The following is a 56,405-nucleotide window of genomic DNA, read 5'->3' on the forward strand; positions in this document are numbered from 1 at the left end:
CGACGTGGACACGGCGGTGGCCGTGTCCAACCGGATCAGACCCTGGCTGCCCACGCTGATCGCGCTGGCCGCCAACTCGCCGTTCTGGGGCGGCCGTGACACCGGTCATGCCAGTTGGCGGGCGATGGCCTGGTCCGGCTGGCCCTCGGCGGGCCTGCCGCCGCACTTCACGTCCACGGCGCACTTCCGGCGCTCGGTGCAGACCCTGCTCGGCTCCGGGGCGGCCCTGGACACCAAGATGGTCTATTGGGACCTCCGCCCCTCCGGGCACTGGCCGACGCTCGAGATCCGGGCGCCGGACATGTCCCCGGACATCGACTCGGCCATCCTGCAGGCCGAACTGGCCCGCGCCCTCGTCTCCACGGCGCTGCGCGAGATCGCGGAGCGTCGCCCCGAACCGGCCGTACGGGACGACGTGCTGCGCCTCGCGCGCTGGCGGGCGGCCCACGACGGCTTGGAGGGCTTCGGCCTCGACCCGTACACGGGGACGGAACTCCCGGCGGCGGACCTCGCGGAGGCCCTGCTGGACCTGATCGCCCCGGAACTGGCCGCCGCCGGCGACCTCGACCACGCCGCCAAGACCATGGCGGGCCTCCTACGCGACGGCTCGGGCGCCCACCGCCAGCGGGTGGCGTTCGCCCGCCGCCAGGACCTGACGGACGTCCTGCGCCATCTCACGGACGAAACGGAGGACTTCTGACCGGGCGGAACCCTGGGTCCGTCGACGCCGCAGGTGCGATCCTTCCGCACCTGCGGCCATCACCGCGACACCGAGGGCGGGCCGGGCGGACCCCGCACGCCGCGGCGGCGAACCGAATCCCGGTGCGGTCGTTCTGCCGGGTTCCCACCGTGAGCGGATGGATGCCATACCGCCTGAGCCCCGCCTGTTCGCGAACCGATGGCCCGAAGGGACCGGGCCGGAGGGCCGGCCGATCCAGCGGGACCGTTGCACCTGCTTCGACCAGTACCGGACGCCCCCGGAAACGCCGAAGCCGCAGGTGCGATCGTTTCTGCACCTGCGGCTTGCAGTGGGGCGGGTGGGACTCGAACCCACGGCCGACGGATTATGAGTCCGCTGCTCTAACCGGCTGAGCTACCGCCCCTTCACGGCGTGGCGCGTACACGTGTGCGCGCCGTCTGCCGCAGCATAGCCGCTCATACGATCTCCTGCCTCGGATGCCTCGCATGATCGGCTTCGCCTGTTCAGAGAGACCGCGCTGAGGGCTGTCCGGTTCCCGGACGGGGCCACAAAGAAAAGAAGAGGACCCCTCGGGGTCCTCTTCTTCTTCCTTGCTCCCCCGGCTGGACTCGAACCAGCAACCCTCCGGTTAACAGCCGAATGCTCTGCCAATTGAGCTACAGGGGACCGCGCTCCCCCGACTGGACTCGAACCAGTAACCTGCCGGTTAACAGCCGGCTGCTCTGCCAATTGAGCTACAGGGGATTGCTGCGGTGCATCGAACAGCCCACCTCCGGCGTTGCCGGGGGGCGAGTGCCCGTTGCGAGTCATAGATTAGCGCAAGCAGGGGGGTGCTCCGCCAATCGGTATCGACAGCGGGCCGGGCACCACACGACGAAGGGTGACAGCCATGCGGTACAAGGTCACGTTCGTGGTCGGACTGGCCCTCGGGTACGTGCTCGGAACCCGGGCCGGACGCGAGCGCTACGAGCAGCTACGGAAGTCCGCCCGCCAGATCGCGCAGAACCCGGCGCTGCGCAACGCCGCCGAGACCGCGGGCCAGACCGGGCGCGAGTTCGCCGGGAAGGCCTTCACCGCGGTGGGCCAGAAGGTCGGCGACGCCGTTCCGGACTCGCTCGCCGGGCGGGTACGGGGCCTGCGCGACCGGGTCGGCGGCGGCGCCGGCGAGGACGACTGGGGCACGAGCAACACCTGATCGACATCACACCCCTGGGGCCCGCGGGATCCATGAGGTTCCGGGGGCTCCGGACCGGTCGCGTCCGGCCCCGCGTGCGGCAGAATTCACCGCATGGGGATAGTCGCCGGGCTGGACAGCTCTTCCGCGTTCACACGCATCGTCGTCTGTGACACCGAGACCGGCGCCGTGCTGCGCCAGGGGTACGCACCCCATCCGCAGCCCACGGGTGAACCGGACGGTGCGAATCCGCACGAGACCGACCCGCAGGCCTGGCTGCTCTCGCTCGGCGAGGCCGCCGGCGGCGGGCTCCTCGAAGGTGTCCAGGCCATAGGAGTCTCCGCGCAGCAGCACGGGCTGCTGCCGCTGGACCCGCAGGGCGCCCTGGTGCGTCCCGCCCTCGTCGGCAACGACAAGCGCGGCCAGGTCGTGGCCGCCGACCTCATCGACGCCTTCGGCGGCCGGCACCGCTGGGTCGAGGCGGTGGGCTCGGTCCCGCACTCCGCGCAGCCGATCGCGAAGCTGGCCTGGCTGGCCCGCAACGAGCCCGAGGCCGCCCGCCGGATCGCCGTGCTGATGTCCCCGCACGACTGGCTCGTCTGGCAGCTGCTGGGCCGCCCCGCCCGGCGGACCACCGACCGCGGCGGCGCCTCCGGCACCGGCTACTGGTCGGCGGCCACCGGAACCTGGCGCCCCGACCTGGTCGAGCTGGCGCTGGGCCACCGGGCGCTGCTGCCCGAGGTGCTCGGCCCGTCCGACGCCGCCGGGACGACCCCCGAGGGGCTGTTGATCTCGGCCGGTACCGGCGAGACGATGGCCGCCGCGCTCGGGCTGGGGCTGGGCCCCGGCGACGCGGTGGTCTCGCTGGGTGCCTCCGGGTCGGTGATGGCGGTGCACCACGAGGCGGTGTCGGAGCCGGGCGGGCTGGTCACCTCGCTGGCCGACGCCGGCGGCATGCACCTGCCCGTGGTGAACACCTCCAACGCCGTACGGGCCCTGCGCGGCACCGCCGAGCTGCTCGGCACCGATCTGGAGGGGCTGTCCGAGCTCGCGCTGAAGTCGACGCCGGGCGCGCACGGCCTCGTACTCCTGCCGTACCTGGAGGGTGAGCGGACCCCGAACCTGCCGCACGCCGCCGGCACCCTGTCCGGGCTGCGTCGGGACTCGATGAAGCCGGAGCACCTGGCCCGGGCCGCCTTCGAGGGCATGCTGTGCGGGCTGGTGGACGCGCTGGACGTGCTGCGCTCCCGCGGGGTCGAGATCCGGCGGGTGTTCCTGCTGGGCGCGGCGGCCGAGCTGCCCGCCGTGCAGGCCGCGGCTCCCGGGCTGTTCGGCACGCAGGTCGTCGTACCGGCGCCGGCCGACTACGCGGCGCTGGGCGCGGCGCGCCAGGCCGCCTGGGCGCTCGGTGTGGCGCAGGGCACGTCGGCCCCGCACACCCCGCCGGTCTGGCCGGCTCCGTCGGCCCAGATCTTCGAGCCGGGCGAGGAGTTCCCGGCATGGCAGGGGGTCCGCCAGCAGTACATCGCCACGCGCGAGCAGATCCACCCCGGGGCGTTCTAGGGGTGTCTTGCCGGACACCGCCTACGTCGCGAGTCGGGGCGGGCTGGTCCTTTTGACCGGCCTTTGCGAAATCCGGTGGGGATCACAGGGCCGGTTGGCCCAAGATGGATCGACCCCCTCGATCGTGCCGACCGGAGCCTGCGCGTGCTCATACGACTTCTGCGGACCCATCTGGGTACGTACCGGAAACCCATCGCGGTGCTGGTCCTGCTGCAACTGCTGCAGACCAGCGCCAGCCTCTACCTGCCCACACTCAACGCCGACATCATCGACAACGGTGTCGTCAACGGCGACACCGGCTACATCCTGCGCTTCGGCGCGCTGATGCTCGGCGTCTCCCTCGTCCAGCTCGTCTGCAACGTCGGAGCCGTCTACTACGGCGCCCGTACGGCCGCGGCCTTCGGCCGGGACCTGCGCGCCGCGATCTTCGACCGCGTGCAGAGCTTCTCGGCGCGGGAGCTGGGCCAGTTCGGCGCCCCGTCGCTGATCACCCGTACGACGAACGACGTCCAGCAGGTCCAGATGCTGGTGCTGATGACCTTCACCCTGATGGTCTCGGCCCCGATCATGTGCGTCGGCGGTATCGCCATGGCGCTGTCGCTCGACGTGAAGCTGTCGGGCGTGCTGCTCGCCGTGGTCCCGGTGCTCGGGATCGCCGTCGGCGCGATCGTCTTCCGGACGCGGCCGCTGTTCCGCCGGATGCAGGTGCGCCTGGACACCGTGAACCGGGTCCTGCGCGAGCAGATCACCGGCAACCGGGTGATCCGCGCCTTCGTCCGCGACGACTACGAGAAGGACCGCTTCCGGGAGGCCAACGCCGACCTGACCGGCGTCTCGCTGGCCGCCGGCAAGCTCCTGGCGTACATGTTCCCCACGGTCATCGTGGTCGTGAACATCTCCAGCGTCGCCGTGATCTGGTTCGGCGCCATGCGCGTCGACAGCGGCGGCATGGAGATCGGCCAGTTGACGGCCTTCCTCGCCTACCTGATGCAGATCGTCATGGCCGTGATGATGGCCACCTTCATGTTCATGATGGTGCCGCGCGCCGAGGTCTGCGGCGAGCGCATCCAGGAGGTCCTGGACACCGAGTCCAGCGTGGTCCCGCCCAAGGACCCGGTGCGCGAACTCGCCCGCCGCGGGCTCCTGGAGCTGCGCGGCGCCGACTTCGGCTACCCGGGCGCCGAGGCCCCGGTGCTGCGCGGGGTGGACCTGGTGGCCCGCCCCGGTGAGACCACGGCGGTGATCGGCTCCACCGGAAGCGGCAAGTCCACGCTGCTGGGCCTGGTCCCGCGGCTCTTCGACGCGACCGGCGGCGAGGTCCTCGTCGACGGGGAGAACGTCCGCGCACTCGACCCGGACCTGCTGGCCAGGACGGTCGGCATGGTGCCGCAGAAGCCGTACCTGTTCTCCGGGACCATCGCCTCCAACCTGCGCTACGGGCGCCCGGAGGCGAGCGACGAAGAACTCTGGCGGGCGCTGGAGGTGGCCCAGGCCACCGAGTTCGTCTCCGCGTTGGAGGGCGGCCTGGACGCCCCCATCAGCCAGGGCGGAACCAATGTCTCCGGCGGCCAGCGCCAGCGTCTGGCCATCGCCCGCGCGCTCGTGCAGCGCCCGGAGATCTACCTCTTCGACGACTCGTTCTCGGCCCTGGACTACGCGACGGACGCGGCGCTGCGCGCGGCGCTCGCCCGCGAGACCGAGGACGCGACCGTGGTCATCGTCGCCCAGCGGGTCTCCACGATCCGGGACGCCGACCGGATCATCGTCCTGGACGAGGGCCAGGTCGTGGGTGAGGGACGCCATCACGAACTGATGGCCGACAACGAGACCTACCGGGAGATCGTGCTCTCCCAGCTGACGGAGGCGGAGGCCGCATGAGCGGGCCCGGAGGACGGATGATGATGGGGCCGGCGCAGCGGTCCATGGACTTCAAGGGTTCGGGCAAGCGGCTGCTGCGACAGCTCGCGTACGACCGGGCCAAGATCTGGGGCATGGTCGCGGCCGTCGTCGGCAGTGTCGGCTGCGCGGTGGTCGGCCCGAAGATCCTCGGTGAGGCCACCGACCTGGTGTTCGCGGGGATCGTCGGCCGTGAGATGCCGGCCGGGATCACCAAGGAGCAGGCGCTGGACGGCCTGCGCGCCCGGGGCCAGGACGGCATGGCCGACATGCTCGCCGGCACCGACTTCACCCCCGGGCAGGGCATCGACTTCGGCGCCGTCGGGGTCGTCGCGATCTGGGCGCTGGTGGTCTTCACCCTGGCCGGCCTGCTGATGCTGGTCGCGACGAGGCTGTCGAACCACGTCATGAACGGCACGGTCTACCGGATGCGCGAGGAGCTCCAGGCGAAGCTGTCGCGGCTGCCGCTGTCGTACTTCGACCAGCAGAAGCGCGGCGAGGTGCTCAGCCGGGCCACGAACGACATCGACAACATCGGCCAGACGATCCAGCAGACGATGGGCCAGCTGCTGAACTCGCTGCTGACCATCGTCGGCGTGCTCGTGATGATGTTCTGGATCTCGCCGCTGTTGGCGCTGGTCGCGCTGGTGACCGTTCCGCTGTCGGTCTTCGTCGCCGCGAAGATCGGCAAGAAGTCGCAGCCGCAGTTCGTGGCGCAGTGGAAGGCGACCGGCGCGCTCAACGCCCACATCGAGGAGATGTACTCGGGCCACAGCGTGGTCAAGGTCTTCGGCCGGCAGCGGGAGTCCGCGGCCGTCTTCGCCGAGCAGAACGAGGCGCTGTACCGGGCCTCCTTCAAGGCGCAGCTGGTCAGCGGCATCATGCAGCCGGTGATGTTCTTCATCTCGAACATCAACTACGTGCTGATAGCCGTCGTCGGCGGGCTCCGGGTCGCCTCCGGCACCCTGTCGATCGGTGATGTGCAGGCCTTCATCCAGTACTCGCGGCAGTTCTCGATGCCGCTGACGCAGGTCGCCTCGATGGCGAACCTCGTGCAGTCCGGTGTCGCCTCGGCGGAGCGGGTGTACGAGCTGCTGGACGCGCCGGAGCAGGAGCCGGACGCGGAGGTTCCGGAGCGGCCGGAGGAGCTGCGCGGTCAGGTCACCTTCGACAAGGTGGCCTTCCGCTACGAGCCCGACAAGCCGCTGATCGAGAACCTCTCGCTCACGGTGGAGCCGGGCCACACGGTCGCGATCGTCGGCCCGACGGGCGCCGGCAAGACCACGCTGGTCAATCTGCTGATGCGGTTCTACGAGGTCACGGGCGGGGAGATCGCCCTCGACGGGGTGGACATCGCGAAGATGACCCGCGAGGAACTACGCGACGGCATCGGCATGGTGCTCCAGGACACCTGGCTGTTCGGCGGCACCATCGCTGAGAACATCGCCTACGGTGCTTCGCGCGCGGTCACGCGCGCCGAGGTCGAGGAGGCGGCGCGGGCCGCCCACGCGGACCGTTTCATCCGCACCCTGCCGGACGGCTACGACACCGTGCTGGACGACGAGGGCGCGGGCGTCAGCGCGGGCGAGAAGCAGCTGATCACCATCGCCCGGGCGTTCCTGTCGGAGCCGGTGATCCTGGTGCTCGACGAGGCGACGAGCTCGGTGGACACCCGTACCGAGGTGCTGATCCAGAAGGCGATGGCACGCCTCGCGCGGGGCCGTACGTCCTTCGTGATCGCGCACCGGCTCTCCACGATCCGCGACGCGGACGTGATCCTGGTGATGGAGAGCGGATCGATCGTGGAACAGGGCACGCACGAGGAGCTGCTGGCCTCGGGCGGCGCGTACGCCCGGCTGTACGAGGCGCAGTTCGCGCAGGCGGTGGCCGAGGTCGACTAGGACAACGGTCCCGTGCGTCGCGCGGCGGAGGGGCACTCGGGTACGGGACACGTACGCGGGTGCCCCTTCGCCGTCGTTAGCATGACGGCATGGCATCGGACGTGGTGATACGCCCCGCGCGGGCGGCGGATGAGCGCGCGATACTGGAGCTGTTCCGTGCGACGTGGTCACGTGTGAGTGAACCGGGCCCCGAGCGCCCGGCGGACGCGGCCGTCTTCGACGAGCGGCACCCAGTGGAGAGCTACCTCGTCGCGGAACGCGGGGAGCGGGTCGTCGGGTACATCGCCCAGGCTCCGGCCAGTCCCCTCGACACCAACCGGCATGTCCGTCACATCCAGGGCTTGGCGGTCCTCGCATCCGCCCGGGGCGCCGGGGTCGGGCAGGCCCTCGTCGAGGCGGCCTGCGCCGCCGCGCGGGCCGGTGGTGCCCGCAGGATGAACCTGCGCGTGCTCGGCCACAACGAGCCGGCGCGGCAGCTGTACCGGCGGTGCGGCTTCGCGGTGGTGGGCGTGCTGCCCGAGGAGTTCCTGCTGGACGGGCTCTACGTCGACGACGTCTGGATGAGCCGGAGCCTGTCGGACCCGCACGAGCCCGAGCAGCCGTAGCCGTGGCCGCGGGCGTAGCGGTGTCCGTCGGCGCGGGCAGCGGAGCGGGGGCGCCTGGCGGGGCGCCCCCTTTTCCGGTGGTCCGGTGCCGGTGCCGTCAGTCCAGGTAGCCGCGGAGCTGGTCCGCGAAGGCGTGGTCGCGCAGTTTGTTGAGGGTCTTGGACTCGATCTGGCGGATCCGCTCGCGCGTCACGCCGAAGATCCGTCCGATCTCCTCCAGGGTGCGGGGCCGCCCGTCGGCGAGGCCGTACCGCAGCTGCACCACCTTGCGTTCGCGCTCACCGAGGGTGGACAGCACCGCTTCCAGGTGCTCGCGCAGCAGGAAGAAGGCGGCCGACTCCACGGGCGAGGCCGCGTCCCCGTCCTCGATGAGGTCGCCGAGCGCGACGTCGTCCTCCTCGCCCACCGGGGCGTGCAGGGAGACCGGTTCCTGGGCGAGGCGGAGCACTTCCAGGACCCGCTCCGGGGTCAACTCCAGGTGGACGGCCACCTCTTCGGCCGTCGGCTCGTACCCGCGCTCCTGGAGCATCCGGCGCTGCACGCGGACGACCCGGTTGATCAGTTCGACGACGTGGACGGGTACGCGGATGGTCCGGGCCTGGTCGGCGAGGGCCCGGGACATCGCCTGCCGGATCCACCAGGTGGCATAGGTGGAGAACTTGTACCCGCGGGCGTAGTCGAATTTCTCCACGGCCCGGATCAGCCCGAGGTTCCCCTCCTGCACGAGGTCGAGCATGGTGAGCCCGCGGCCCACGTACCGCTTGGCGACCGAGACGACGAGCCGCAGGTTCGACTCGATCAGTCGGCGTTTGGCCATCCGCCCCATGACGACGAGCTTGTCGAGATCGAGGGCGAGCTGGGAGTCGAGGTCGGGGGTGTTCCCGAGCTTCTCCTCGGCGAACAGGCCGGCTTCGACGCGGCGCGCGAGGTCCACCTCCTCGGCGGCGGTGAGCAGCGGGATCCTGCCTATCTCGCGGAGGTACTGCCGGAACAGGTCGGCGGACGGGCCCGCTCCGCCGTCGCCGCTGCCGCGCCTGCGCGGCACGGGCACCGGCTCGATCAGCTCCAGTACCTCGGGCTCTTCGTCCACGGCCTTGGCCTCCGAGGACTCGCTCACGTTCACGGTCAGGGTCCGGGTCTGCACGGGGGCGACCTCCAGGGCTCCGAGGACGGGGGCACCGCACCTCAGTGTGGGGTACGACACATCGCGGCCACGAGGGGCGTGCGAGCACTTTCTGAGTCCGCTGCGTGACCGATGGTTACCCCCCGCCGGGAACCCCGATGCGGATCGGACGCATGTCCGAGATGATCGGCTCCATGTCTGAGTACGAAACCCACGTGACGGTGCGCTGCGCGGACGCGGCGGAGCTGGCGCGGCTCGACGCCTGGGCCGGCGCGCGGGAGTTGAAGGTGACCCACATCGTGCTGGCGCGGGGGCGAATGGTGTCGCAGCCGATGCTGACCCTGCGGGACCGCACGGGTCACGAGCGGCTGGTGCCGCGGCTGCGGGCGGCCGGCTTCGACCCGGTCCGGGTCAAGGTGGAGACGGTCCCGTGGACCACGGACCGACCGGGCCCGGGCGGCGGCTACTTCGAGCACCACCTGAAACTGCTGCTGCCGGCGGACTTCGACCGCGGGGCCCTGGAGGCCCTGGTCGTCCCGCACGGCGCCCACCTGTCGTGGAACGCTCGCCGGATCCTGTCCGGGGGCACGCACGACCGGTTCGTGACCCAGCGGTGGCGCGGCACGGCGGCGGAGGCGGGGGCGGCCTGTGACGCGCTGGTCGCCGCGCTCGGCTCGGCCGGGTACGAGATCCGCTCGCAGGAGCGGGAGTTCGTGCTGTACGACAGCGACCTGTCGGTGGACGACGGGTGGATCACCGAGGAGGGGACGGCCGCGTGAGCGGGAAGGACGTCGAGGCGAGGGGCAATGCCGAGTGGCGGCGCCGGCAGTTCGAGTTGCCGGGCACGTCGACGGCCGGGCTGAGCACGCCGGGCCGACAGGAGGACCGGGTCTTCGACCCCGCGCTCAAGCACTTCGCCTCCGGCTACCGGGTGCTCGACACGATCGTCGACCCCGCGCTGCGGCCGGCCTGGCGGGCCGCCCGACGCGGCGCGCTCGACGTGGTCGCGCGCGGGGTCGCCCGGTCCGGGTGGGCGGATTCTCTGGTGCTGCGCGGCAGCATGCTCATGGCCGGGTGGTTCGGGGCGGCGGCACGGGAGCCGCACGACCTGGACTTCGTGGTCGTCCCACAGGACTGGAACATCGACGATCCGCGTACGGAACGGCTGCTGACGGCCGTCGCGGATGCCGTGGAGCGGGTCGCCGCCGAGGAGGGCGAGCTGGTCGTACCGGCCGGCGGGGCGGTGTCCGAGGACATCTGGACGTACGAACGCGTGCCGGGCCGGCGGCTGGTCCTGCCCTGGTCGGCGCCGGGGCTACCGGGCGGCCAGGTACAACTGGACTTCGTCTTCAACGAGCCGCTGCCGATGGCGTCGGAGCCGGCCGAGGTGGCCGGGGTGGTGCTGCCCGCGGCCACCCGGGAGCTCTCCCTGGCGTGGAAGCTGATGTGGCTGGCCGGTGACCTGTACCCGCAGGGCAAGGACCTGTACGACGCGGTCCTGCTCGCGGAGGACTGCGTCCTGCCGTATCCGCTGCTGGAGGAGGTGTTCCGGCTGTCCGGGGAGTGGGAGGTCGGGGGCGGGGTTCATGTGCCGCCGACCCCGGACACGTTCGAGCGGTTCGAGGGCACCGACTGGGCGGCCTTCGTCCAGGAGTACCCGGGCCTCGACTGCTCCGGGCGCCGCTACGAGGACCGGATGCTGGCCCTGCTGGAGAAGACCTTCGAGGAGGGCGCGCGATGAGCTCGTGGCGGAAGTTCGGCATCGACAGCACGCACCTGCCGAGCGAGCCCTTGGACGAGGAGACGCGCGCGGCCCGGCACCTGCCGCGGACGCTGCGTCCGGTGGTCGGGGACGACGTGCGGCAGCGGGCGGTCTTCGACCCGTCGTTGCGGCACAACTTCCGGGGCTACCGGGCCGGTGACCCGGTCTTCGACGACCCGGAGCGGACGGTCGCCTGGGTACGGGCGCGGCGGGCGGCGATGGACGCGGTCCTGTCGGCGGTCGCGGAGTCCGAGTGGGCGGGCTCGCTGGTGCTGCGGGGCAGCGCGCTGCTCGCGGACCGGTTCGGGGAGCGGGCGCGGGAGCCCGGCGACCTGGACTTCGTGGTGGTCCCCGAGACCTGGCGGATGGAGGACGGCCGGACCGACCGGATGCTGGACGGCATCGCGGCGGCGGCCGACGGACGGGCCGGGATCAAGGCCTCGGGGGCGGTGTCGGAGGAGATCTGGACGTACGACCGGGTGCCGGGGCGGCGCATGGTGCTGCCGTGGTCCGTGCCCGGCCTGCCGGACGGGCAGGTCCAGCTGGACTTCGTCTTCACCGAGCGGCTGCCGGTGGCGCCGGAGCCGACCGAACTCGCCTGCGGGGCGGTGGTCCTCGCCGCGACTCCGGCCTTGTCGCTGGCCTGGAAGGTGCTGTGGCTCATCAGCGACCGGCACCCGCAGGGCAAGGACCTGTACGACGCGGTCCTGCTCGCCGAACGGCACCGGCTGCCGAACGCCCTGCTCCAGGAGGTGTTCCGGCAGGCCGGCGAGGCCCCGCAGCCGAACCGGGACGTGGAGCTCCTCGACATCGTGCACATCGCCCCCGAGGGCTATGTGGGCGCCGAGTGGGAGCACTTCGAGGCGGAGTACCCGGAACTCGCCGCTCCCGGGGAGGAGATGTTCCTGGCCCGGCTGGTCGAGGCCCTGCGTCCGACCTTCACGGACGGCGCCTGATCAGGCCGGCTCGACGCGGACCGCGCACACCTTGAACTCCGGCATGCGGGAGGTGGGGTCCAGGGCCGGATTGGTCAGGGTGTTGGCGCGGCCCTCGCCCGGCCAGTGGAAGGGCATGAAGACCGTGTCCGCCCGGATGGTGTCGGTGATGCGGGCCGGGGCGACGGCGCGGCCGCGCCGGGAGGTCACGGCGAGCGGGCTGCCGTCGACCGCGCCGATCCGGGCGGCGAGCCTCGGGTGGAGTTCCACGAAGGCGCCGGGGGCCGCCGCGTTGAGCTCGTCCACCCGGCGGGTCTGGGCGCCGGACTGGTACTGGGCGACCACCCGGCCGGTGGTGAGCAGCAGCGGGTAGTCCGCGTCGGGGACCTCGGCGGCGTCGCGGTGGGAGACGGGGACGAAGCGGGCCCGGCCGTCGTCGGTGGCGAAGCGGTCCAGGAAGAGGCGCTCGGTTCCCGGGGAGACGCCGGATCCCTCGGATCCCTCGGATCCCTCGGATCCCTCGGGGCTTTCGGACCCCTCGGGGCTTCGGGAGCCCTGGGGGCGCTCGGGGCAGGGCCAGAAGACTCCCTGTTCGGCTTCGATGCGGGCGTAGGTGATGCCCGAGTAGTCCGCGGGGCCGCCGGCCGAGGCGCGGCGCAGTTCCTCGAAGACCTCCTCCGGTTCGGTGGGGAAGCCCTTCTCGACGCCGAGGCGGGCGGCGAGGCCGTGCAGGACGTCCAAGTCGCTGCGGACCCCCGGCGGCGGGGTCAGCGCCCGGCGGCGGAGCAGGACGCGGCCCTCCAGGTTGGTGGTGGTGCCGGTCTCCTCCGCCCACTGGGTGACGGGGAGCACCACGTCCGCGAGGGCGGCGGTCTCGGAGAGGACGACGTCGGCCACGGCGAGGAAGTCCAGGGAGCGGATGCGGTCCTCGACGTGTCCGGCGCGGGGGGCGGACACCACCGGGTTCGAGCCCATCAGGAGGAGGGCCTTCACGTCCGTGCCGAGGGCGTCGAGGAGTTCGTAGGCGCTGCGGCCCGGGCCGGGCAGGCTGTCGGGGTCGACGCCCCAGACCTCGGCGACGTGGGCGCGGGCCGCCGGGTCGGTGAGCTTGCGGTAGCCGGGGAGCTGGTCGGCCTTCTGGCCGTGCTCGCGGCCGCCCTGGCCGTTGCCCTGCCCGGTGAGGCAGCCGTAGCCGGACAGCGGGCGGCCGGCCCGGCCGGTGGCCAGGCACAGGTTGATCCAGGCTCCGACGGTGTCGGTGCCCTTGGACTGCTGCTCGGGCCCGCGGGCGGTGAGGACCATGGCGGATTCCGGGGCGCAGAACATGGCCACGGCCTCGCGGAGCCTGGGGACCGGTATCCCGGTGATGCGCTCGACCAGTTCCGGCCAGTGGGCCATGGCGGCGGCCCTGGCCTCCTCCCAGCCGGTGGTGCGGGTGGCGATGAACTCCTCGTCCGTCCGGCCTTCCGCGACGATCAGGTGCAGCAGGCCGAGCGCGAGGGCGAGGTCGGTACCGGGGCGCGGGGCGAGGTGCAGGTCGGCCTGTTCGGCGGTGCGGGTGCGGCGCGGGTCGATGACGATCAGGGTGCCGCCGTTGGCCTTGAGCTCGGTGAGGTAGCGCAGGGCGGGTGGCATGGTCTCGGCCAGGTTCGAGCCGACGAGGATCACGCAGCCGGTGCGCGGGATGTCCGCCAGGGGGAAGGGCAGCCCGCGGTCGAGGCCGAAGGCCCGCTGGTGGGCGGCGGCGGCCGAGGACATGCAGAAGCGGCCGTTGTAGTCGATCTGCGAGGTGCGCAGGGCGACACGGGCGAACTTGCCGAGCGCGTAGGCCTTCTCGTTGGTGAGCCCGCCGCCGCCGAAGACGCCGACGGCGTCCGGGCCGTGGGTGCGGCCGGTGCGGGCGAGGCCCTCGGCGACGGCGTCGAGGGCCTCCTCCCAGGTGGCCGGCTCCAGCTGCCCGGCGTGGGTGCGGACGAGCGGCCGGGTCAGGCGCACCCGGGAGGAGAGTACGGCGGGGGCGGTGCGGCCCTTGCCGCACAGCGCGCCCCGGTTGACGGGGAAGTCGGCCCGCTCCTCCACCGCCACGGTGGCGCCGCCCGGCTCGGGGCGGAGCCTCATCCCGCACTGCAGGGCGCAGTACGGGCAGTGCGTGTCGGTGGCGGCGTCCGGAGTGTGCATACGGTCCAGCGTGGGTCGGCGGTGTTACGCCGGCGGCCGCCGCACGTTACAAGTCCGGGTGCTCCGCCTCAGCGCCGCCGGACGGCTGCGGTGAGGCCCGGCGCAGCGGTGGGCGGTCGACGAGCTCGACGTACACGATCCGGCCGTGGACGACGTCGAGGTTCAGGAACCCGTTGGTCGGGTCGAGGGCCACCATGCGGTGCCCCGGGCCGTAGGGCGTGCCGGGCGGGTGCGGGTGGGTGGCGAAGCTCTGGCAGAAGTCGTTCCCGCAGCCGCAGTCCTCCAGCAGGCGGAGGTCGTACGCGCAGACGGCGAGCCAGGGCTCCCCTTCCTCCTCCAGCAGCCGCACGAGCTGGGCCGTCAGGTCGGGGAAGACGTCGCGCACGAGGGGTCCGTCCAATTCCACGGGCAGACCGTAGTCCGGCGCCCCGACGGCGGCACGCGAATATCCGCCCGTGCCGCCGAGGGGCGCCGGGGTCGGGGCCTGCGTCAGGGTCGGGGCCTGCGCCGGGGGCGGGGCCTGCGTCAGGGGCGGGGTCGGGGTCGTCGGGGTCGGATCACTGTCCCGTCAGGTACTTCACCGTCAGGCCCGCGGTCCAGCCGCCGTCGACGGCGAGTTCGGCTCCCGTCATGTAGCCGGCGGCGTCGGAGAGCAGGAAGGCGATGGCCGCGGCGATCTCCTCGGGGACGCCGACGCGGCCGAGCGGGGCGCCGGGGTAGTGGCCCTCGCCCGCCTGGATGCCGATCGGGGCGGTCATCGGGGTGAGGGTCATGCCGGGGTGGACGGAGTTGACGCGGATCCTGGCCTCGGCGAGCTCCACCGCGCCGATCTTCGAGAGGCCGCGCACGCCCCACTTGGAGGCCCCGTACCCGGCGGTGAGCGCCAGACCGGTCAGGCCGGCGGCGGAGGAGATGTTGACGATGGACCCGCCGCCGTTCGCGCGCAGCAGCGGGATCGCGGCCTTGATGCTCTCGTACGGACTGACCGGCATATGACTAATCGGTATATCCGGCGGGGCCGTCAGTCTGCCAGAGCGGCCAGGGCCCGCGACACCCCCTCCTCCTTCGGTCCCAGGAAGTGCGGGGCGGGCTTGAAGACCGCGTCCAGCGCCGCCTTGCCCGCCGCGAAGACCTCGCGGGTCTCGCCGTAGTACCAGGTGACGTCGTGCACGTCGGCGACCCCGACGCCGTACGAGTCCAGGCCCGCCGCCTGGCACAGGGCGACGGCGCGGCGGATGTGGAAGCCCTGGGTGACCAGCACGGCCCGCTCCACGCCGAAGATCTCCTTGGCCCGCACGCAGGAATCCCAGGTGTCGAAGCCCGCGTAGTCGCTGACGATCTTCCGGTCCGGCACCCCGTGCGCGGTGAGGTACTTCCGCATCGCGTCGGGTTCGTCGTACTCGGTGCGGCTGTTGTCCCCGGTCACCAGCACGACCTTGACCTTGCCGGTGCGGTACAGCTCGGCGGCGGCGTCGAGCCGGTCGGCGAGGTAGGGGGTCGGCCGGCTCCCCAACAGGCCCGCGCCGAACACCACGGCCACCTCGGCGGCGGGCGCGTCGGCCGTGGTCCGCAGCCGGTCGGCGGCCACCGCGTGCATCCACGCCGAGGGCAGCAGCGCCAGGGCGCAGCCCGCCATGACGGTCTGCACGACCACCCGCCGGGTCCGTACGGCGCGCAGCGCCACCACCGCCCGTCTCCACTCGACTCGCGGCAGGCGCGGCAGGCGCGGTCGGCGCATCTTTCATCCCCAGGTGTCTCGAATGCTTGTCCGCCGGTCAGGACGCGTACCGGCGCCGTGCGGTTCACCCGGCCCCGATCTCCGGCGGGTACGCCACCGGCCGCGCCCGCCCCGAACAGCCGCGCCGACCGGCCTGTGAGCACACGGCAAAAACCCGTCATCCCCGCGCAACGCACCGGCAACCTCCGGCGCGGAGGATCGGTTCATGACGGAGCCGGTGCACCCTCCCGAGTTTCCCGCCCTTCCCTTCGACAGCACGGCCGAGCTGCTCGGCCGCATCACCCACCAGCTGGGCACCCAGCTCAGCGGCCTGCGCCGACCCGGAGTCCGCCCATGCAGCCCACCCTCGTCGCCGTGGCCCACGGCAGCCGTGACCCGCGCGCCCTGCACACCGCACGCGCCCTCCTCGAACGCGTCCGCGAACTCCGCCCCCGGCTCGACGTCCGGCTCGGCCACATCGAGCTGAACGCGCCGCTGCTCGACGACACCCTGGACGAGCTGTCCGGCTCGGCGGTACTCGTCCCGCTGCTGTTCGGTCGCGGGTACCACGTCAAGCGTGATCTCCCCGCGGCCGCCGCCCGGGCCGGCCACCTGCTCACCCACGTCGCCGCCCCGCTGGGACCGCACCCGCTGCTCGTCGAGGCCCTGTACGAGCGGCTGCTGGAGGCCGGCTGGACGCCCACCCCCGGTTCGGCCGTCGTGCTGGCCGCCGCCGGTTCCCGCGACCCCGACTCCGCGGCCGACACCCGCCGCACCGCCGCCCTGCTCTCCGAACGCCTCGGTGGCGTCCCGGTGACCCCCGCCTACGCCTGCGCCGCCGCGCCGAGCGCACCCGAGGCGGTCCGGGCCCTCGCCGCCCGCGGTCACCACCGGATCGCCGTGGCCTCGTACTTCGCCGCTCCCGGCCGGTTCGCCACCCAGACCGCCGCGGCGGCGCCCGGCCTCGCCGCCGCCCCGCTGGGCGACCACCCGGCCCTGGCCCGGCTGGTGCTGCACCGCTACGACGAGGCCCGTGCCCGGCCCGTCGACCTGGCACGGCCGGAACTCCTCTCCGCCTGATCCCGGTTTGTCAGTTGTTCCGGTTACCGTCTTTGCATGGAAGGCACCACGCACGCCCTCACCGACGACCAGCGCGACCTCTACGACGCGGCCGACACCGAACGCTGGGCCGCCGAGCCCGACAAACGGCCCGGCCGGACCGCCTTCCAGCGCGACCGCGCCCGTGTACTGCACTCGGCGGCGCTGCGCCGCCTCGCCGGGAAGACCCAGGTCGTCACCCCCGGCAGTCGCTCCTACGACTGGGACGCGAGCCCCCGCACCCGCCTGACCCACTCCCTGGAGTGCGCCCAGGTCGGGCGGGAGCTCGGCGCCGCGCTCGGCTGCGACCCCGACCTCGTCGAAGCCGCCTGCCTCTCCCACGACATGGGCCACCCGCCCTTCGGCCACAACGGCGAGGAGGCGCTCAACGAGTTCGCCAAGGACTGCGGCGGCTTCGAGGGCAACGCCCAGTCACTGCGCCTGCTGACCCGCCTGGAGCCCAAGCGGTTCGTGCCCGACCCGGTGAGCGGGGAGCTCGTCAGCGTCGGCCTCAACCTCACCCGGGCCTGCCTGGACGCCGCCACCAAGTACCCGTGGGCCCGCGGGGACCACCCCACCGACCCCGACTCGGTCAAGTTCGGCGCGTACGAGGACGACCTGCCGGTCTTCGAGTGGCTGCGCCGCGGCGCGCCCGCGGACCGCAAGTGCTTCGAGGCCCAGGTCATGGACTGGGCGGACGACGTCGCGTACTCCGTCCACGACTTCGAGGACGGCCTGCACGCCGGCCACCTGGACCCCAACATGCTCTTCGCCGAGCCCGAGCGCGCGACGATCTGGCAGGTGGCCATCGGCCGGTACGTCCCCGCCGACACCGCGCCCGAGGAACTGCGGACCGCCCTCGACCGTTTGATGGAGCAGGAGTGGTGGCCGCACGGGTACGACGGTTCGGCTCTCGCCCAGTCCCGGCTCAAGGACGCCACCAGCCAGCTGATCGGCCGGTTCTGCCTGGCCGCCGAGGGGGCCACCCGTGAGGCATACGGTTCCGGCCGTCTCACCCGGTACGGTGCCGAACTGGTGATCCCGCGCGAGGCGCGCAACGAGTGCGCGGTACTCAAGGCGGTCGCCGACCTGTACGTGATGCAGCGCGACGAGCAGGAACGGATCCGCGCCGACCAACGCATCGTCCTGGCCGAACTCGCGGAGGCGCTGAGCGCCCGCGCGCCGGAGGGGCTGGACCCGCAGTTCCGGGCCATCTTCGACGCGGCCCCGGACGACAAGGCCAGGAAGCGGGCGGTCATCGACCAGATCGCGTGCCTCACCGACGCATCCGCCCGTTCCCTTCACGCACGCCTCACCCGGCGCGGCCGACGCGCCGAAAGGTGAGCTGATCGAGCCACTCCCCCTTCACGCGGCAGGCTCGGTGCGGGACGCTCGCATGTGGTCGCATGTGGCGGAGAGGTTATGAGGAGGCATCAGGTGGTCGACGCACACCGGACATTCGTCATCGTCGGCGCAGGGCTCGCCGGAGCGAAGGCGGCCGAAACGCTGAGGTCCGAGGGGTTCACGGGGCGGGTGATCCTGATCGGCGACGAGCGCGACCACCCCTACGAACGCCCCCCGCTGTCCAAGGGCTACCTGACCGGCAAGGACGAACGGGAGAGCGTCTTCGTCCACGAGCCCTCCTGGTACGCGGCCTCCGACATCGAGCTGCACCTCGGCCAGCCCGCGGTCCACCTCGACCGGGACGCCAAGAAGGTGGTCCTCGGCGACGGCACCGTCCTGTACTACGACAAGCTGCTGCTGGCCACCGGCGCCGAGCCGCGCCGCCTGGACATCCCCGGCACCGACCTGGCCGGCGTGCACCACCTGCGGCGCCTCGCGCACGCCGAACGACTGAAGGGCGTACTCGCCGGGCTCGGCCGGGACAACGGGCACCTGCTCGTCGCGGGCGCCGGGTGGATCGGGCTGGAGGTGGCCGCGGCGGCCCGCGGCTACGGCGCCGAGGTCACCGTCGTCGAGCCGGAGGCCACGCCGCTGCACGCGGTGCTCGGCCCGGAGATCGGCCGACTCTTCGCGGACCTGCACGCCGATCACGGGGTGCGCTTCCACTTCGGGGCGCGGCTGACCGAGATCGTGGGGCACGACGGCATGGTGCTGGCCGCCCGTACGGACGACGGGGAGGAGCACCCGGCGCACGCGGTGCTCTCCGCCATCGGGGCCGCCCCGCGGACCGCGCTCGCCGAGACCGCCGGGCTGGCGCTGGTCGACCGGGAGCACGGCGGCGGGATCGCGGTGGACTCCTCCCTGCGCACCTCCGACCCGGACGTCTACGCGGTCGGGGACGTGGCCGCCGCCCACCACCCGGTGCTCGGGACCCGGCTGCGGGTCGAGCACTGGGCCAACGCGCTGAACGGGGGCCCGGCCGCCGCACGGGCCATGCTGGGCCAGGAGGTCGGCTACGACCGCGTGCCGTACTTCTTCTCGGACCAGTACGACGTGGGCCTGGAGTACTCGGGGTACGCGCCGGCCGGCGGCTACGACCAGGTACTGATCCGCGGGGACGTGGGCAAGCGGGAGTTCATCGCCTTCTGGCTGTCGGAGGGGCGCGTCCTGGCCGGGATGAACGTGAACGTGTGGGACGTGACCGGGCACATCCAGGCCCTGATCAGGTCGAAGACCCCGGTCAGCCGCGAGGCCTTGGCGGACCCGTCCGTTCCGCTGGAGTCCCTGGTGCCGGACCAGGGGGCCTGACCGGATCACCCGCGCCCGGCCGTAGACTTCACGGGTGGCAGGACGGATCAACGACGACGACGTGAAGGCGGTACGGGACGCGGTCCCGATCGACGCCGTGGTCTCCGAGTACCTCCAGCTGCGGAACGCGGGCGGCGGCAACCTCAAGGGCCTGTGCCCCTTCCACGACGAGAAGTCCCCTTCCTTCCAGGTCAGCCCCAGCAAGGGGCTCTACCACTGCTTCGGCTGCCAGGCGGGCGGGGACACCCTCGACTTCGTCATGAAGATCGACCACCTCTCCTTCTCGGAGGCGGTCGAGCGCCTGGCCGGCCTGGCCGGCATCACCCTGCGGTACGAGGAGGGCGGCTACACCGCCGGCACCAGCGGCCGCGGCGACCGCATCCGGCTGGTCGAGGCCCACAGGGCCGCCGCCCAGTTCTACGTCGACCAGCTGGGCAGCCCCGAGGCGGAGATCGGCCGCAAGTTCCTGGCGGAGCGCGGCTTCGACCAGGCAGCGGCCGCCCACTTCAGCGTGGGGTACAGCCCGGCCGGGTGGGACCACCTGACCCGCTTCCTACGCGGCAAGGGCTTCACCGACAAGGAACTGATCACCTCCGGGCTCGCCCAGGACAGCCGCAGCGGGAAGCCGATCGACCGCTTCCGCGGTCGGCTGATGTGGCCCATCCGCGACATCAGCGGCGAGGTGGTCGGCTTCGGCGCGCGCAAGCTGCGCGACGACGACAACGGCCCGAAGTACCTGAACACCCCCGAGACCGCGATCTACAAGAAGTCCCAGGTGCTGTACGGCATCGACCTGGCGAAGAAGGAGATCGCGAAGACCTCCCGGGCCGTGGTCGTCGAGGGCTACACCGACGTGATGGCCTGCCACCTGGCCGGGGTCACGACCGCGATCGCCACCTGCGGCACCGCCTTCGGCGGGGACCACATCAAGATCCTCCGCCGGTTGCTGATGGACAACGCCACCGCCGAGGTGATCTTCACCTTCGACGGCGACGCGGCGGGCCAGAAGGCCGCGCTCCGGGCCTTCGAGGACGACCAGAAGTTCGCCGCCGAAACCTCGATCACCATCGCCCCCGGCGGCATGGACCCCTGCGACCTGCGCCTCGCCCAGGGCGACGCGGCCGTGTCCGGCCTGGTGGAGGCCCGCACACCGCTGTTCGAGTTCGCGCTGCGGCACATCGTGGCCCGGCACAACCTGGAGAACCCGGCGGGTCGGGCGGCCGCGCTGGACGAGGCCGCGCCCGTCGTCGCCAACATCAAGAACATCGCGATCCAGCACGAGTCGGCGGTCCAGCTCGCGGGCATGCTGGGCATCCGCGACGAGCAGTTCGTGGTCAAGCGGGTCGCACAGCTGGCCCGCTGGGCCCGCGAGCGCGGCCAGGGCGACGGACCGCAGGGCGGCCGACCCGGCGGGAAGCCGCAGCGGGGCCGGTCGTCCTACGAGGACGTCCCCGCGCCCGCCGCCCAGCCGGCCGGGGGTCCCGCGCTGAACCTGCGCAGCCCGGCCCACCGCACCGAGCGCGAGCTGTTGAAGCTCGCCCTCCAGCGGCCGGCGCTGGTCTCCCCGACCTTCGACGCGTACGGGATGGACGAGTTCACCGCCCCGCCCTACGCGGCGGTGCGCCAGGCGATCCTGGACGCGGGCGGCGCCTCGCTCGGCGCGGACGACTACCTGGCCCGGGTCCGCGAGGCCGCCCCGAACGACACCGTGCGCGCGCTCGTCACGGAACTGGCGGTCGAGGCCATCCACGCGAAGACGGTGGACGAGATGTACGCGGGGGTCCAGCTGGTCCAGGTGCGGCTGCGCGCCGTCGACCGCCGGGTCCACGAGATCCAGGGCACGCTGTCACGCCTGGGCCCGCAGGCTCCGCCGGAACAGCTGGCCGCCGTCCAGGAAGAGCTGTGGGTGCTCCAGCAGTACGGTCAGCGGCTGCGCAACCGCGGCGCCGAGGGTCTGTAACCCGCCGCGTTCAGCCTCGCCGGCCTCGTCCGCGCCCGAACCAGTCGCCGCCGGGAATCTCGGCACCCGATTCCCGCAGGTCCCGGGCGACCAGCGGGGCCGCCAGATAGACCCAGGCGCGGACCGTGGTGCCGTCGGGGCGCAGGGCCGGGCGGGCGATCCGGTCGTACATGTTCCCCGGCCGGCCCGGCCCGCCGTACTCCTCCAACTGGTCCAGCGCGGCCAGCAGCCGCCCGTACGCACCCGGCGCCGCCGTGATCAACTCGCCGACGACCGTGGTGCCGGGGCGGTGGACCGCGTACGGGTAACCGGGGCCTTCGTAGAGCGCCGCGTCCGGGAGGACGGCCGGCTCCTCCGAGGCCGTGCGGCCGCGCAGGAAGAGGTCGTGGTTGACCTCGCCCGGGCGCAGGGTCCCGTAGACGAAGAACGGGAGCGGATCGCTCGGGTCCGGCAGCCGTTCGACCGATGTCACGGGGCCCTCCTGGGGATGCGGCGCGGCGGTACGCGGGGCGGGCCACGGATCCCGGCCTTCCCGTGCCGCACCACCGTACGCACCGCCGTCGCACGACCGCCCGGGTGGTGGGCGTCACCCGGACGGCGCGGGGCGTTGCGATGACCATCGCACTCGCTTGACCTGCGGCGACGATCCCCGGGCGGACCCCAGGACGGCATACCTGACGGCACATCAGCAGGCGGGCGGCGGGCGGGCCGGGTTTCCTCGGAGACACGACCCCGTGTCTCCAGGAGAGTCCCCATGCGCCGACGTACCGCACACCTGCTGACCGCGACCGCGCTGACCGCCGTCGCGTTCGCCGGGCCGGTCGCCGGCGCCGTCGCCGCCGCGGAACTCGGCGTGGTGGGCTTCGCGCCCGGGGACTTCGCGCCGCTGGAGGTGTGGCCCAAGTCCGCCGCGCCCGGCGCCACCGTCACCGTGAACACCAGCGCCTGCGGGAGCGGCAGCCACGCGGACGGGGACGCCACCACGGTGGGCGGCGGCCGGTTCAAGCTGGTCCCGGGCACCCACAAGGAGGTGGTCGTGGGGCAGTTCCAGATCGCCCACGGCACCCGCGCCGGGTCCTACGGCATCGGCGTGACCTGCGCGAACGGCAAGTTCGCCACCGGCGACCTGATCGTCACCGAACGCGGCCCGCAGGGCCACGTCAACACCGGGGTGGGCGGTGGCACGACCACCACCACCGACCCCGCCAAGATCGCGGCGGGAGCGGCGGTACTGGCCGCTGCCGCCGTCGGCGGTACCTGGCTCCTGCGTCGCCGGGCGAGCGGCACGCGGAGCTGACGGACGCCCACCGCGGCTGCGGCCGCGGTCCGACCGGTACCGTCCCCCGTCGCCCGCCCCGCGAGGTCCCCCCGTTCGCGGGGCCGGGCGACGGCCAGTCACCCCGAAACGGAAGCCGAGGGGGTACGCATGGGTGGCGATTTCGGTGGCGCGCGGGGCCGCGACCGGCAGCCCCGACCCACCCACGGCGACCGCCCCGGATCCGGAGCGCACCCCGGGCGGCCGGCGGGCCGAGCCGCCCGCACCACCCCCACCGCCCGCCACGGCGGACTCGTCGCGCTCGCCGCCTGCGTCGGCATCTGGCTCGTGACCAGCGGCTCGCGTGAACCCGTCGGACCGCCGCTGCCCTCCCCCGCCGAGTCGCTGACCGCCGCCGGCGTGGTGGGGCCCGGAATCGCCCCGCTCCCCGGTTCCCCGCCGGCCCGGATCCGGATCCCCTCCATCCGGGTCGACGCCCCGCTGACCGGCCTCGGCCTGGATCGGCGCGGCAGCCTCGAAGTACCCCCGCCGGACCGGCGCGACCTGGCCGGCTGGTACCGCGACGGCACCACACCGGGCGCCACCGGCACCGCCGTCATCGCCGGGCACGTGGACGACGCCGTCGGGCCGGGGGTCTTCTACGACCTGGGCGCGCTGCGCCGCGGGGCCTCCATCGAGATCCCGCGCGCGGACGGCCGTACGGCGGTGTTCACGGTCCACGCGGTCGAGGTCTACGACGCCAAGGCCTTCCCCGACACCCGCGTGTACGGGCCTTCGGCGCGCGCCGAGCTACGGGTGATCACCTGCGGCGGCGGCTTCTCGCCCCGCACGGGCTATCGCGGCAACGTGGTGGTCTTCGCGCACCTCACCGGGACGTACTAGAAGCCTCTGGACGGATGTCCCGGCGGGTCAGCCCCACTGCTCGATGCCGAGCTTGAGCACGAGCGCGCCCACCACCGTCAGCAGCACGCCACGGACGAACCCGCTGCCCTTCTTGAGCGCCATGCGGGCCCCGATCATGCCGCCGGCCAGGTTGAACACCGCCATGAGCGCGGCCAGCTGCCACAGGACCATGCCCTGGTAGGCGAACATCGCGAGCGCCCCGGCGTTGGTGCAGCAGTTCACGATCTTGGCTGTGGCGGAGGCGGTGACCAGGTCGAGGTGGAGCAGCGCGGTGAGCGCGAGCACCAGGAAGGTGCCGGTGCCGGGCCCGATGAGGCCGTCGTAGAAGCCGATGCCCAGGCCCGCGAGCCCGATGGCGAGCAGGACCCGCTGCCGGCTGACGGGCGCGGTCGAGGGGGCGGTGCCGAAGCCCGGCTTGAAGATCACCACACCCGCGACGATCACGAGAACCACCATGATCAGCGGGCGGAGGGCGTCCTTGCTGATGCCGCCCGCGAGCGCGGCACCACCCATCGAGCCGGCGAGCGCGGCCAAGCCGATGCGGACGGCCAGCTTCACGTCCACCGGGGCCTTGCGGACGTACGTCACCGCGGCCCCGGCGGTACCGACGATGGCCACGGCCTTGTTGGTCCCGAGGACGGTGGCGGGGTGGGCGTGGGGCAGGCCGAGCAGGAGCGCGGGCAGGAGCAGCAGGCCGCCGCCGCCCACCACCGCGTCGATCCAGCCGGCGGCGGCCGCGGCCACGCACAGGACGACGATCATGGTCGTTGATATGTCAGGCACGTCCTGACCTTATGGAGCTGTTGGGTGCAGTGGGCATCAATCTCCGGAAAGTTGCGCAAAGGTTGAGCTTTGCCGGACCGGCCCCCGGTCCTGCACCCGGTCCGGAGCCACCGGAGCCGCCGGGTCCACGGCCGCCGTCAGCACGGTCGCGGCCACCACGGAGGACACGCCCAACCCGGCCGCCAGCCGCCGCGCGGGCGGTACGGAGGCCGGCGCGGCCAGCGCGACCCGCACCGGCGAGGGGCGCCGCGGCTTGCGGTGGCGGGCCGTCGCCGCCACCGGAGCCTCGGCGCCGACGGGTACGGGCAGGGCGACGTGCAACGGGTGGCGCATGGGGCGGGGACTCCTCGGGGAACGCGGCAGAGGCAGGCGGGGGTGCGCGGCTCAGAAGCTGAAGCACTCGGAATGGATACGACCGGCCGGCACCCCGGCCCGCAGCAGCGCGGCCCGGGTCGCCTCTGCCATGCCCGGCGGCCCGCACAGGTACACGTCGTGCTCGGCCAGGTCCGGCACCAGCGCGGTCAGCGCCTGCGGGGCCAGCGGGTCGTAGGCCGCGCCGGACGGCCCGAGCAGATAGTGCAGACCCGCCTGCCGCTCGGCGGCGATGGCCTCCAGCTCGGCCCGCAGCACGAGGTGCTCCTCGGCTCCGGCCCGGTAGACCAGCGTGATGTCCCCCGGCCCCCCGGGCAGCGTCTCGAACAGGGCCCGCATCGGGGTGATCCCGACCCCGCCCGTGATCAGCAGCACCTTGGGCCTCGTCCGCCGGGCGGCGGTGAGCGCGCCGAACGGCCCGGTGGCCAGCACCCGCGTCCCGGGGCGCAGCCGGCGGATCCGGCGGGAGTGGCCGCCGAGCCCCTTCACGGTGATCCGCAGGGCGTTGCCCCGTACCGGCGCGGACAGCGAGAACGGCAGGGAGGTGTGCCACAACCGCCGCTGGAGGAACCGCCAGCGCAGGAACTGGCCGGGCTCCGCGCGCAGTTCCGCGACGTGCTGTCCGTAGACGACGACGGAGACCACCCCGGGCCCCTCTACCCGGACGTCCGCGACCCGCAGCGCGTGCCGCAGGGCCTGCCGTACGGGGACCACGCCGCGGTACCAGACCAGCAGGACGGCGACCACGGTGTGGGCGAGCGCCCAGAACCAGCCGGCCACGGCCAGATCGGGTCCCGCGAGCTGGTGCCCGAAGGCGAGGGCGGCGGCCAGGTGGACGAACAGGTGCACCCCACGCCAGGTTTCGTGCGGCACCCGGCGGCGTACCGCCCGGGCGGAGGTCACGCCGACCGCGGCCAGGAGGACGGTCCCGGCCGCGGCGGCGGCGAGCGCGGGGTAGCCGAGCAGCTCCCGGACGGCGGAGACCACGTCGGTTCCCTCGTGCACGGCATAGCCGAGCAGGGCGAAGAGCCCGTGCCCGAAGACGAGCAGCAGGACGTACCGGCCGCCGAAGGCGTGCCAGCGGGCGAGCCGGTCGGCGCCGACCCCGTGCTCGACGGCGGGCACCCGGGCCATCAGGAACAGCAGCACCAGTACCCCGTAACCGGCGAGCAGGCCGGACAGGTGCGCGGCCGTGGCGAACAGCGCGTCGGGCCGGGCCGAGGGCCGTACCTGCGCCGCCCAGAGCAGGGTCACCACCCCCGCACCGCCCAGCATCCCGCCCCTCACCCGCACCACCGCATCTCGCATACGGAGCACGCTAAGGGCGCGCGCGGCGGTCCTGATGATCCTTAAGGCCGCCTTGAGGAAGGCCTCACCGACCCTTAGCCCCGGCGCTGAGGTCGGCGTTCCGTCCGGGTAACAGAGGCGATGTCGTGGGGAAACAGCGGCCACGCACGCTCATGACATGACCTCGGACAAGCGTGTGGTGGTGATCGGCGGCGGCCTCGCGGGCCTACGGCTCGCGCAGCGGCTCGGCCCGGCCGCGGCGGTGACCGTCCTCGGCGAGGAGACCCACGTGCCGTACAACCGGGTCCTGCTCGCCGAGGTCCTCGCGGGCCGGTACGCACCGGAGGTGACGGCCCTGCCGGCACCCGGCCCGGCGCTGCGGCGGGGGGTCCGGGCGGTGCGCGTGGACCGCGACGAGCGGGCCGTGCACTGCGACGACGGCACGGTGGCCCGGTACGACACGCTGGTCCTGGCCACCGGTTCGAATGCGGTGCTCCCGCCGCTGCGCGGACTGTTCGAACCGGAGGGACGGGACCTCCCGGACGGGGTGCACGCCTTCCGCACCATGGACGACTGCCTGGCGCTGTCGGCGGCCGTAGGGCCCGGGACCCGCGTGGTGGTGATCGGCGGCGGCCTGCTGGGCGTCTCGGCGACCCGTGCGCTCGCGGCGCGGGGCGCGCAGGTGGTCCTCGCCCAGCAGGGCGAGCGGCTGATGGAGCGCCAACTGGACGCGGACGCCTCCGCCCTGCTGCACGCACACCTGACCTCGCTCGGCGTCGAGATCCACACGGAATGCCGGGTTCGCGGCCTGACCACCGCGGCGCGGCCGGCATCGGCGGCACACCCGGCATCGGCGGCGCACCCGGCATCGGCGGAAGGCACACGCAAGGTCACCGGGGTCGAACTCGCCGACGGCTACCGCCTCGACGCCGACCTCGTCGTCCTCGCCTGCGGCGTACGCCCCCGCGTCGGCCTCGCCCGGGCCGCCGGGCTGGAGGTCCGCACCGGCATCGTGGTCGACGACCACCTCCGCACCGGCGACCCCCACATCCACGCCATCGGCGACTGCGCCGAGCACGCCGGCCAGGTGTACGGCCTCGCGGGCGCCGCCCTGGAGCAGGCCGACGCCCTGGCCGCGGTCCTCACCGGCGAGTCCACGCAATACACCGGCACCCGCGCCCTCACCCGCCTCACCCTCACCACCGACGGGGACCGCTCCCTCGATCTCGCCGCCTTCGGCGAGACCACCCCCCTCCCCGGCGACGACGTGGTCCGCCTCGCCGACGCCACCCGCCGCACCTACCGCAAGGTCGTCCTGCGGGGCGACCGCCTCGTCGGCGGCGTACTGCTCGGCGAGCTCTCCACCGTGGGGGCCCTCGCCCGCACCTGGGAGGGCGAGGAATCACCGCACGACCTGTTCCACCTGCTCACCGACGACGGAGGCCACTGACATGACCGAGCCCCTGCCCACGATCGTGCTCATCGGGCACGGCATGGTCGGCCAGCGCTACCTCGAAGCACTCGCCGAGCGCGGAGCCACCGCCACGCACCGGATCACCGTGCTCTGCGAGGAGCCCCGGCCCGCCTACGACCGCGTGCACCTGACCTCGTACTTCTCCGGCAGCACCGCCGAGGACCTGTCCCTGACGCCCGCCGGGTTCATGGCGGAGCACGGCATCACCCTCCACCTCGACGACCCCGCCGAGCACATCGACCGGGCGGCCCGTACCGTCACCTCCCGGTCCGGGCAGGTGTTCCCGTACGACGTCCTGGTGCTGGCCACCGGCAGTTATCCCTTCGTGCCGCCGGTCCCGGGCAAGGACGCCCCCGGCTGCTTCGTCTACCGCACCATCGAGGACCTGCTCGCGATCGAGGAGTACGCGAAGACCAGGAGCTCCGGCGCGGTCGTCGGCGGCGGTCTCCTCGGGCTGGAGGCCGCCGGCGCCCTCCAAGGGCTCGGCCTGGCCACCCGCGTCGTCGAGTTCGCCCCGCGCCTGATGCCCGTACAGGTCGACGAGGGCGGCGGCGCCGCCCTGCTGCGCACCATCGAGTCCATGGGGCTGACCGTCCACACCGGCGTCGGCACCCAGGAGGTGGTGACCGGCGAGGACGGCCACGTCAGCGGGATGCGGCTGTCCGACGGCTCGGTCGTCGACACCGACCTCGTCGTCTTCTCCGCCGGCGTCCGCCCCCGCGACCAGCTGGCCCGCGACTGCGGCCTGGACGTCGGCGAGCGCGGCGGCATCGCGGTGGACGCCCGCTGCCGCACCTCCGACGCGCACGTCTACGCCATCGGCGAGTGCGCCCTCGCCGTCGACGGCCGGGTCTACGGCCTGGTCGCCCCCGGCTACGAGATGGCCGAGACGGCCGCCGACGATCTGCTCGGCCGCGAGAAGGAGTTCACCGGAGCCGACCTCTCCACCAAGCTCAAGCTCCTCGGCGTGGACGTGGCCTCCTTCGGCGACGCCCACGGCACCACCCCCGAGAGCCTCGACGTCGTCTGGTCCGACTCCCGCTCCGGGGTCTACAAGAAGCTGGTCGTCTCCCCCGACGGGGTCCTCCTCGGCGGGGTGCTGGTCGGCGACGCCGACTCCTACGGCCTGCTGCGCCCGCTCACCGGAAGCGTCCCGCCCGTGTCCCCCGAGCAGCTGGTGCTGCCCGCCGGGGTCGGCGCCCCGGTGGCGCTCGGGCCCTCCGCCCTCCCCGACCACGCGGTGATCTGCTCCTGCCACAACGTCACCAAGAAGGCCATCGCCGCCTGCGCCACCCTCGCCGAGGTCAAGAAGTGCACCAAGGCGGGCACCGGCTGCGGCAGCTGCGTCAAGGTGATCGGCCAACTGCTGCCCGCCGCCACCGACAAGGGGCTGTGCGGCTGCTTCCCCTTCACCCGGGCCGAGCTCTACGAGATCGTCCGCACCCGCCGGCTGACCTCGTACGAGGAGATCCTCGACGGACACGGCCGCCCGGAGGCCCGCGGCGGCGACGGCTGCGAGGTCTGCAAGCCCACCGTCGGCTCGATCATCGCCTCGCTGGCCCCGACCCTCGGCGCGAGCGGCTACGTCCTGGACGGGGAGCAGGCCGCCCTCCAGGACACCAACGACCATTTCCTCGCGAACATGCAGCGCAACGGCTCCTACTCGGTCGTCCCGCGTATCCCCGGCGGTGAGATCACCCCCGACAAGCTGATCGTGATCGGCGAGGTGGCCCGCGACTTCGGCCTCTACACGAAGATCACGGGCGGGCAGCGGATCGACCTCTTCGGGGCGAGCGTGGACCAGCTCCCGCGGATCTGGGCGCGACTCGTCGACGCCGGGTTCGAGTCCGGGCACGCGTACGGGAAGGCCCTGCGCACGGTGAAGTCCTGCGTGGGGCAGACCTGGTGCCGCTACGGGGTCCAGGACAGCGTCCGGATGGCGATCGACCTGGAGCTGCGCTACCGGGGGCTGCGCTCCCCGCACAAGCTCAAGTCGGCGGTCTCCGGCTGCGCCCGCGAATGCGCGGAGGCGCAGAGCAAGGACTTCGGCGTCATCGCGACGGCCAGTGGCTGGAATCTTTACGTGGGCGGCAACGGCGGGGCCACCCCGCGCCACGCCGACCTGCTGGCCCAGGACCTGTCGGACGCGGAACTGGTCCGGCTGATCGACCGGTTCCTGATGTTCTACATCCGCACCGCCGACCGGCTGGAGCGGACCTCCACCTGGCTGGAGCGGCTGGAGGGGGGCCTGGAGCACCTGCGGGACGTGGTCGTGCACGACTCGCTCGGGCTGTGCGCGGAGCTGGAGGCCCTGATGGCCGACCACGTGGCGCACTACCGGGACGAATGGGCCGAGACGCTCCAGGATCCGGAGCGGCTGCGCAGGTTCGTGTCCTTCGTCAACGCGCCCGGCGCCCCCGACCCGACCGTGAAGTTCGTCCCCGAGCGTGACCAGGTCAAGCCCGACCTGGCCGTCCTGACCATAGGAGGACCCGTCCGATGACCGTGGAACTGAAGGTGGCGCAGGGCTGGCTGACGGTGTGCGAGCTGTCCTCGCTCATCCCCGGGCGCGGGGTGGCGGCGCTGCTGCCCGACGGGAGCCAGGCCGCGGTGTTCGTCGACCGCGCGGGGCGCCCGTACGCCATCGGCAACCAGGACCCCTTCACCGGCGCGCAGGTGCTGTCGCGCGGGCTGGTGGGGACGGCCGGGGGCCGACCCTTCGTGGCCTCGCCGCTGCTCAAGCAGCGCTTCGACCTGGAGTCGGGGCGCTGCCTGGACGACGAGGAGACGGCGGTCCGGACCTACCCGGTGCGAACCGCCGTGACCTCGTGACCTCGTGAGCTCGTGAGCTCGTGAGCTCGTGAGCTCGTGACCGTACGACCTCGTGTACCGCGGGGTGCTGCGTGGTGCGTGATCAGCTCTGGACCATCGACGGGTCCATCCACATGATCTCCCAGGTGTGGCCGTCGAGGTCGTCGAAGGCACGGCCGTACATGACGCCGTGGTCCTGGGCGGGGCGGGGCTCGGTGGCGCCGGCCGCCAGGGCCCCGTCCACCAGCTCGTCGACCGCGGTACGGCTCTCGGCGCTCAGACAGAGCAGCACCTCGGACGTCTTCGTCGCGTCCGCGATCTCCTTGTGGGTGAAGTCCTTGTAGCGGGCCTCGGTCAGGAGCATCGCGACGATGGTGTCGCTGATGACCATCGAGGCGCAGTTCTCGTCGGTGAACTGGGCGTTGAAGGAGTAGCCCAGCTTGCTCCAGAAGGTCTTGCTGGCCTCCAGGTCCTTGACCGGCAGGTTGACGAAGATCATGGTGGCGGACATCGAGGTCTCTCTTCTCTCGTGTGCGGTGCTCGGTGGTCGGTGCTTTCGAGAGATAGACCGGAGGCCACCCGGAAACTCATCGCTGCGCCGCGAAATTTTTTCGATTCTTCTTTCGGACCACGAAACCGCAGGTCAGGCAAGTGTCCGTCGAGCGGTCGCCCATGCGTCACGGGGAGTTGGGGCCACGGCAACTGGCGCCTCCTAGGTTCCTCCAGCGTGCGCCCCCGCGTCCGACCGGCCGCGGGGCCTTCCTCCCACAGGAGTGACCGTGGAACGTCGTACCTTCCTGCGCGGTGCGGTGATCGGTTCGTCGGCCGCCGCCTTCGGCGGCACGTTGATGCACGGGGCCGCCTACGCCGCCCCCGCCCAGCCGGGCGCCGGACCCTACGGGGCGCTCGGCGCGGCCGACGCCAACGGCATCATGCTCCCCAGCGGTTTCACCAGCCGGGTCATCGCCCGCTCGGGCCAGACCGTCAGCGGTACCTCGTACACGTGGCACAGCGCACCCGACGGCGGCGCCTGCTTCGTCGACGGCTCGGGCTGGATCTACGTGTCCAACTCGGAGATCAACCCCTCCGGCGGCGCGAGCGCGGTGAAGTTCAACTCCTCCGGCACCGTCACCGGCGCCTACCGGATCCTCTCGAACACCCGGCAGAACTGCGCGGGCGGCAAGACCCCTTGGAACACCTGGCTGTCCTGCGAGGAGGTCGACCGCGGCTTCGTCTACGAGACCGACCCGTACGGGGTGAACGCGGCCGTGCAGCGCCCGGCGATGGGCCGCTTCAAGCACGAGGCGGCCGCCGCCGACCCGGTGCGCCAGGTGATCTACCTGACCGAGGACGAGACGAGCGGCTGCTTCTACCGCTTCATCCCGACCACCTGGGGCAACCTCTCCTCCGGCACCCTCCAGGTCCTGAAGGCCGGCACCGCCACCTCGGGCTCCTTCACCTGGCAGAACGTCCCCGACCCGGACGGCTCGCCGACCGCGACCCGCAGCCAGGTCTCGGGCTCGAAGAAGTTCAACGGCGGCGAGGGCTGCCACTACGCCAACGACACCGTCTGGTTCACCACCAAGGGCGACAACCGGGTCTGGCAGCTGAACCTCACGAACGGCACGTACGAGCTGGCCTACGACGACTCGCTCGTCCCCGGCGGCGCGGCCCCGCTGACCGGCGTGGACAACGTCACCGGGTCCTCCTACGGCGACCTGTACGTCGCCGAGGACGGCGGCAACATGGAGATCTGCGTGATCACCCCGGACGACGTGGTGGCGCCCTTCCTGCGGATCACCGGCCAGTCCTCCTCCGAGATCACCGGCCCGGCCTTCTCGCCCGCCGGCAACCGGCTCTACTTCTCCAGCCAGCGCGGCACGAGCGGCAGCTCCACCGGCGGCATCACCTACGAGGTCACGGGCCCGTTCCGCACCTGACCCTTCCAGCCCCGCCGGCGCTCGAGCCGCAGGGCACCGGGGAGCGCCGCCCCGCTCTTCCAGCCCCGCCGGCGTTCGAAGCGCAGGGGCCCGGGGGCGGCCCCCGCTCTTCCAGCCCCGCCGGCGCTCGAGCCGCGGGGGCCCGGGGGCGGCCCCCGCTCTTCCAGCCCCGCCGGTGTTCGAAGCGCGGGGGCCCGGGGGCGGCCCCCGCTCTTCCAGCCCCGCCGGCGTTTGAGGCGCGGGGGCTCGGGGGCAGCGCCCCCGCAACGGCGCCGCACCCGCACGACGGCCGCCGCGCCCCGACGGGCAGACCCCCGTCAGGGGCACGGCGGCCGCGTTCACGACGCCACCGCCCCACCCTTCAGCAGCGCGGCCCCCAGCGGCGTCACGGTGTGCAGCACCGCGTTCCCCCGCCGCAGCGTGGTCACCAGCCCCGCCTCCCGCATCACGCAGGCATGCTGGCTCGCCGAGGCCAGCGAGACCCCGGCCCGGCGGGCCAGCTCGCTGGTGGTCGCCCCGTCCCCTATGGCCCGCAGCACCACCGACCTCGTGTGCCCCACCAGCTTGCCCAGGGTGCGCTGGCGCTGCTCCTCCACGGGCCGGGCCGCCTCGCCGCTCGCCGGCGCCGAGGCCAGCTGCGCGGCGGCCGGGTAGACCAGTACCGGCGGCAGCTCCGGATCGTGCAGGGTCACTGCGGTGCGCCGGCAGAAGAAGGACGGCTGGAGCAGCAGCCCGCGCCCCCGCAGCCGCACGTCACGGTCCACGGGGTAATCGCATTCCAGCACCGGAGCCCGCCACCGCAGCATCGGCGGCAGCGAGTCCAGCAGTTCGTCCGCGCCGCCGTCCAGCAGGGCCCGGCCGCGCGCGGCGCGCTCGGCCTCGATCTGGGCCTGGATATGCGTCCAGTACGGCTCCACGGCGGCCCGGTGGTACGCGCGGAGCTCGCCCATGAGTCGCGGCAGCTGCTTGTCACCGCAGTCCATGAACTCCCGTAGCCGTGGCGTCATCGGCGCCCCGGCGCCCAGCAGTTGCAGCTCGCGCCGCATCCGCTCGGGACGGATCCCGCGCAGCGCGTCGAGGCCCACGTCCCACCCGTACTGCCCCTCCACAGGGGTCAAGAAATCGGGGAAATAACCACGACTCGGTATGAGCATACCGAGCGTGCGTGTTTCACTATTCAACCTGCTCCGGGTTTCCGTACGCCATTCACCGAACAACCGGGCATCGCGCCGGTCTCTTAAGCGATGAAAGCTGAGAATCGTTTCCCACAACGCATCGGGACGCCCTGCCATCCGTACGCGTGCCAGGTCCACTCCAGTGAAATGGATACGCAGCACCGAACCCCCACCTGTGCAACCGCAATCCCCCCGCCCCATGAGTATGCACGCCGTCACACGTTGTCACCACGCCCTTTCGGCCACAGTTGAAACCCCTTTCGGCGGGGGCGTGACAACCGAAATCCTGTACTCCGCCGGGCACACTCCGGTGCGACCGAAACGCTCCGCGAAGGCCGTGGGGGGCTTTGCGGGGCCTGGCGGTCGGTCGCACCGGGAAGCGCCGACGTGCCCGGCAGAATGACAGCGGCGGTGGACGGGTGGGGATCCGTCCACCGCCTGCTGGCGTAAAGATTTGTTGAACAACAAAAATAGGCGCGCCCGCCCCCGGGCAGTCAGGGAACCCGGGGACAGGCGCGGTCTATGGGGCCCTTGGCGGGCCAGGGGTCAGCGGCTGTCGCTGCCCTTCGCCTCGGCGGCGGCACGGCCGGCCTCCAGGCGCGCCACCGGAATCCGGAAGGGCGAGCAGGAGACGTAGTCGAGGCCGACCTCGTGGAAGAAGTGGACGGACTCGGGGTCACCGCCGTGCTCGCCACAGACGCCGAGCTTGAGGTCGGGACGGGTGGCCCGGCCCAGCTTGGCCGCGTGGCGCACGAGGGAGCCGACGCCGTCCTTGTCGATGGTCTCGAAGGGCGAGACCCCGAAGATGCCCTTCTCCAGGTAGGCGGTGAAGAAGCTGGCCTCGACGTCGTCGCGGGAGAAGCCCCACACCGTCTGGGTCAGGTCGTTCGTGCCGAAGGAGAAGAACTGCGCGGCCTCGGCGATCTGGTCGGCGGTCAGCGCGGCGCGCGGCAGCTCGATCATCGTGCCGATGGTCAGCTTGAGCTCGGTGCCGGTGGCGGCCTCGACCTCGGCGATGACGGCGTCGGCCTCGTCGCGGACGATCTCCAGCTCCTGGACGGTGCCGACGAGCGGGACCATGATCTCGGCGCGCGGGTCGCCCTTGGCGTTCTTGCGCTCGGCGGCGGCCTCGGCGATCGCCCGGACCTGCATCTTGAACAGGCCGGGGATGACCAGGCCGAGGCGGACACCGCGCAGACCCAGCATCGGGTTCTGCTCGTGCAGCTTGTGCACGGCCTGGAGCAGGCGCAGGTCGTTCTCGTTGGCGTCCTTGCGGGACTCGGCGAGGGCGACACGGACCGACAGCTCGGTGATGTCGGGCAGGAACTCGTGCAGCGGCGGGTCCAGGAGGCGGACGGTGACGGGAAGGCCGTCCATCGCCTCGAAGAGCTCGACGAAGTCCTTCTTCTGGAGCGGCAGGAGGGCACTGAGTGCCTCGTCGCGCTCACCGTCGGTGTCCGCGAGGATCAGTCGCTCCACGAGTTCACGACGCTCGCCGAGGAACATGTGCTCGGTGCGGCACAGGCCGATGCCCTGGGCGCCGAAGCGGCGGGCGCGCAGCGCGTCCTCGGCGTTGTCGGCGTTGGCGCGCACCCGCAGGCGGCGGACGCGGTCCGCGTAGGCCATGATCCGGTGCACGGCGGCGACGAGCTCGTCGGCGTCGTCGGCGCCGGCGTGCATGCGGCCCTCGAAGTACTCGACGACCGGGGACGGTACGACGGGTACCTCACCGAGGTAGACCTTGCCGGTGGAGCCGTCGATGGAGACGACGTCGCCCTCTTCGATGACCGTCTCGCCGACCGTCATGCGGCGGCGCTTGGTGTCGACGTCGAGCTCCTCGGCGCCGCAGACACAGGTCTTGCCCATGCCGCGGGCGACGACGGCGGCGTGCGAGGTCTTGCCGCCGCGCGAGGTCAGGATGCCCTCGGAGGCGATCATGCCGTCCAGGTCGTCCGGGTTGGTCTCGCGGCGGATCAGGATGACCTTCTCGCCGGAGCGGGACCACTTGACGGCCGTGTACGAGTCGAAGACGGCCTTGCCGACCGCCGCGCCCGGGGAGGCGGCGATGCCGCGGCCGAGCAGGGTGGTCCTGGCGCCCTCGTCGAAGCGCGGGAACATCAGCTGCGCCAGCTGGTGGCCGCTGACGCGCTGGAGGGCCTCGGCCTCGTCGATCAGGCCCTGGTCCACGAGCTGGGTGGCGATGCGGAAGGCGGCGCCGGCGGTGCGCTTGCCGACACGGGTCTGGAGCATCCACAGCTGGCCGCGCTCGATGGTGAACTCGATGTCGCAGAGATCCTTGTAGTGGGTCTCCAGCGTCGTCATGATCGTCATGAGCTGGTCGTACGAGGCCTTGTCGATGGCCTCCAGGTCGGCGAGCGGCACGGTGTTGCGGATGCCCGCGACGACGTCCTCGCCCTGGGCGTTCTGCAGGTAGTCGCCGTAGACGCCCGCGTGACCGCTGGCGGGGTCGCGGGTGAAGGCGACGCCGGTGCCGGAGTCGGGGCCGAGGTTGCCGAAGACCATGGAGCAGATGTTGACCGCGGTACCCAGGTCGCTCGGGATGCGCTCCTGGCGGCGGTAGAGCTTGGCGCGGTCGGTGTTCCACGAGTTGAAGACGGCCTCGACGGCGAGGTCGAGCTGCTCGCGGGCGTCCTGCGGGAACTCGCGGCCGGCCTGCTTGGCGACGATCTTCTTGAAGCGGGTGACCAGCTTCTTCAGGTCGGCGGCGTCGAGGTCGGTGTCGACGGTGACCTTCTTGGCGGCCTTGGCCTCGTCGAGGGCTTCCTCGAAGAGCTCGCCGTCGACGTCCAGCACGGTCTTGCCGAACATCTGGATGAGGCGGCGGTACGAGTCCCACGCGAAGCGCTCGTCGCCGGCCTGGGAGGCGAGGCCCTTCACGGAGTCGTCGGACAGACCGATGTTCAGGACGGTGTCCATCATGCCGGGCATCGAGAACTTCGCACCGGAGCGCACGGAGACCAGCAGCGGGTCGTCCGACTGTCCGAGCTTCTTGCCCATCTTCGCCTCGAGGGCGGCAAGGTGGGCGCTGACCTCTTCGCGCAGCGCGGCCGGGGCCGTGCCGCTCTCGAGGTAGACCTTGCAGGCCTCGGTGGTGATGGTGAAGCCGGGAGGGACCGGCAGACCCAGGTTGGTCATCTCGGCGAGGTTGGCACCCTTGCCGCCGAGAAGGTCCTTGAGGTCGCGGTTGCCCTCGGTGAAGTCGTAGACGAGCTTCTGATCTTTGTTTTCCGACACGGGTCTCGACTCCTCGAGGCTCGGTGGCTGCCCTGACGGCCAGGAACATACCCAGATCGAAGGCTTATGGGTACGTCCACTTGGTCGTCATACGGCTGTAACCACCCGTGCGCCAGCAGATCGAAAGTAACTCATGGGTAATCAGAAAGTACGAACAGCCTTCATGTCCCGAAGGGTGGGGGCCCTCTTGAGGCCTGATCACGCTCGGATGAGCGATCATCGATACATTTGCGTTCAAGTCTTGAACGCACAAAGGGTGGCACCCAGTGCCACCCTTTGAAAGTCTTACCCGTGACTTCTGTGCTCATCTGAGCGAAACCCTTCCCATGCGTGGCGTATATCACGCACCACGGAGGGCGATTTGTCAGCCTCCGGAGGTGTCCACTTCAGCGTCCTCGCTCACACCCGCGCAGTCGTACGGGTCCTTCAGCCAGCCGTCCGGCAGGACAACTCGGTTGTTTCCGGACGTCCGACCGCGAGGCCCGTCCGCGCTCTCCGGCCATGCTTGATCCAGATCGAGCTCGCTCAGATGAGCGTCCAACTCGGCCAGGGAGGAGGTGACCGCGAGCTTCTTGCGCATCTCGGAGCCCACCGAGAAGCCCTTGAGGTACCAGGCCACGTGCTTACGGAAGTCGATCACCCCGCGCGCCTCGTCGCCGATCCACTCCCCCAGCAACTGGGCGTGGCGGTGCATGGTGGTGGCCACCTCGCGCAGGGTGGGCTTGTGGAAGTCCTCGGGGCGCCCCTCGAAGGCCGCCACCAGGTCGTTGAAGAGCCACGGCCGCCCCAGGCAGCCACGGCCCACGACCACGCCGTCGCAGCCCGTCTCGCGGACCATGCGCAGCGCGTCCTCGGCGCACCAGATGTCGCCGTTGCCGAGCACGGGGATCTCCGGCACGTGCTCCTTGAGGCGTGCGATGGCGTCCCAGTCGGCGGTGCCGCCGTAGTGCTGGGCGGTGGTCCGGCCGTGCAGGGCTATGGCGGTGACGCCCTCCTCGACGGCGATCCGGCCCGCGTCGAGGTAGGTGAGGTGCTCGTCGTTGATGCCCTTGCGCATCTTCATGGTGACCGGCAGGTCACCGGCGCCGGCGACGGCCTCGCGCAGGATCGCGCGCAGCAGGTTGCGCTTGTACGGGAGGGCGGAGCCGCCACCCTTGCGGGTCACCTTGGGGACGGGGCAGCCGAAGTTGAGGTCGATGTGGTCGGCGCGGTCCTCTTCGACGATCATGCGGACCGCCTTGCCGACCGTGATCGGGTCAACCCCGTACAGCTGAATCGAGCGAGGCTTCTCGGTCTCGTCGAAGTGGATCAGCTGCATGGTCTTCTCGTTGCGCTCGACCAGGGCCCGGGTCGTGATCATCTCGCTCACGAACAGCCCCTTGCCGCCCGAGAACTCCCGGCAGAGGGTACGGAACGGGGCATTGGTGATACCGGCCATGGGCGCGAGCACCACCGGGGGCTGCACGGTGTGCGGGCCGATCGCGAGAGGCGGAGGGAGCGTGGTCATCCGCCCATTGTCCCGCATGCCGAGGGGGTGGGGGGGACGTAGCATCGGCGCATGATCGAGCCGAGTCCCCGGCAGCGCACGCTCGTCCTCGCGATCTGCTGCATGAGCCTGCTGATCGTCAGCCTCGACAACACGGTGCTCAACGTCGCTCTGCCCTCGATGCGCCGCGACCTGGACGCCTCGGTCGCGGGGCTGCAGTGGAGCATCGACGCCTACACCCTCGTGCTGGCCTCGCTGCTGATGCTCGCGGGCTCGACGGCGGACCGGATCGGGCGCCGCAAGGTGTTCGTGGCCGGTCTGGTGGCCTTCACCGGCGGCTCGCTGCTCTGCTCCCTGGCCCCCAGCCTCAACTGGCTCATCGTCTTCCGGATGGTGCAGGCGGTCGGCGGGGCGATGCTCAATCCGGTGGCGATGTCGATCATCACCAACACCTTCACCGATCCCGCCGAGCGGGCCCGGGCCATCGGTGTGTGGGGTGCGGTCGGGGGCATCTCCATGGCGGCCGGCCCCCTGATCGGCGGGGTGCTGGTGGACTCCGTGGGCTGGCGCTCGATCTTCCTGATCAACCTGCCGATCGGTCTGGCGGCGTTCGCGCTGACCCTGCGGCACATCCCCGAGTCCCGCGCGGCCCGGCCGCGCCGCCCGGACCCGCTGGGGCAGGTGCTGGTCATCGCCCTGCTGGGCAGCCTGACGTACGGGATCATCGAGGCCCCGGCCGCCGGCTGGCGCTCGCCGCTGATCATGGGGTGCGCGGTGGTGGCCGTCGCCTCGTTCCTGGGGCTGCTGATCCACGAGCCCCGCCGCGAGGAGCCGCTGATCGATCTCCGGTTCTTCCGGAGCGCACCCTTCAGCGGGGCGACCGTGATCGCGATCAGCGCTTTCGCCGGACTGGCCGGTTTCCTCTTCCTGAACACGCTGTACCTCCAGGACGTCCGAGGGCTCAGCGCCCTGCACGCCGGGCTCTACATGCTGCCGATGGCCGGCCTGACCGTCCTGTTCGCCCCGCTGGCCGGGCGGCTGGTGGGCAGTCGGGGGCCGCGGATCTGCCTGCTGATCGCGGGCGTGGCGATGGCGTCGAGCGGGCTGCTGTTCGCCCTGTTCGAGGCCGAGACGTCCAACCCGCTGCTGTTCGCCGGGTACATGCTGTTCGGGCTCGGCTTCGGCATGGTGAACGCGCCGATCACCAATACGGCGGTGTCCGGGATGCCCCGCTCCCAGGCCGGGGTCGCCGCCGCCATCGCCTCCACCAGCCGGCAGACCGGCGGCACCCTGGGCGTGGCGGTGATCGGCTCGGTGCTGGCGGCCGGGCTGGCGAACGGCTCCGACTTCTCCGGGGCGGCCCAGCCGGCCTGGTGGATCATCACGATCTGCGGGCTGCTCGTCCTGGTCGTGGGCGCTGCGACGAGCGGCGCGTGGGCCCGGGCGACGGCGGAACGGACCGCCCGCACCTTGGAGGAGTCGGTCGGCGCCACGGCGACGACGACGGGGTCGCCGCGCGGCTGAAGCCGCCCTCCGGGCGCCTCCGGGTCCTGCCCTCCCCTCCCTCTCCCTCTCCCTCACCCTCTCCCCCCTCGTTCTCACCCTCTCCGCGGCCGCACGGCGCCCGCGGGCCCCCCTCGACACTGACGAGTGACAGATATTGAAATCTGTCACTCGTCATGCCATTCTCGTTCCATGACGAAGAACGAGAGCACTCGCACCCCTACGACCGACGACCACCGCACCCTCGACCGCACTCTCGGCAGGACCGGACCCACCGTCTTCCCGCTGGGGCTGGGCTGCATGGGGATGTCCGCCCTCTACGGCGAGGCGGACCGCGCCGAATCCGTCTCGACCATCCACGCCTACCTGGACGCCGTTCCCGACGGCACGCACACGCTGTTGGACACCGGCGACTTCTACGGCATGGGGCACAACGAACTACTGATCGCCGAGGCCCTGCGCACGGCACCCGTCGAAGCCCGCGAGCGCGCGCTGACCAGCGTCAAATTCGGCGCGCTGCGTACGGTCGAGGGCGGCTTCACCGGTTACGACGGTCGGCCGGAGGCCGTCAAGAACTTCCTGGCGTACTCGCTCCAGCGGCTCGGCCGGGACCACATCGACATCTACCGGATCGCGCGCGTGGACCCGGACGTGCCGATCGAGGAGACCGTCGGGGCCATCGCCGAGGCGGTCGAGGCGGGGCACGTGCGCCACATCGGCCTCTCGGAAGTCGGCGCGGACACCTTGCGCCGGGCCGCGGCCGTGGCCCCGATCTCCGACCTCCAGATCGAGTACTCGCTGATCTCCCGCGGCATCGAGGCCGAGATCCTGCCGACCGCCCGCGAGCTCGGCATAGGGATCACGGCGTACGGGGTGCTGTCCCGCGGCCTGATCAGCGGTCACTTCACCCGCGACCGCGCACTGGCCCCGGGCGACTTCCGCGGCATGAGCCCCCGCTTCCAGGGCGACAACCTGGACCGGAACCTCGATCTCGTGGAGGCGCTGCGCAAGGTGGCCGAGGGCAAGGGCGTGAGCGTCGCCCAGACCGCGATCGCCTGGGTGCTCGCGCAGGGGCCGCGGCACGGGGTCGACATCGTGCCGCTGGTGGGCGCCCGGCGCCGGGACCGGCTCGCCGAGGCACTGGGTGCCATGGACGTCACCCTGGACGCCGCCGACCTGGCCGCTGTCGAGGAGGCCGTCCCGGCGGGCGCCGCGGCCGGGGAAAGGTATCCGGCGGCCCAGATGGCCCACCTCGACAGCGAGCACTGAGCTGACGGTACGGTCGTACCCATGCCCCCCGCTGCTGCCGAGCCCCTGACTCCCGAGCGCATCCTCGCCACCACCGAGGAGGTGCTGCGTCGCTTCGGCCCCACGAAGGCGACCGTGGTGGACGTGGCGCGCGCCCTGGGGGTGAGCCACGGCAGCGTGTACCGGCACTTCCCGTCGAAGGCGGCGCTGCGCGAGGCGGTCACGGACCGCTGGCTCGCCAGGAGCGTGGTCATGCTGGAGGAGATCACTTCGGCCCCCACCGGGAGCGCCCCCTCCAAGCTGGAGGCGTGGCTGGAGGCCCTCTTCGAGGCCAAGCGCCACAAGGCGGGCGACGACCCGGAGCTGTTCGCCACCTACACCGTGCTCCTCGCCGAGAACAGCGGCGTGGTCGACGCGCACCTGACCGAGCTGATCGACCAGCTGGGGCGGATCATCGCCGAGGGCGTCGCCGCGGGCTCGCTGGCCGCCGACGACGTACCGGCGGCGGCCCGCGCGGTCTTCGACGCCACCGGCCGCTTCCACGACCCGCAGTACTCGGCCGACTGGCTCTCGCCGACGATCATCACCGAGTTCGAGGCGGTCACCGCTCTCGTGATCCGGGGCCTGCGCGCCTGACGCGGGTCGGCCGCCATCCGGAAGCAGACAGTCCGGACAACTTGATGATCATTTTGGGTGCGTTCGGGTTGTTCGCGTCCCTTCAAAGTCCTTACGGTCCCCCTACCGCACGTCATCAGGCACATCTCAGGGGGAACTTTGTCCACTCCGACAACCCACAACGCACGGCCGGCACCGCCGAAGCGCTCGCGCGGTGCGGCCGCCCTCGGCTGGATCCTGACCATCGGGCTCAACGTGGTCGCGCCGATCATCACGTACAACACGCTGACCGAGAGCCACGGCTGGAGCGAGTTCTCCGCCCTGCTGCTCAGCAGCGCCTGGCCGGTGCTCGACAGCGTCATCAGCCTGGCCTGGCGGCGCAAGGTCGACGAGTTCGCCGTCGTCACCCTGGTGTTCCTGGTGATCACGGCCGTCGTCTCGCTCGTCGGCGCGCACTCGGCCCGCGCCCTGCTCATCAAGGACTCGGGGATCACCGGGCTGTTCGGGCTGCTCTGCCTGGCGACGCTGCTCGCGCCGCGCCCGCTGATGTTCTACTTCGGCCGCAAGTTCGCCACCGACGGCACCCCGGAGAGCACCGCCTGGTGGAACGGCCTCTGGCAGTACGAAGGCTTCCGCACCACCATGAACCGGATGACGCTGGTGTGGGGCCTCACGTACGTCGTCGAGGCCCTCGTCCGCGTCGTCCTCGCCTACACGCTGCCCACCAAGACCATGGTGGTGGTCAGCCCGATCATGATCTACGGGGTACTGGCCGCGCTCGGCGTATGGACCGCCATGTACGGGAAGCGGTCCCAGGCCGAGGGAGAGCGGCGCGCGGCCGAGGCCGAGGCCGCGGCCGCCCAGGCCGCCACGACGCCCTGACCCCGCCGGGTCCCGCGGAAAGACCGGTGGCCCGGTGCGCTGCGAGCGCACCGGGCCACCGGTCTTCGTACGGCAGGACCTAGCAGCCGAGCAGACGGCTGCCGAGGTAGGCCTGGATCTGGTCCAGGGACACGCGCTCCTGCTTCATGGTGTCGCGCTCACGCACGGTCACCGCGTTGTCGTCCAGGGTGTCGAAGTCGACGGTGACGCAGAACGGCGTACCGATCTCGTCCTGGCGGCGGTAGCGGCGGCCGATGGCGCCCGCGTCGTCGAACTCGATGTTCCAGAACTTGCGCAGGTCGGCGGCGAGGCCCTTGGCCTTCGGCGACAGATCCGCGTTGCGGGACAGCGGCAGGACCGCGACCTTGACGGGGGCCAGGCGCGGGTCGAGGCGCATCACGGTGCGCTTCTCCATGACGCCCTTGGCGTTGGGGGCCTCGTCCTCGATGTACGCGTCGAGCATGAAGGCGAGCATGGCGCGGTTGACACCGGCGGCCGGCTCGATGACGTACGGGGTGTAGCGCTCGCCCGTCTCCTGGTTGTGGTAGGTCAGGTTCGCGCCGGAGGCCGCCGAGTGGGACTTGAGGTCGAAGTCGGTGCGGTTGGCCACACCCTCGAGCTCGGAGAACTCGGTGCCACCGAAGTTGAAGCGGTACTCGATGTCGGCGGTGCGCTTCGAGTAGTGGCTCAGCTTCTCCTTCGGGTGGTCGTACCAGCGGATGTTCTCCTCACGGATGCCGAGGTCGGTGTACCAGTTCCACCGCTCCTGCATCCAGTACTCCTGCCACTGCTCGTCCTCGCCCGGCTTGACGAAGAACTCCATCTCCATCTGCTCGAACTCGCGGGTGCGGAAGATGAAGTTGCCCGGAGTGATCTCGTTGCGGAAGGACTTGCCCATCTGCGCGATGCCGAAGGGCGGCTTCTTGCGCGAAGTGGTCTGCACCACGGCGAAGTTGGTGAAGATGCCCTGGGCGGTCTCGGGGCGCAGGTACGCCTTCGAGCCGGTGTCCTGGGTCGGGCCGAGGTGGGTCTCCAGCATGCCGGAGAACTGCTTGGGCTCGGTGAACTGGCCCTTCACACCACAGTTGGGGCAGTTGATGTCGGCAAGACCATTGGCGGGCATACGGCCGTGCTTGGCCTCGTACGCCTCTTCAAGGTGGTCCGCGCGGTGGCGCTTGTGGCAGGAGGTGCACTCCGTCAGCGGGTCCGAGAAGGTCGCCACGTGGCCGGAGGCCACCCAGACCTCGGGGGCCAGGATCACGGAGGAGTCGATGCCGACGATGTCCTCACGTCCGGTGACCATCGCCTTCCACCACTGGCGCTTGATGTTCTCCTTGAGCTCGACACCGAGCGGGCCGTAGTCCCAGGCGGCCTTGGTGCCGCCGTAGATCTCACTGCACGGGAAAACGAAGCCACGGCGCTTGCTCAGGCTGACGATGGTTTCGATCTTGTCGGCGGCCACGGTGCTCTCTTCATTACGAGGACGAACGGCGAAGCCTTTAGGTTACCGGCGCCCGCACCCCCCCTTTCAAATCGGTTCCCCTTCCAGGCCGGGCCGCCCGAGCCCCCCACCTGGGTTTTTGACAATCGTTTCCATCTTTGATGAAAATGGATGTCATGAACGTACGCCGCCTCATACCCACCGCCGCCCTCGCCGGAGCCGTCGCCCTCGGCGCCACGGCCCTGACCGCCTGCTCGGGAGCCGCCGCCGGCGCCGATGGCGGCAAGGACGGCAAGGTCGGCGTGACGGCGTCGTTCTACCCCATGGCCTTCCTCGCCGAGCAGATCGGCGAGGACCACGTGAAGGTCGACAGCCTGACCAGGCCCGGCGTCGAACCGCACGACCTGGAGATCACCCCGAAGCAGACCGGACGGCTCGGCGAGGCCGACGTCGTGGTCTACCTCAAGGGCCTGCAGCCCGCCGTCGACAAGGCCGTCGGCCTGTCCGGCGTGAAGAACGTCGTCGACGCCGCGACCCTCACCGAGCTGGAGGTCCACGGCTCCGCCGGACACGACCACGGCGCCGAGGGCCACGCCGAGGGCGAGGGCCACGACCACGACCACGGCGAGGCCGGCCGGGACCCGCACGTCTGGCTCGACCCCACCAAGTACGCGGAGATCGCCAAGGGAGTCGGCGCCGCCCTGGAGAAGGCCGACCCCGAGCACGCCGCGGACTACAAGAAGAACACCGACGAGCTGGTCGGCAAACTGACCGCTCTGGACACGGAGTTCAAGGACGGCCTGCAGAACGCGGCCTCCAGGACCTTCATCACCACCCACTCCGCCTTCGGCTACCTCGCCGAGCGCTACGCCCTCGACCAGGAGGCCATCTCCGGGGTCGACCCCGAGTCCGAGCCGAGCCCGGCCCGCATGAAGGAACTCCAGGGCCTCGCGAAGCAGGAGAATGTCTCCACCGTGTTCTTCGAGACGCTGGCCAGCGACAAGACGGCCCGGACCCTCGCGGCGGACACCGGTCTGAAGACCGACGTCCTGGACCCGCTCGAAGGAATCACCGACAAGTCCCAGGGCGCTGACTACTTCGAGGTCATGCGGTCCAACCTGAAGAACCTCCAGAAGGCGCTCGGAGCCAAGTAGATGACAGCAGCAACGGAGGCGCGAGCCATGCAGTCGACGCCGGCACAGTCAGCGGACCAGCCCGTCATATCCCTGCGCGGGGCCACGGCCTCGCTCGGCTCGCGCCCCGTGCTGCGCGGCGTCGACCTCACCGTCCGGCGGGGCGAGGTCGTCGCCCTGCTCGGCGCCAACGGCTCCGGCAAGTCCACGGCCGTGCGCGCCGTGGTCGGCCAGGTCCCGCTGACCGAGGGCGAGCTGTCCCTCTTCGGCACCGAGTTCAAGCGCTTCCGCTCGTGGTCGCGCATCGGGTACGTCCCGCAGCGCACGACGGCGGCCGGCGGCGTCCCCGCCACCGTCCGCGAGGTCGTCTCCGCCGGTCGGCTCGCCCGCTCCCGGTTCGGGATGCTGCGCAAGGCCGACAAGGCCGCGGTCGAGCGCGCGCTGGCCCTGATCGGCATGGAGCAGTACGCCTCCTCCTCGGTCGACGCCCTCTCCGGCGGCCAGCACCAGCGGGTGCTCATCGCCCGGGCGCTCGCCGTGGAACCCGAACTGCTGATCATGGACGAGCCGATGGCCGGCGTGGACCTCGCCAACCAGGAGGTCCTCGCGAACGCCCTGCGCGAGCAGAAGGCCCTCGGCACCACCCTGCTGCTCGTCCTGCACGAGCTGGGCCCGCTGGAGCCCCTGATCGACCGGGCCGTCGTCCTGCGCGACGGCTGTGTGGTCCACGACGGACCGCCCCCGGAGGCCGTGGGACAGCACGCGTTGCCCGGCCACGACCACGTACACCCCCACGCGGCGCACGACGCCGAGCCCCTGCGGACGGGACTGCTGAGCTGATGGACCTCCTCGAATACGCCTTCATGCAGCGGGCCCTGATCGCGGCCGCGCTCGTCGGCCTCACCGCGCCCGCGATCGGCACGTACCTCGTCCAGCGCCGCCAGGCGGTCATCGGCGACGGCATCGGCCACGTGGCCCTCACCGGCGTCGGCCTCGGCTTCCTGCTCAACACCAGCCCCGTGTGGATGGCCTCCCTCGTCGCCGTCGTCGGCGCGGTCGGCATGGAGCACATCCGCTCCCGCGGCAAGACCAGCGGCGACATCGCCCTCGCGATGCTCTTCTACGGCGGCCTGGCCGGCGGCGTCATGATCATGCACATGGCGGGCGGCTCCACGGCCACCCTGAACAGCTACCTCTTCGGCGGTATCACCTCGGTCGCGCCGGAGGACGTCTGGGCCGCGGTGATCCTCGCCGTGGTCGTGCTCGCCGTCACCGTCGGACTGCGTCGCCAGTTGTTCGCCATCAGCCAGGACGAGGAGTTCGCCCGGGTCACCGGCATGCCGGTGCGGGCGCTGAACCTCCTGATGGCCGTCACGGCCGCCCTCACCGTCACGGTGGCGATGCGGATCGTGGGCCTGCTGCTGGTCAGCGCCATGATGGTGGTCCCCGTCGCGGCCGCCCAGCGGGTCACCCGGGGCTTCGCCGCGACGCTGTCGCTGGCCATGCTGATCGGCGTGCTGGTCTCGCTCAGCGGCGTGACCACCACGTACTACCTCGACGCCCCCTCCGGCGCGGCGATCGTGCTGCTCGCCATCGCCGTCTTCGTCGTGATGGCGGCCGTGTCGACGCCCCTGGCCAGGCGCCGGGCCAAGGCGGCCGGCGCCGCCACCGAAGAGGTCTGCACGAGGGACGATGTGAAGGTCTAGAAAGGTCGGCCGCCTGGCACAATGGGCCGAGGCCGATACGAGGAGGAACCGGTGGCGACTGCGCCTGGCGAGATGAATACCGCGCCAGTACGAGGACGATCCACCCGGCAGCGGGCCGCGGTCGCCGCGGCGCTGGACGAGGTGGACGAGTTCCGCAGCGCCCAGGAACTCCACGACATGCTCAAGCACCGCGGCGACTCCGTGGGCCTGACCACCGTCTACCGCACCCTCCAGTCGCTCGCGGACGCCGGCGAGGTCGACGTCCTGCGCACCAGCGACGGCGAGTCCGTCTACCGCCGCTGCTCCACCGGCGACCACCACCATCACCTGGTCTGCCGCAAGTGCGGCAAGGCCGTCGAGGTGGAGGGCCCCGCCGTGGAGAAGTGGGCGGAGTCCATCGCGGCCGAGCACGGCTACGTGAACGTGGCCCACACGGTGGAGATCTTCGGCACCTGCGCCGACTGCGCGGCCGCCGGCTAGAGCTTCCGCAGGTTCCGGCCGAGGATCCCCCGCAGCCGTTCGACGTCGGCCGGCTCCTGGGCTCCCCGCTTCGGCAGCACCGCGAGGCAGCTCGCGCGCGGGCCCCCGAGCAGGACGAAGAGCTCCGGAGTCTCCGCGAAGTCCGTGAACAGCGTCCAGTCGGACGTGTAGGACATGGTCTCGCCCGTGGTCGCGGCGCCCCGCTCGTCGACCTCCGTGCGGCACTGGCCGTACGTGGCCATCGCCCCGTGGAGCCGGCGCGCCATGCCGCGCCGGCCGCGCGCGGCGCCGAACAGCCCGGCGCCCAGTGCCAGCACCAGACCCACCCCGAGGGCGACCGGCAGGAGCCCGCGGGACACGCCGAACCCCAGCATCAGGCTGGTCGTGAGCAGCGGGGGCAGGGCCGTCTCCACCCGGCCCGCCCCCGTCCTACGGGCGCGGACCCGGATGGCCCCGTGGAAGTCCTCGAGCGTCGGCAGGTACACGAACACCGCCGACTCCGTGTCCTGCGTCCGCTGCGTGTGATCCTCGTCCAAGTGCATGGCACGGGAGCGTAGACGACGCTCAGGCCGAGGTGCCCGGCTCCCCCTGGTTGGGGACGGCCCCACCGAAGCGGCGGTCGCGCTGGGCGTACTCCAGGCAGGCCCGCCACAGGTCACGGCGGTCGAAGTCGGGCCACAGAACGTCCTGGTAGACCATCTCGGCGTACGCGCTCTGCCAGATCAGGTAGTTGGAGGTGCGCTGCTCGCCGCTCGGGCGCAGGAACAGGTCCACGTCCGGCATGTCCGGGTAGTAGATGTACTTGGCGAAGGTCTTCTCGTTGACCTTCGACGGGTCGAGCTTGCCCGCCGCGACATCGCGGGCGATGGCCTGCGCCGCGTCCGCGATCTCCGCGCGGCCGCCGTAGTTGACGCAGAAGTACAGGGTCATGGCGTCGTTGTCGACGGTCTGCTCCTGCGCGACCTGGAGCTCCTGGACGACCGACTTCCACATCTTCGGCATACGGCCGACCCAGCGGATGCGGATGCCCAGTTCGTTCATCTCGTCACGGCGGCGCCGGATGACGTCACGGTTGAAGTTCATCAGGAAGCGGACCTCGTCGGGCGAGCGCTTCCAGTTCTCGGTCGAGAAGGCGTAGAGGGAGAGGTTCTTGACGCCCATCTCCAGGCAGCCCTTGAGCACGTCGAGCACGACGCCCTCGCCGACCTTGTGGCCCTCGGTGCGCGGCAGGCCGCGCTCCTTGGCCCAGCGGCCGTTGCCGTCCATGACGATCGCCACGTGGTTCGGGACCAGCTCGCCGGGGATCTTCGGCGGGACCGCGCCGGACGGGTGCGGCTCGGGAACCTTGTACTCGCGGCGAGAGCGCCCCAGAATCCCGCGTCGTGCCATGTGTCCAGCTCCTATTTCTCGACGTATCGCAGGGAGCGTAGCCCGCGCTCCAGATGCCAGTGCAAATAGGCGGAGACCAGCCCGCTGCCCTCCCGCACGTGACGCGCCTCGCACGCGTCGGCATGCCCCCAGTCGCCCGTCAGCAGGGCGCTGAGCAGGGCGATGGCCTCAGATGAGGGTACGACGCTGCCGGGCACCCGACAGTCCCCGCATATGACCCCGCCCGCGGCGACGGAAAAGTGCCGGTTGGGGCCGTGGATGCCGCACTTCGCGCAGTCCTCGAAGCTGGGCGCGTAGCCGTTGACGGCGAGGGAGCGCAGCAGGAAGGCGTCGAGGATGAGGTGGGGCTCGTGCTCGCCGCGTGAGAGGGTGCGCAGGGCTCCGACGAGCAGCAGGTACTGCTGCACGGCGGGCTCGCCCTCGTTCTCGGTGAACCGCTCGGCGGTCTCCAACATGGCGGTGCCGGCGGTGTAGCGGGCGTAGTCGGTGACGATGCCGTTGCCGTAGGGGGCGATGATCTCGGTCTGGGTGCAGAGCGGCAGGCTGCGGCCGATCAGTTCGCTGCCGCGGGCGAAGAACTGCACGTCGGCGTGGGAGAAAGGTTCCAGCCGGGCGCCGAATTTGGACTTCGTCCGCCGGACGCCGCGCGCGACGGCGCGCACCCGGCCGTGGCCGCGGGTCAGCAACGTGATGATGCGGTCCGCCTCACCCAGCTTCTGGGTGCGCAGCACGATGCCGTCGTCGCGGAACAGACTCATGCGCCCATTGTCCCGTACGGCGGCGGGACCACGGGCCGGGTGTCGTCGTGAACGGCAGCGACCCCGGCCGGGCGCGGGGCCCGGCCGGGGTCACCCCCTTGGGAGGGTTCAGGAGGCAGGGGTCGGGGCGGCTTCGCCCTCACCCGCCTGCGCCGGTACGGCTGCCGCGGACTCCTTGTCCGGCTCCGCCACCTGGGCGGGCAGTTCGACCTCGGGGGCGTCGTGGGCGCCTTCCTTGCCCAGGCCGTTGAAGACCAGGTTGAGGACGATGGCGGCCGTGGCACCGAGCGTCACACCGCTGTTGAGCAGCGAGGACAGGTCCGGGTCCATGTGCTTGGTGAAGAAGACCGGGACGGTCGCGGGGAGCAGGGCGAAAGCGAGGGAGACGCCGACGATCAGTGCGTTCTTCTCCTCCTTCAGGTCCACCTTGGCCAGGGTCTGGATGCCGGCCAGGGCGACCATGGCGAACATGACGGTCGCGGCGCCGCCGAGGACCCCGTGCGGGACGGCGGCGACGATCGCGGCGGCCTTGGGCAGCAGACCCAGGACGATCATGAAGACACCCGCGGCGACCACCACGAACCGGCTCTTCACCTTCGTCATCCGCACCAGGCCGACGTTCTCGGCGAAGGCCACGTACGGGAAGGAGTTGAGGACACCACCGAGCGCGGTCGCGGCGCCGTCGGCACGCAGGGCGCGGGCCACGGTCTCGCTGTCGACCTCCTTGCCGACGATGTCACCGACGGCGTAGGTGTCACCGGTCGTCTCGACCATGGTGATCAGCATGACGATGAGCATCAGGACGATCGGGAACCACTCGAACTTCGGGACTCCGAAGTGGAAGGGGGTGGTGACGCCGACCCACGCGGAGTTGCTCACGTCGCCGAACTTCGCGTCGCCGAGCAGGAAGGCGACGGTGGTGCCGACGACCAGGCCGAGCAGGATCGAGATGCTGGAGAGGAACGGCTTGCCGATCTTCATCAGGATCAGGATGAAGAGCATCGTGCCGCCGGCGTAGGCGAAGTTCTTCGGGTCTCCGAAGTCGGGGCTGCCGAGGCCGCCGGCCGCGTCGTTGAGACCGACCGGGATCAGGACGATGCCCAGCACCGTGATCACCGTGCCGGTGACGACCGGCGGGAAGAGTCGCATCACCGTCCGGAACGCCTTGGCCGGTAGCCAGGCGAAGGCGAAGGTGGCGATACCGGCGGTGATCACCGCGCCGTAGATGACGAGCAGGGCGGCGGTACCGCCGCCGGCCCCGAGACCGATGGCGATCATCGGGGAGACCGCGGTGAAGGTCACGCCCTGGATCAGCGGCAGGCGCGCGCCGATCCGGCCGACGCCCAAGGCCTGGATGATCGAGGCGATACCGCAGGTGAAGAGGTCCGCGTTGATCAGGTAGACCAGCTGTTCAGGGCTCAGCTTCAGCGCGTTGCCGACGATGATCGGGACGATCACCGCGCCGGCGTAGAAGGCGAGTACGTGCTGGAAGCCGTACAGCGCGAGCTTGGGGAGGGGGAGCACCTCGTCGACCGGGTGCGTGCTCTGCTCTCCGTCGGTGGAAAGCCGGGCGGCGACACGTGCCATCTCAGCCTTGCCCTTCAAGGTAGGTAAGTGAGAGGAGATCTGGTTGTCCCTGGGCGTAGTGGGTCGCTAACCCGTTGGTACGCCAGGGTTGTCAGTGCGTTCACGTCGAGGTGGATCGAAGCCGCGCTGCGTCAACGGCGCCGTCTTGTCGTGTGACCGGAATTGAACGCCTGTGGGGGGCACCACACATATCGTCGACTTCGACAAACTGTTGACGTTCAGACCCGCCCGATCTGTAGGTTTCTCCAGTGGTGCGCGGCTCTCGGCAGGGGGTATGCGCGCAGCCGTGCGGAGCCCGGCGCTCCTGCCACGCGATCGTGCGCCGCAGCCACCCTGACGTGCGGATATGGGCGTCGCGGCCTTGGCGAGGGGCGAACTCGAAGGCACCATTCCGACCGTCCGACCGGTGGACACATCGGACAGGGGGACGTACGCCCGCACCCTTCACACGACGTTCACGCGTCCCGAAACAGGCCCTGCGAGGCCGGATCGTTACGTCCCGCAGGGCCCTTTCGGACGGAATGGGCCCCTCCGGAGTCCACGGATCGGACACGGAACGGCCCCGCGCGACGAAAACGCGCGGGGCCGTTCGGACGGGACCGGTGGAAAACCCCTCAGGGAGCGCGTACCGCCGACAGCAGTCGGGTCACCTCGTCCGTGTCGATCCGCAGCGCCGCGCCGACCGTCGCGAGCACCTCGCGCTCGGCCGGGGTGTACGGGCCGTCCGCGAGCGCGATCCGGGCCCCCTGGAGCAGGATCGATTCACGCCCCGGGCCGGCCAGGTGCGGGGCCAGCGGTTCCAGGGCCTCGTGGAGCTCTATCGACAGCGCGGCCCCGCAGCACTCCGGGACGTCGTACAGCCCGAGCCGGCCCTCGTCCGTGGACAGCGCCTCCACGAGGGACTCCAACTGCTCCTCGGTGCACTCCTGGAAGCCCGCGGCTCGTACGGCGCCCACCGCGGCCTCCAGCGCGCCGCGCGAGGCCGTCCCGCCCGCGGTGAGCACCGCCAGCGCCACGGTGTGCACGGCGTCGCGCAGGAGGGCGGTGAACCGGGTCGTGGTGAGGTGGTCCAGGACGTCGGTGGCGAAGCGCGCGCGGCAGCCCTGGCACTCGATGACGGGACCGGCCTGCCCGCGGGGCAGCAGCGGCACCCCGAGGACGGTGAACCGGCGCCGTCCGGTGCGCCTGCGGTAATTGCGGTCGCCACCGCAGGCGGGGCAGAAGAACTCCCCGTCGCCCACGGTGCTCCAGGTGGTACGGGTGCCCCAGACCGTCAGCTTCCGGCCGTCCCCACCCCGAACTGGCAGCACGTCGCACCTCCGTAACCTGCCGGCAACATCGCCGGGTTGGCGTGATGTTAGCCACATCGATGAGGATGCGTCAGTCGTGTGACAAGACAACATGTCCCCGGCCCCGGACTTGGCCGATCTGCGTCCCCGGCGTCCCCCCACCCCCTCCCCGCTCCCTCTAGGGTTCGCCGCATGAACGAGAAGTCCTGTCTGGTCACCGGCGCCGCGAGCGGGATCGGCCGGGCCACCGCCCTGCTGCTGGCCCGTTCCGGGGCCCGGGTGACCGCGGCCGACATCAATGGCCCCGGGGTGCGGGCCCTCCGTACGGAACTGGCCGCCGAGGGGTACTCGATCACCGCGGTCGCCGGTGACGTCGCCGATCCGGAGGCCAATCGAGCGATGGTCGCGGCCGCCGTCGAGGCCTACGGGCGCCTGGACGTCGCCGTGGCGAACGCCGGGGTGCTCCCCCTCTCCGACGTACGGGAGACCAGCCCCGAGGACTGGGACCACGTCATGGCCGTCGACGGCCGCGGCATGTTCCTGACCTGCAAGTACGCCATCGAGGCGATGACCGCGCAGCCGCGCCCCGGTGGGGCTCTGGTCTGCGTGTCGTCGATCTCGGGGGTGGCCGGGCAGGCCCGCCAGGCCGCGTACGGACCCGCGAAGTTCGTGGCGTCGGGGCTGACCAAGCACCTCGCGGTGGAGTGGGCCGCGCACGGGATCCGGGTCAACGCGGTGGCACCCGGAACCATCCGTACGGAGCGGGTGATCGCGCTGAAGGACGAGCCCGGCGGGCCGGAGTACCTGGCGGAGGTGGAGGCGGCGCACCCGATGGGCCGGCTCGGGGAGCCGGCGGAGGTGGCCCGGGTCATCGCGTTCCTGGCCTCCGACGCGGCCTCGTTCGTGACGGGCGTGATCCTGCCGGTGGACGGCGGCTATCTGGCCCGCTGACCGGTGGGAACGGCAGAACCCCGCCCCACCGGAGGGAGGGACGGGGTTCGCGTACGAGGGATCAGCGGCCCGCGCGGTTGACGGCGGAGATGACCGCCTTCAGGGAGGCGCGGGTGGTGTTGGCGTCGATGCCGATGCCCCACAGGACCCGGCCGTCGATCGCGCACTCGATGTACGAGGCGGCCACGGCGGAGGCGCCCTCGCTCATGGTGTGCTCGGTGTAGTCCAGCAGGCGGGCGTCGACACCGATGCCGGCCAGCGCGTCGAAGAAGGCCGAGATCGGACCGTTGCCGGTGCCGTCCAGGACCGTCTCCACGCCGTCCACGACCGCCTCGACGGTCAGGGTGTCCGTGCCGTCCTTGTCGGTGGCCGTCGAACCGGAGCGCAGCTGGATGCGGCCCCACGGGTTCTCGGGGTTGGGCAGGTACTCGTCGGAGAAGACGTCCCAGATCGCCTTCGGCGTGACCTCGCCGCCCTCGGCGTCGGTCTTGGCCTGGATGATCCGGGAGAACTCGATCTGCATGCGGCGCGGCAGGTCCAGCTTGTGGTCGTTCTTCAGGACGTAGGCGATGCCGCCCTTGCCGGACTGCGAGTTGACCCGGATGACGGCCTCGTAGGAGCGGCCGACGTCCTTCGGGTCGATCGGCAGGTACGGGACCGCCCACTCGATGTCGTCGACGGTGACGCCCTTGGCGGCCGCGTCGGCCTCCATGGCGTCGAAGCCCTTCTTGATGGCGTCCTGGTGGGAGCCGGAGAAGGCGGTGTAGACCAGGTCGCCCGCGTAGGGGTGGCGCGGGTGGACCTCCATCTGGTTGCAGTACTCGCTGGTGCGACGGATCTCGTCGATCTGCGAGAAGTCGATCTGCGGGTCGATGCCCTGGGAGAACAGGTTCATGCCCAGGGTGATCAGGTCGACGTTGCCTGTGCGCTCGCCCTGCCCGAACAGGCAGCCCTCGATGCGGTCGGCGCCGGCCATCAGGGCCAGCTCGGCGGCGGCGACGGCGGTGCCCCGGTCGTTGTGCGGGTGCACGGAGATGCAGATGTGCTCGCGGCGGGTCAGGTTGCGGGCCATCCACTCGAAGCGGTCCGCGTGCGTGGACGGCGTCGAACGCTCCACGGTGGCGGGCAGGTTCAGGATGATCTCGCGGCCCTCGGCCGGCTGCCAGACGTCACAGACGGCCTCGCAGACCTCCAGGGCGAAGTCCAGCTCGGTGTCGGTGAAGATCTCGGGGCTGTACTGGTAGCCGAAGGTGGTCTCGGGACCCAGCAGCTTGTCGGCGTACTCCATGACCAGGCGGGTGCCGTCGACGGCGATCTGCTTGATCTGCTCCTTGGAGCCGCGGAAGACGACCCGGCGGAAGGTCGGGGCGGTCGCGTTGTACAGGTGGACGGTGGCGCGCTTCGCACCGACCAGGGACTCCACGGTCCGCTCGATCAGGTCCTCGCGGGCCTGGGTCAGTACGGAGATGGTGACGTCGTCCGGGATCGCGCCCTCTTCGATGATGGAGCGCACGAAGGCGAAGTCGGTCTCGCCGGAAGAGGGGAAGCCGACCTCGATCTCCTTGTAGCCCATGCGCACCAGCAGGTCGAACATCTCGCGCTTGCGGGCGGGGGTCATCGGGTCGATCAGCGACTGGTTGCCGTCGCGCAGGTCGGTGGAGAGCCAGCGGGGGGCTTGGGTGACGCGGGCGTCCGGCCAGGTGCGGTCCGGGATGTCCACCTGCTCGTACGAGCCGTACTTGTGGATCGGCATCCCGGAGGTCTTCTGGGTGTGGGTCGCGTTCGTGATGGGCGTGGGGCGACCGACAAAAGGCTGCTGGCTCATGGCGTTGGGCTCCTCGCGTGTCCGCGTGTAGTTCGCTGGGACGGCCGACGGCGGTAGTGAAAACCGCAACACCGAACTCCGCGGGGAGGGGGTCGGCCTACGACTACAGACCCTCGCCGCGGCGGCTAAGGAGAAGCAGCCCGAAACGCATGATGGACCGAGCCTAGCCGAGCCGCGCCGTTACGCGAGGACCTGTTTCAGTATGCAAGACCCGAGGGTCCGATTTGCACCAAATGTGAGCCAAGACTCGTTCGCTCCGGTCAGGTCCGGTTGTTCCGTCAATCCGGCGTCACCGCTTTCAGACAAGTGAATGAATCATGGTCGCAGGTAGTGACAGCGACATGACCCACTGCCACATTTCCGGCATGGATGCCTCCCACGCCCACCGCCATGAGCCCGTCTTCTGCACCGTCGTACCGCCTCACCTCCTCGACAAGGCCGCCCGCTCCGAAGACTCCCGCCGCGCCGACCTCGCCCAGCGCACCCTGGAGCGCGACTCCCTGCTGCGCACCCGGCGCCGGGTCACCGCCGTCCGGGGGGTCGTCCCCACCCTGGCCGTGCCGGCCGGCGACGATCCGGACCGGACGATCTACGACGCCCAGCACCGCACCCGGCTGCCCGGGAAGAAGGTCCGGGGCGAAGGTGACCCACTGAGCAAGGACGCCACCGTCAACCGCGCCTACGCCGGGCTCGGGGCCACCTACGAACTGTTCCTCAAGGGCTTCGGGCGGCGCTCCATCGACGACGCCGGGCTCGCCCTGGACGCGACCGTCCATTACAGCGAGGACTACAACAACGCCTTCTGGGACGGCCGGCAGATGGTCTTCGGCGACGGGGACGGGGACCTCTTCCTCGACTTCACCGTGTCCGTGGACGTCATCGGGCACGAGCTGACCCACGGTGTCACCCAGTACACGGCGAACCTGACCTACCGCGGCCAGTCCGGCGCCCTGAACGAGTCCATGTCCGACGTCTTCGGCTCACTGATCAAGCAGTACTCCCTGGAGCAGACCGCCGAGCAGGCCGACTGGCTGATCGGGGCCGGGCTGCTCGGCCCGAATGTCACCGGCGTGGCACTGCGCTCGATGAAGGCGCCGGGCACCGCGTACGACGACGACGAACTGGGCAAGGACCCGCAGCCGGCCACGATGGACGACTACGTGAACACCCACAGCGACAACGGCGGCGTCCACATCAACTCGGGCATCCCCAACCACGCCTTCTACATCGTGGCCACCGAGCTGGGCGGCAAGGCCTGGGAGCGGGCCGGACAGATCTGGTACGACACCCTGACCGGCGGGCAGCTCGCCGAGAACGCGGACTTCGCGGACTTCGCACGGCTCTCGACGGCGGCGGCCGTGGACCGGTACGGGGACGGCGGCGCCGAGCACCAGGCGCTCCAGAAGGCGTGGTCCGCGGTGGGTGTCCCGCTCGCAGGGTAGAGGGCTCCCATGCGCATTCAGGTGATACGGACGGGCGGCTTCGCGGGCATCGAGCGCCGGGCCGAGGTGG

The 56,405-nt window shown here is 71.5% G+C and carries 50 protein-coding genes and 3 tRNA genes (2 of these 53 cut by a window edge); 30 read left to right on the forward strand and 23 right to left on the reverse strand.

What is annotated here, in order from left to right:
• Positions 1-700, forward strand: partial view of a glutamate--cysteine ligase gene (locus ACGFYY_RS25815; RefSeq protein WP_365266549.1) — the 3' portion only. 458 nt of this gene lie to the left of the window's left edge; only the last 700 of its 1,158 coding nucleotides appear in the window; its start codon lies beyond the left edge, outside the window; its stop codon occupies positions 698-700.
• A gap of 329 nt (positions 701-1,029) precedes the next feature.
• On the opposite strand, the gene ACGFYY_RS25820 is transcribed toward ACGFYY_RS25815, so the two are convergent.
• The 3 genes from ACGFYY_RS25820 to ACGFYY_RS25830 form a co-directional block, all read right to left on the reverse strand.
• Positions 1,030-1,103 (reverse strand) — tRNA-Ile (locus ACGFYY_RS25820).
• Between the two features lie 190 nt (positions 1,104-1,293).
• Positions 1,294-1,366 (reverse strand) — tRNA-Asn (locus ACGFYY_RS25825).
• A gap of 5 nt (positions 1,367-1,371) precedes the next feature.
• A tRNA-Asn gene (locus tag ACGFYY_RS25830) sits at positions 1,372-1,444 on the reverse strand.
• Between the two features lie 145 nt (positions 1,445-1,589).
• On the opposite strand from ACGFYY_RS25830, the gene ACGFYY_RS25835 reads away from it, so the two are divergent.
• From ACGFYY_RS25835 to ACGFYY_RS25855, 5 genes are all read left to right on the forward strand, one after another.
• On the forward strand, positions 1,590-1,895 hold the full coding sequence (locus ACGFYY_RS25835; RefSeq protein ID WP_393712797.1) for a YtxH domain-containing protein: 306 nt from the start codon (positions 1,590-1,592) through the stop codon (positions 1,893-1,895).
• 93 nt (positions 1,896-1,988) lie between these two features.
• Positions 1,989-3,437 (forward strand): FGGY family carbohydrate kinase, encoded by a 1,449-nt coding sequence (locus ACGFYY_RS25840; RefSeq protein WP_393712799.1) that lies wholly within the window; start codon positions 1,989-1,991, stop codon positions 3,435-3,437.
• 144 nt (positions 3,438-3,581) lie between these two features.
• A complete protein-coding gene (locus tag ACGFYY_RS25845) occupies positions 3,582-5,315 on the forward strand; it encodes an ABC transporter ATP-binding protein (protein WP_393712801.1) in 1,734 nt (577 codons plus the stop codon).
• Positions 5,312-7,234 carry an ABC transporter ATP-binding protein gene (locus ACGFYY_RS25850; RefSeq protein WP_365266566.1) on the forward strand — a complete coding sequence of 641 codons (1,923 nt, stop codon included), beginning with the start codon at positions 5,312-5,314 and terminating at the stop codon, positions 7,232-7,234. The genes ACGFYY_RS25845 and ACGFYY_RS25850 overlap by 4 nt, the downstream gene beginning before the upstream one ends.
• An 89-nt stretch (positions 7,235-7,323) precedes the next feature.
• Entirely contained in the window at positions 7,324-7,839 is a 516-nt protein-coding gene (locus ACGFYY_RS25855) for a GNAT family N-acetyltransferase (protein ID WP_365266568.1), read from the forward strand.
• Positions 7,840-7,936: 97 nt separating this feature from the next.
• Here the strand turns inward: ACGFYY_RS25855 and ACGFYY_RS25860 are convergent, their stop codons facing one another.
• On the reverse strand, positions 7,937-8,983 hold the full coding sequence (locus ACGFYY_RS25860) for an RNA polymerase sigma factor (protein WP_393712805.1): 1,047 nt from the start codon (positions 8,981-8,983) through the stop codon (positions 7,937-7,939).
• 173 nt (positions 8,984-9,156) lie between these two features.
• Here ACGFYY_RS25860 and ACGFYY_RS25865 point away from each other — a divergent pair, with 173 nt between their 5' ends.
• Genes ACGFYY_RS25865 through ACGFYY_RS25875 form a run of 3 tightly spaced genes read left to right on the forward strand, consistent with a single transcriptional unit; the run spans position 9,157 to position 11,680 of the window.
• Positions 9,157-9,741, forward strand: a complete 585-nt coding sequence (locus tag ACGFYY_RS25865) for a hypothetical protein (RefSeq protein ID WP_393712807.1) — start codon at positions 9,157-9,159, stop codon at positions 9,739-9,741.
• A complete protein-coding gene (locus tag ACGFYY_RS25870; protein ID WP_393712809.1) occupies positions 9,738-10,703 on the forward strand; it encodes a nucleotidyl transferase AbiEii/AbiGii toxin family protein in 966 nt (321 codons plus the stop codon). The genes ACGFYY_RS25865 and ACGFYY_RS25870 overlap by 4 nt, the downstream gene beginning before the upstream one ends.
• A complete protein-coding gene (locus tag ACGFYY_RS25875; protein ID WP_393712811.1) occupies positions 10,700-11,680 on the forward strand; it encodes a nucleotidyl transferase AbiEii/AbiGii toxin family protein in 981 nt (326 codons plus the stop codon). The genes ACGFYY_RS25870 and ACGFYY_RS25875 overlap by 4 nt, the downstream gene beginning before the upstream one ends.
• Here ACGFYY_RS25875 and ACGFYY_RS25880 read toward each other — a convergent pair whose 3' ends face one another.
• From ACGFYY_RS25880 to ACGFYY_RS25895, 4 genes are all read right to left on the reverse strand, one after another.
• Complete coding sequence (locus tag ACGFYY_RS25880) at positions 11,681-13,837, reverse strand: molybdopterin oxidoreductase family protein (RefSeq protein ID WP_393712813.1); 2,157 nt, start codon at positions 13,835-13,837, stop codon at positions 11,681-11,683.
• A 46-nt stretch (positions 13,838-13,883) separates the two neighbouring features.
• On the reverse strand, positions 13,884-14,243 hold the full coding sequence (locus ACGFYY_RS25885) for a hypothetical protein (RefSeq protein ID WP_365266577.1): 360 nt from the start codon (positions 14,241-14,243) through the stop codon (positions 13,884-13,886).
• Positions 14,244-14,394: 151 nt separating this feature from the next.
• Positions 14,395-14,829 carry an SDR family oxidoreductase gene (locus ACGFYY_RS25890; RefSeq protein ID WP_393712815.1) on the reverse strand — a complete coding sequence of 145 codons (435 nt, stop codon included), beginning with the start codon at positions 14,827-14,829 and terminating at the stop codon, positions 14,395-14,397.
• A 29-nt stretch (positions 14,830-14,858) separates the two neighbouring features.
• On the reverse strand, positions 14,859-15,575 hold the full coding sequence (locus ACGFYY_RS25895) for a vancomycin high temperature exclusion protein (RefSeq protein WP_393712817.1): 717 nt from the start codon (positions 15,573-15,575) through the stop codon (positions 14,859-14,861).
• A 333-nt stretch (positions 15,576-15,908) separates the two neighbouring features.
• Here ACGFYY_RS25895 and ACGFYY_RS25900 point away from each other — a divergent pair, with 333 nt between their 5' ends.
• The 4 genes from ACGFYY_RS25900 (at position 15,909) to dnaG (ending at position 21,324) form a co-directional block, all read left to right on the forward strand.
• Positions 15,909-16,634: a sirohydrochlorin chelatase gene (locus ACGFYY_RS25900; protein WP_393712819.1), complete on the forward strand. Its 726-nt coding sequence runs from the start codon at positions 15,909-15,911 to the stop codon at positions 16,632-16,634.
• A gap of 36 nt (positions 16,635-16,670) precedes the next feature.
• Positions 16,671-17,996, forward strand: coding sequence for a deoxyguanosinetriphosphate triphosphohydrolase (locus ACGFYY_RS25905; protein WP_393712821.1), 1,326 nt, complete (start codon positions 16,671-16,673; stop codon positions 17,994-17,996).
• A gap of 93 nt (positions 17,997-18,089) precedes the next feature.
• Positions 18,090-19,364: an NAD(P)/FAD-dependent oxidoreductase gene (locus ACGFYY_RS25910; protein ID WP_393712823.1), complete on the forward strand. Its 1,275-nt coding sequence runs from the start codon at positions 18,090-18,092 to the stop codon at positions 19,362-19,364.
• A gap of 34 nt (positions 19,365-19,398) precedes the next feature.
• Positions 19,399-21,324 (forward strand): DNA primase, encoded by a 1,926-nt coding sequence (gene dnaG / locus ACGFYY_RS25915; protein WP_393712825.1) that lies wholly within the window; start codon positions 19,399-19,401, stop codon positions 21,322-21,324.
• Positions 21,325-21,334: 10 nt separating this feature from the next.
• Here dnaG and ACGFYY_RS25920 read toward each other — a convergent pair whose 3' ends face one another.
• Positions 21,335-21,796 (reverse strand): gamma-glutamylcyclotransferase family protein, encoded by a 462-nt coding sequence (locus ACGFYY_RS25920; RefSeq protein WP_393712827.1) that lies wholly within the window; start codon positions 21,794-21,796, stop codon positions 21,335-21,337.
• Positions 21,797-22,078: 282 nt separating this feature from the next.
• On the opposite strand from ACGFYY_RS25920, the gene ACGFYY_RS25925 reads away from it, so the two are divergent.
• Entirely contained in the window at positions 22,079-22,621 is a 543-nt protein-coding gene (locus ACGFYY_RS25925) for a hypothetical protein (protein WP_365266590.1), read from the forward strand.
• A 129-nt stretch (positions 22,622-22,750) separates the two neighbouring features.
• Positions 22,751-23,482 carry a class F sortase gene (locus ACGFYY_RS25930; protein ID WP_365266592.1) on the forward strand — a complete coding sequence of 244 codons (732 nt, stop codon included), beginning with the start codon at positions 22,751-22,753 and terminating at the stop codon, positions 23,480-23,482.
• Between the two features lie 27 nt (positions 23,483-23,509).
• On the opposite strand, the gene ACGFYY_RS25935 is transcribed toward ACGFYY_RS25930, so the two are convergent.
• Genes ACGFYY_RS25935 through ACGFYY_RS25945 form a run of 3 tightly spaced genes read right to left on the reverse strand, consistent with a single transcriptional unit; the run spans position 23,510 to position 25,966 of the window.
• On the reverse strand, positions 23,510-24,286 hold the full coding sequence (locus ACGFYY_RS25935; RefSeq protein WP_365266594.1) for a TSUP family transporter: 777 nt from the start codon (positions 24,284-24,286) through the stop codon (positions 23,510-23,512).
• 36 nt (positions 24,287-24,322) lie between these two features.
• Entirely contained in the window at positions 24,323-24,619 is a 297-nt protein-coding gene (locus ACGFYY_RS25940) for a hypothetical protein (protein ID WP_393712830.1), read from the reverse strand.
• A gap of 51 nt (positions 24,620-24,670) precedes the next feature.
• The gene (locus ACGFYY_RS25945) at positions 24,671-25,966 is read right to left on the reverse strand and encodes a ferric reductase-like transmembrane domain-containing protein (protein ID WP_393712833.1); all 1,296 of its coding nucleotides are present in this window, start codon (positions 25,964-25,966) and stop codon (positions 24,671-24,673) included.
• A 157-nt stretch (positions 25,967-26,123) separates the two neighbouring features.
• Between ACGFYY_RS25945 and ACGFYY_RS25950 the strand changes: the two genes are divergently transcribed.
• From ACGFYY_RS25950 to nirD, 3 genes are read left to right on the forward strand one after another with little or no spacing between them, the layout of a single operon-like run.
• Entirely contained in the window at positions 26,124-27,395 is a 1,272-nt protein-coding gene (locus tag ACGFYY_RS25950; protein ID WP_393712835.1) for an NAD(P)/FAD-dependent oxidoreductase, read from the forward strand.
• Position 27,396: 1 nt separating this feature from the next.
• A complete protein-coding gene (gene nirB / locus ACGFYY_RS25955) occupies positions 27,397-29,922 on the forward strand; it encodes a nitrite reductase large subunit NirB (RefSeq protein WP_365266602.1) in 2,526 nt (841 codons plus the stop codon).
• A complete protein-coding gene (gene nirD, locus ACGFYY_RS25960) occupies positions 29,919-30,251 on the forward strand; it encodes a nitrite reductase small subunit NirD (RefSeq protein ID WP_030757508.1) in 333 nt (110 codons plus the stop codon). Before nirB ends, nirD begins: the two co-directional genes overlap by 4 nt.
• Positions 30,252-30,333: 82 nt before the next feature.
• Here nirD and ACGFYY_RS25965 read toward each other — a convergent pair whose 3' ends face one another.
• Complete coding sequence (locus ACGFYY_RS25965) at positions 30,334-30,741, reverse strand: VOC family protein (RefSeq protein WP_365266605.1); 408 nt, start codon at positions 30,739-30,741, stop codon at positions 30,334-30,336.
• A gap of 268 nt (positions 30,742-31,009) precedes the next feature.
• Here ACGFYY_RS25965 and ACGFYY_RS25970 point away from each other — a divergent pair, with 268 nt between their 5' ends.
• Complete coding sequence (locus ACGFYY_RS25970; protein WP_393712838.1) at positions 31,010-32,170, forward strand: alkaline phosphatase PhoX; 1,161 nt, start codon at positions 31,010-31,012, stop codon at positions 32,168-32,170.
• Between the two features lie 338 nt (positions 32,171-32,508).
• Here the strand turns inward: ACGFYY_RS25970 and ACGFYY_RS25975 are convergent, their stop codons facing one another.
• From ACGFYY_RS25975 to dusB, 3 genes are all read right to left on the reverse strand, one after another.
• The gene (locus ACGFYY_RS25975) at positions 32,509-33,507 is read right to left on the reverse strand and encodes an ArsR/SmtB family transcription factor (RefSeq protein WP_393712840.1); all 999 of its coding nucleotides are present in this window, start codon (positions 33,505-33,507) and stop codon (positions 32,509-32,511) included.
• Positions 33,508-33,891: 384 nt separating this feature from the next.
• A complete protein-coding gene (ppdK, locus tag ACGFYY_RS25980) occupies positions 33,892-36,600 on the reverse strand; it encodes a pyruvate, phosphate dikinase (RefSeq protein WP_365280673.1) in 2,709 nt (902 codons plus the stop codon).
• 364 nt (positions 36,601-36,964) lie between these two features.
• The gene (gene dusB, locus ACGFYY_RS25985; RefSeq protein ID WP_393712880.1) at positions 36,965-38,125 is read right to left on the reverse strand and encodes a tRNA dihydrouridine synthase DusB; all 1,161 of its coding nucleotides are present in this window, start codon (positions 38,123-38,125) and stop codon (positions 36,965-36,967) included.
• A gap of 33 nt (positions 38,126-38,158) precedes the next feature.
• On the opposite strand from dusB, the gene ACGFYY_RS25990 reads away from it, so the two are divergent.
• From ACGFYY_RS25990 to ACGFYY_RS26005, 4 genes are all read left to right on the forward strand, one after another.
• Positions 38,159-39,610 carry an MFS transporter gene (locus ACGFYY_RS25990; RefSeq protein ID WP_365280679.1) on the forward strand — a complete coding sequence of 484 codons (1,452 nt, stop codon included), beginning with the start codon at positions 38,159-38,161 and terminating at the stop codon, positions 39,608-39,610.
• A 171-nt stretch (positions 39,611-39,781) separates the two neighbouring features.
• Positions 39,782-40,858, forward strand: coding sequence for an aldo/keto reductase (locus ACGFYY_RS25995; protein ID WP_393712843.1), 1,077 nt, complete (start codon positions 39,782-39,784; stop codon positions 40,856-40,858).
• Between the two features lie 21 nt (positions 40,859-40,879).
• On the forward strand, positions 40,880-41,473 hold the full coding sequence (locus ACGFYY_RS26000; RefSeq protein WP_393712845.1) for a TetR family transcriptional regulator: 594 nt from the start codon (positions 40,880-40,882) through the stop codon (positions 41,471-41,473).
• Between the two features lie 138 nt (positions 41,474-41,611).
• Positions 41,612-42,334 carry a VC0807 family protein gene (locus tag ACGFYY_RS26005; protein ID WP_393712847.1) on the forward strand — a complete coding sequence of 241 codons (723 nt, stop codon included), beginning with the start codon at positions 41,612-41,614 and terminating at the stop codon, positions 42,332-42,334.
• A gap of 79 nt (positions 42,335-42,413) precedes the next feature.
• On the opposite strand, the gene ACGFYY_RS26010 is transcribed toward ACGFYY_RS26005, so the two are convergent.
• Positions 42,414-43,796 (reverse strand): glycine--tRNA ligase, encoded by a 1,383-nt coding sequence (locus tag ACGFYY_RS26010; RefSeq protein ID WP_365277035.1) that lies wholly within the window; start codon positions 43,794-43,796, stop codon positions 42,414-42,416.
• Between the two features lie 155 nt (positions 43,797-43,951).
• Here ACGFYY_RS26010 and ACGFYY_RS26015 point away from each other — a divergent pair, with 155 nt between their 5' ends.
• From ACGFYY_RS26015 to ACGFYY_RS26030, 4 genes are read left to right on the forward strand one after another with little or no spacing between them, the layout of a single operon-like run.
• A complete protein-coding gene (locus tag ACGFYY_RS26015; RefSeq protein ID WP_393712849.1) occupies positions 43,952-44,929 on the forward strand; it encodes a metal ABC transporter substrate-binding protein in 978 nt (325 codons plus the stop codon).
• Positions 44,930-44,956: 27 nt separating this feature from the next.
• A complete protein-coding gene (locus tag ACGFYY_RS26020) occupies positions 44,957-45,748 on the forward strand; it encodes a metal ABC transporter ATP-binding protein (RefSeq protein ID WP_365277040.1) in 792 nt (263 codons plus the stop codon).
• Positions 45,748-46,614: a metal ABC transporter permease gene (locus ACGFYY_RS26025; protein WP_365277029.1), complete on the forward strand. Its 867-nt coding sequence runs from the start codon at positions 45,748-45,750 to the stop codon at positions 46,612-46,614. Before ACGFYY_RS26020 ends, ACGFYY_RS26025 begins: the two co-directional genes overlap by 1 nt.
• 51 nt (positions 46,615-46,665) lie before the next feature.
• Entirely contained in the window at positions 46,666-47,094 is a 429-nt protein-coding gene (locus ACGFYY_RS26030; protein ID WP_078626133.1) for a Fur family transcriptional regulator, read from the forward strand.
• On the opposite strand, the gene ACGFYY_RS26035 is transcribed toward ACGFYY_RS26030, so the two are convergent.
• The 5 genes from ACGFYY_RS26035 to ACGFYY_RS26055 form a co-directional block, all read right to left on the reverse strand.
• Positions 47,091-47,636 carry a hypothetical protein gene (locus ACGFYY_RS26035; protein ID WP_365277026.1) on the reverse strand — a complete coding sequence of 182 codons (546 nt, stop codon included), beginning with the start codon at positions 47,634-47,636 and terminating at the stop codon, positions 47,091-47,093. The two genes, ACGFYY_RS26030 and ACGFYY_RS26035, sit on opposite strands and share 4 nt — an antisense overlap.
• Before the next feature lie 22 nt (positions 47,637-47,658).
• On the reverse strand, positions 47,659-48,483 hold the full coding sequence (locus ACGFYY_RS26040) for an isoprenyl transferase (protein ID WP_365277023.1): 825 nt from the start codon (positions 48,481-48,483) through the stop codon (positions 47,659-47,661).
• A gap of 11 nt (positions 48,484-48,494) precedes the next feature.
• A complete protein-coding gene (gene recO, locus ACGFYY_RS26045; RefSeq protein WP_030757462.1) occupies positions 48,495-49,241 on the reverse strand; it encodes a DNA repair protein RecO in 747 nt (248 codons plus the stop codon).
• Between the two features lie 108 nt (positions 49,242-49,349).
• On the reverse strand, positions 49,350-50,828 hold the full coding sequence (locus tag ACGFYY_RS26050; protein WP_365277020.1) for a nucleobase:cation symporter-2 family protein: 1,479 nt from the start codon (positions 50,826-50,828) through the stop codon (positions 49,350-49,352).
• A 614-nt stretch (positions 50,829-51,442) separates the two neighbouring features.
• Positions 51,443-52,138: a TerB family tellurite resistance protein gene (locus ACGFYY_RS26055; RefSeq protein WP_365277018.1), complete on the reverse strand. Its 696-nt coding sequence runs from the start codon at positions 52,136-52,138 to the stop codon at positions 51,443-51,445.
• A 171-nt stretch (positions 52,139-52,309) separates the two neighbouring features.
• Here ACGFYY_RS26055 and ACGFYY_RS26060 point away from each other — a divergent pair, with 171 nt between their 5' ends.
• Positions 52,310-53,068, forward strand: coding sequence for an SDR family NAD(P)-dependent oxidoreductase (locus tag ACGFYY_RS26060; protein WP_365277015.1), 759 nt, complete (start codon positions 52,310-52,312; stop codon positions 53,066-53,068).
• Positions 53,069-53,129: 61 nt separating this feature from the next.
• Here the strand turns inward: ACGFYY_RS26060 and leuA are convergent, their stop codons facing one another.
• Positions 53,130-54,893, reverse strand: coding sequence for a 2-isopropylmalate synthase (gene leuA / locus ACGFYY_RS26065; protein ID WP_365277012.1), 1,764 nt, complete (start codon positions 54,891-54,893; stop codon positions 53,130-53,132).
• A gap of 365 nt (positions 54,894-55,258) precedes the next feature.
• On the opposite strand from leuA, the gene ACGFYY_RS26070 reads away from it, so the two are divergent.
• Together ACGFYY_RS26070 and ACGFYY_RS26075 are read left to right on the forward strand one after the other, a co-directional pair.
• Positions 55,259-56,335, forward strand: a complete 1,077-nt coding sequence (locus ACGFYY_RS26070; protein WP_393712855.1) for a M4 family metallopeptidase — start codon at positions 55,259-55,261, stop codon at positions 56,333-56,335.
• Between the two features lie 9 nt (positions 56,336-56,344).
• Positions 56,345-56,405: the 5' end (the start) of a protealysin inhibitor emfourin gene (locus ACGFYY_RS26075; protein ID WP_365277007.1), read on the forward strand. Its footprint extends 209 nt past the window's final position; 61 of the gene's 270 nt are visible here — the first part of the coding sequence; the start codon lies at positions 56,345-56,347; its stop codon lies beyond the right edge, outside the window.

Source organism: Streptomyces sp. NPDC048331 (assembly GCF_043201215.1).
Lineage (GTDB): Bacteria > Actinomycetota > Actinomycetes > Streptomycetales > Streptomycetaceae > Streptomyces.

Excerpts from the sequence above, each read along its gene's own strand:
- ACGFYY_RS26035 (WP_365277026.1), bottom strand. The coding sequence starts at position 47,636 with ATGCACTTGGACGAGGATCACACGCAGCGGACGCAGGACACGGAGTCG.
- ACGFYY_RS25865 (WP_393712807.1), top strand. The coding sequence starts at position 9,157 with ATGTCTGAGTACGAAACCCACGTGACGGTGCGCTGCGCGGACGCGGCG.
- ACGFYY_RS25965 (WP_365266605.1), bottom strand. The coding sequence starts at position 30,741 with ATGTCCGCCACCATGATCTTCGTCAACCTGCCGGTCAAGGACCTGGAG.
- ACGFYY_RS26040 (WP_365277023.1), bottom strand. The coding sequence starts at position 48,483 with ATGGCACGACGCGGGATTCTGGGGCGCTCTCGCCGCGAGTACAAGGTT.
- ACGFYY_RS25835 (WP_393712797.1), top strand. The coding sequence starts at position 1,590 with ATGCGGTACAAGGTCACGTTCGTGGTCGGACTGGCCCTCGGGTACGTG.
- ACGFYY_RS25905 (WP_393712821.1), top strand. The coding sequence starts at position 16,671 with ATGGAAGGCACCACGCACGCCCTCACCGACGACCAGCGCGACCTCTAC.
- ACGFYY_RS26050 (WP_365277020.1), bottom strand. The coding sequence starts at position 50,828 with ATGGCACGTGTCGCCGCCCGGCTTTCCACCGACGGAGAGCAGAGCACG.
- nirB (WP_365266602.1), top strand. The coding sequence starts at position 27,397 with ATGACCGAGCCCCTGCCCACGATCGTGCTCATCGGGCACGGCATGGTC.
- ACGFYY_RS25925 (WP_365266590.1), top strand. The coding sequence starts at position 22,079 with ATGCGCCGACGTACCGCACACCTGCTGACCGCGACCGCGCTGACCGCC.
- ACGFYY_RS25890 (WP_393712815.1), bottom strand. The coding sequence starts at position 14,829 with ATGCCGGTCAGTCCGTACGAGAGCATCAAGGCCGCGATCCCGCTGCTG.
- ACGFYY_RS25840 (WP_393712799.1), top strand. The coding sequence starts at position 1,989 with ATGGGGATAGTCGCCGGGCTGGACAGCTCTTCCGCGTTCACACGCATC.
- ACGFYY_RS26000 (WP_393712845.1), top strand. The coding sequence starts at position 40,880 with ATGCCCCCCGCTGCTGCCGAGCCCCTGACTCCCGAGCGCATCCTCGCC.
- ACGFYY_RS25990 (WP_365280679.1), top strand. The coding sequence starts at position 38,159 with ATGATCGAGCCGAGTCCCCGGCAGCGCACGCTCGTCCTCGCGATCTGC.
- ACGFYY_RS25995 (WP_393712843.1), top strand. The coding sequence starts at position 39,782 with ATGACGAAGAACGAGAGCACTCGCACCCCTACGACCGACGACCACCGC.
- ACGFYY_RS25880 (WP_393712813.1), bottom strand. The coding sequence starts at position 13,837 with ATGCACACTCCGGACGCCGCCACCGACACGCACTGCCCGTACTGCGCC.
- ACGFYY_RS25950 (WP_393712835.1), top strand. The coding sequence starts at position 26,124 with ATGACCTCGGACAAGCGTGTGGTGGTGATCGGCGGCGGCCTCGCGGGC.
- leuA (WP_365277012.1), bottom strand. The coding sequence starts at position 54,893 with ATGAGCCAGCAGCCTTTTGTCGGTCGCCCCACGCCCATCACGAACGCG.
- nirD (WP_030757508.1), top strand. The coding sequence starts at position 29,919 with ATGACCGTGGAACTGAAGGTGGCGCAGGGCTGGCTGACGGTGTGCGAG.
- ACGFYY_RS26020 (WP_365277040.1), top strand. The coding sequence starts at position 44,957 with ATGCAGTCGACGCCGGCACAGTCAGCGGACCAGCCCGTCATATCCCTG.
- ACGFYY_RS25940 (WP_393712830.1), bottom strand. The coding sequence starts at position 24,619 with ATGCGCCACCCGTTGCACGTCGCCCTGCCCGTACCCGTCGGCGCCGAG.
- recO (WP_030757462.1), bottom strand. The coding sequence starts at position 49,241 with ATGAGTCTGTTCCGCGACGACGGCATCGTGCTGCGCACCCAGAAGCTG.
- ACGFYY_RS26070 (WP_393712855.1), top strand. The coding sequence starts at position 55,259 with ATGGATGCCTCCCACGCCCACCGCCATGAGCCCGTCTTCTGCACCGTC.
- ACGFYY_RS26015 (WP_393712849.1), top strand. The coding sequence starts at position 43,952 with ATGAACGTACGCCGCCTCATACCCACCGCCGCCCTCGCCGGAGCCGTC.
- ACGFYY_RS26060 (WP_365277015.1), top strand. The coding sequence starts at position 52,310 with ATGAACGAGAAGTCCTGTCTGGTCACCGGCGCCGCGAGCGGGATCGGC.
- ACGFYY_RS25850 (WP_365266566.1), top strand. The coding sequence starts at position 5,312 with ATGAGCGGGCCCGGAGGACGGATGATGATGGGGCCGGCGCAGCGGTCC.
- ACGFYY_RS25900 (WP_393712819.1), top strand. The coding sequence starts at position 15,909 with ATGCAGCCCACCCTCGTCGCCGTGGCCCACGGCAGCCGTGACCCGCGC.
- ACGFYY_RS26025 (WP_365277029.1), top strand. The coding sequence starts at position 45,748 with ATGGACCTCCTCGAATACGCCTTCATGCAGCGGGCCCTGATCGCGGCC.
- dusB (WP_393712880.1), bottom strand. The coding sequence starts at position 38,125 with ATGCGGGACAATGGGCGGATGACCACGCTCCCTCCGCCTCTCGCGATC.
- ACGFYY_RS25875 (WP_393712811.1), top strand. The coding sequence starts at position 10,700 with ATGAGCTCGTGGCGGAAGTTCGGCATCGACAGCACGCACCTGCCGAGC.
- ACGFYY_RS25930 (WP_365266592.1), top strand. The coding sequence starts at position 22,751 with ATGGGTGGCGATTTCGGTGGCGCGCGGGGCCGCGACCGGCAGCCCCGA.
- ACGFYY_RS25855 (WP_365266568.1), top strand. The coding sequence starts at position 7,324 with ATGGCATCGGACGTGGTGATACGCCCCGCGCGGGCGGCGGATGAGCGC.
- ACGFYY_RS25895 (WP_393712817.1), bottom strand. The coding sequence starts at position 15,575 with ATGCGCCGACCGCGCCTGCCGCGCCTGCCGCGAGTCGAGTGGAGACGG.
- ACGFYY_RS25945 (WP_393712833.1), bottom strand. The coding sequence starts at position 25,966 with ATGCGAGATGCGGTGGTGCGGGTGAGGGGCGGGATGCTGGGCGGTGCG.